Origin of the sequence: Duganella sp. Root336D2 (genome assembly GCF_001425005.1) — a bacterium.
Classification (GTDB): Bacteria; Pseudomonadota; Gammaproteobacteria; order Burkholderiales; family Burkholderiaceae_D; genus Rugamonas.
Window position 1 is genome coordinate 135,108 of record NZ_LMDB01000004.1, and the last position, 55,299, is coordinate 190,406.

General features: G+C 61.1%; 57 protein-coding genes (1 of these 57 cut by a window edge). 27 read left to right on the forward strand and 30 right to left on the reverse strand.

Going from position 1 to position 55,299, the window contains the following annotated elements:
- Positions 1 to 424: 424 nt before the first annotated feature.
- The 5 genes from ASD07_RS06810 to ASD07_RS06830 all read right to left on the reverse strand — a co-directional run bounded on the left by ASD07_RS06810 (position 425) and on the right by ASD07_RS06830 (position 9,588).
- Positions 425 to 2,437, reverse strand: coding sequence for a M13 family metallopeptidase (locus ASD07_RS06810; protein WP_055927017.1), 2,013 nt, complete (start codon positions 2,435 to 2,437; stop codon positions 425 to 427).
- Between the two features lie 114 nt (positions 2,438 to 2,551).
- Positions 2,552 to 4,579, reverse strand: coding sequence for a M13 family metallopeptidase (locus tag ASD07_RS06815; RefSeq protein ID WP_055927019.1), 2,028 nt, complete (start codon positions 4,577 to 4,579; stop codon positions 2,552 to 2,554).
- Positions 4,580 to 4,685: 106 nt separating this feature from the next.
- On the reverse strand, positions 4,686 to 6,692 hold the full coding sequence (locus ASD07_RS06820; RefSeq protein ID WP_200953778.1) for a M13 family metallopeptidase: 2,007 nt from the start codon (positions 6,690 to 6,692) through the stop codon (positions 4,686 to 4,688).
- Between the two features lie 52 nt (positions 6,693 to 6,744).
- Positions 6,745 to 8,922, reverse strand: coding sequence for a TonB-dependent siderophore receptor (locus ASD07_RS06825; RefSeq protein ID WP_055927024.1), 2,178 nt, complete (start codon positions 8,920 to 8,922; stop codon positions 6,745 to 6,747).
- A 105-nt stretch (positions 8,923 to 9,027) separates the two neighbouring features.
- The gene (locus tag ASD07_RS06830; RefSeq protein WP_055927026.1) at positions 9,028 to 9,588 is read right to left on the reverse strand and encodes a hypothetical protein; all 561 of its coding nucleotides are present in this window, start codon (positions 9,586 to 9,588) and stop codon (positions 9,028 to 9,030) included.
- Positions 9,589 to 9,874: 286 nt separating this feature from the next.
- On the opposite strand from ASD07_RS06830, the gene ASD07_RS06835 reads away from it, so the two are divergent.
- The 3 genes from ASD07_RS06835 (at position 9,875) to ybaL (ending at position 14,345) form a co-directional block, all read left to right on the forward strand.
- Complete coding sequence (locus ASD07_RS06835) at positions 9,875 to 11,305, forward strand: S41 family peptidase (RefSeq protein WP_055927028.1); 1,431 nt, start codon at positions 9,875 to 9,877, stop codon at positions 11,303 to 11,305.
- A 112-nt stretch (positions 11,306 to 11,417) separates the two neighbouring features.
- Positions 11,418 to 12,539, forward strand: coding sequence for a beta-ketoacyl-ACP synthase III (locus tag ASD07_RS06840; RefSeq protein WP_055927030.1), 1,122 nt, complete (start codon positions 11,418 to 11,420; stop codon positions 12,537 to 12,539).
- Between the two features lie 102 nt (positions 12,540 to 12,641).
- Positions 12,642 to 14,345, forward strand: a complete 1,704-nt coding sequence (gene ybaL / locus ASD07_RS06845) for a YbaL family putative K(+) efflux transporter (protein WP_055927032.1) — start codon at positions 12,642 to 12,644, stop codon at positions 14,343 to 14,345.
- A 46-nt stretch (positions 14,346 to 14,391) separates the two neighbouring features.
- Here ybaL and ASD07_RS06850 read toward each other — a convergent pair whose 3' ends face one another.
- On the reverse strand, positions 14,392 to 16,431 hold the full coding sequence (locus tag ASD07_RS06850) for an NADPH-dependent 2,4-dienoyl-CoA reductase (RefSeq protein WP_055927364.1): 2,040 nt from the start codon (positions 16,429 to 16,431) through the stop codon (positions 14,392 to 14,394).
- Between the two features lie 87 nt (positions 16,432 to 16,518).
- On the opposite strand from ASD07_RS06850, the gene ASD07_RS06855 reads away from it, so the two are divergent.
- Complete coding sequence (locus tag ASD07_RS06855; RefSeq protein ID WP_082507173.1) at positions 16,519 to 17,148, forward strand: SRPBCC family protein; 630 nt, start codon at positions 16,519 to 16,521, stop codon at positions 17,146 to 17,148.
- Positions 17,149 to 17,158: 10 nt separating this feature from the next.
- Here ASD07_RS06855 and ASD07_RS06860 read toward each other — a convergent pair whose 3' ends face one another.
- The 13 genes from ASD07_RS06860 to ASD07_RS06920 form a co-directional block, all read right to left on the reverse strand.
- Positions 17,159 to 17,527, reverse strand: a complete 369-nt coding sequence (locus ASD07_RS06860) for a hypothetical protein (protein WP_307143385.1) — start codon at positions 17,525 to 17,527, stop codon at positions 17,159 to 17,161.
- Positions 17,528 to 17,619: 92 nt separating this feature from the next.
- Positions 17,620 to 18,072, reverse strand: coding sequence for a DUF2721 domain-containing protein (locus ASD07_RS06865; protein ID WP_055927034.1), 453 nt, complete (start codon positions 18,070 to 18,072; stop codon positions 17,620 to 17,622).
- Positions 18,072 to 19,031 carry a prolyl aminopeptidase gene (pip, locus tag ASD07_RS06870; RefSeq protein ID WP_055927037.1) on the reverse strand — a complete coding sequence of 320 codons (960 nt, stop codon included), beginning with the start codon at positions 19,029 to 19,031 and terminating at the stop codon, positions 18,072 to 18,074. Before pip ends, ASD07_RS06865 begins: the two co-directional genes overlap by 1 nt.
- A gap of 37 nt (positions 19,032 to 19,068) precedes the next feature.
- The gene (locus ASD07_RS06875; protein ID WP_055927039.1) at positions 19,069 to 20,361 is read right to left on the reverse strand and encodes an amino acid deaminase; all 1,293 of its coding nucleotides are present in this window, start codon (positions 20,359 to 20,361) and stop codon (positions 19,069 to 19,071) included.
- Between the two features lie 34 nt (positions 20,362 to 20,395).
- Entirely contained in the window at positions 20,396 to 21,049 is a 654-nt protein-coding gene (locus ASD07_RS06880) for a glutathione S-transferase family protein (protein WP_055927042.1), read from the reverse strand.
- A gap of 95 nt (positions 21,050 to 21,144) precedes the next feature.
- The gene (locus tag ASD07_RS06885; RefSeq protein ID WP_156397910.1) at positions 21,145 to 21,609 is read right to left on the reverse strand and encodes a hypothetical protein; all 465 of its coding nucleotides are present in this window, start codon (positions 21,607 to 21,609) and stop codon (positions 21,145 to 21,147) included.
- A gap of 203 nt (positions 21,610 to 21,812) precedes the next feature.
- Positions 21,813 to 22,403 carry a hypothetical protein gene (locus ASD07_RS06890; RefSeq protein WP_055927052.1) on the reverse strand — a complete coding sequence of 197 codons (591 nt, stop codon included), beginning with the start codon at positions 22,401 to 22,403 and terminating at the stop codon, positions 21,813 to 21,815.
- Entirely contained in the window at positions 22,403 to 22,783 is a 381-nt protein-coding gene (locus ASD07_RS06895; RefSeq protein ID WP_162246541.1) for a DUF1761 domain-containing protein, read from the reverse strand. Before ASD07_RS06895 ends, ASD07_RS06890 begins: the two co-directional genes overlap by 1 nt.
- Positions 22,784 to 22,862: 79 nt before the next feature.
- The gene (locus ASD07_RS06900) at positions 22,863 to 23,201 is read right to left on the reverse strand and encodes a hypothetical protein (RefSeq protein WP_055927058.1); all 339 of its coding nucleotides are present in this window, start codon (positions 23,199 to 23,201) and stop codon (positions 22,863 to 22,865) included.
- A 77-nt stretch (positions 23,202 to 23,278) separates the two neighbouring features.
- On the reverse strand, positions 23,279 to 24,019 hold the full coding sequence (gene phbB / locus ASD07_RS06905; protein ID WP_055927061.1) for an acetoacetyl-CoA reductase: 741 nt from the start codon (positions 24,017 to 24,019) through the stop codon (positions 23,279 to 23,281).
- A gap of 33 nt (positions 24,020 to 24,052) precedes the next feature.
- Positions 24,053 to 25,231 carry an acetyl-CoA C-acetyltransferase gene (locus ASD07_RS06910; protein ID WP_055927065.1) on the reverse strand — a complete coding sequence of 393 codons (1,179 nt, stop codon included), beginning with the start codon at positions 25,229 to 25,231 and terminating at the stop codon, positions 24,053 to 24,055.
- A gap of 75 nt (positions 25,232 to 25,306) precedes the next feature.
- Positions 25,307 to 25,579: a hypothetical protein gene (locus ASD07_RS06915; RefSeq protein ID WP_156397911.1), complete on the reverse strand. Its 273-nt coding sequence runs from the start codon at positions 25,577 to 25,579 to the stop codon at positions 25,307 to 25,309.
- Between the two features lie 126 nt (positions 25,580 to 25,705).
- Positions 25,706 to 26,614: a LysR family transcriptional regulator gene (locus tag ASD07_RS06920; RefSeq protein ID WP_055927071.1), complete on the reverse strand. Its 909-nt coding sequence runs from the start codon at positions 26,612 to 26,614 to the stop codon at positions 25,706 to 25,708.
- A 101-nt stretch (positions 26,615 to 26,715) separates the two neighbouring features.
- On the opposite strand from ASD07_RS06920, the gene metE reads away from it, so the two are divergent.
- Positions 26,716 to 29,043, forward strand: a complete 2,328-nt coding sequence (gene metE, locus ASD07_RS06925) for a 5-methyltetrahydropteroyltriglutamate--homocysteine S-methyltransferase (protein WP_055927074.1) — start codon at positions 26,716 to 26,718, stop codon at positions 29,041 to 29,043.
- On the opposite strand, the gene ASD07_RS06930 is transcribed toward metE, so the two are convergent.
- From ASD07_RS06930 to ASD07_RS06940, 3 genes are read right to left on the reverse strand one after another with little or no spacing between them, the layout of a single operon-like run.
- Entirely contained in the window at positions 29,033 to 29,521 is a 489-nt protein-coding gene (locus ASD07_RS06930; RefSeq protein WP_055927077.1) for a GNAT family N-acetyltransferase, read from the reverse strand. The two genes, metE and ASD07_RS06930, sit on opposite strands and share 11 nt — an antisense overlap.
- The gene (locus tag ASD07_RS31365; protein ID WP_200953772.1) at positions 29,521 to 29,850 is read right to left on the reverse strand and encodes a hypothetical protein; all 330 of its coding nucleotides are present in this window, start codon (positions 29,848 to 29,850) and stop codon (positions 29,521 to 29,523) included. The genes ASD07_RS06930 and ASD07_RS31365 overlap by 1 nt, the downstream gene beginning before the upstream one ends.
- 2 nt (positions 29,851 to 29,852) lie before the next feature.
- Complete coding sequence (locus ASD07_RS06940; protein WP_055927080.1) at positions 29,853 to 30,239, reverse strand: RidA family protein; 387 nt, start codon at positions 30,237 to 30,239, stop codon at positions 29,853 to 29,855.
- 114 nt (positions 30,240 to 30,353) lie between these two features.
- On the opposite strand from ASD07_RS06940, the gene ASD07_RS06945 reads away from it, so the two are divergent.
- The 5 genes from ASD07_RS06945 to minE all read left to right on the forward strand — a co-directional run bounded on the left by ASD07_RS06945 (position 30,354) and on the right by minE (position 32,868).
- Entirely contained in the window at positions 30,354 to 30,548 is a 195-nt protein-coding gene (locus ASD07_RS06945) for a type II toxin-antitoxin system VapB family antitoxin (protein ID WP_055927083.1), read from the forward strand.
- Between the two features lie 19 nt (positions 30,549 to 30,567).
- Positions 30,568 to 30,933 (forward strand): PIN domain nuclease, encoded by a 366-nt coding sequence (locus ASD07_RS06950; RefSeq protein WP_229207081.1) that lies wholly within the window; start codon positions 30,568 to 30,570, stop codon positions 30,931 to 30,933.
- An 82-nt stretch (positions 30,934 to 31,015) separates the two neighbouring features.
- On the forward strand, positions 31,016 to 31,780 hold the full coding sequence (minC, locus tag ASD07_RS06955; protein ID WP_055927086.1) for a septum site-determining protein MinC: 765 nt from the start codon (positions 31,016 to 31,018) through the stop codon (positions 31,778 to 31,780).
- Positions 31,781 to 31,801: 21 nt separating this feature from the next.
- Entirely contained in the window at positions 31,802 to 32,617 is an 816-nt protein-coding gene (gene minD, locus ASD07_RS06960; RefSeq protein ID WP_055927089.1) for a septum site-determining protein MinD, read from the forward strand.
- The gene (gene minE, locus ASD07_RS06965; RefSeq protein ID WP_055927094.1) at positions 32,617 to 32,868 is read left to right on the forward strand and encodes a cell division topological specificity factor MinE; all 252 of its coding nucleotides are present in this window, start codon (positions 32,617 to 32,619) and stop codon (positions 32,866 to 32,868) included. The genes minD and minE overlap by 1 nt, the downstream gene beginning before the upstream one ends.
- Positions 32,869 to 32,883: 15 nt before the next feature.
- Here minE and ASD07_RS06970 read toward each other — a convergent pair whose 3' ends face one another.
- Entirely contained in the window at positions 32,884 to 33,378 is a 495-nt protein-coding gene (locus tag ASD07_RS06970; protein WP_055927097.1) for a hypothetical protein, read from the reverse strand.
- Positions 33,379 to 33,585: 207 nt separating this feature from the next.
- Between ASD07_RS06970 and ASD07_RS06975 the strand changes: the two genes are divergently transcribed.
- From ASD07_RS06975 to ASD07_RS07005, 7 genes are all read left to right on the forward strand, one after another.
- Positions 33,586 to 34,275 carry a response regulator transcription factor gene (locus ASD07_RS06975; RefSeq protein WP_055927100.1) on the forward strand — a complete coding sequence of 230 codons (690 nt, stop codon included), beginning with the start codon at positions 33,586 to 33,588 and terminating at the stop codon, positions 34,273 to 34,275.
- A 54-nt stretch (positions 34,276 to 34,329) separates the two neighbouring features.
- A complete protein-coding gene (gene hemA / locus ASD07_RS06980; protein ID WP_055927104.1) occupies positions 34,330 to 35,604 on the forward strand; it encodes a glutamyl-tRNA reductase in 1,275 nt (424 codons plus the stop codon).
- A gap of 66 nt (positions 35,605 to 35,670) precedes the next feature.
- Positions 35,671 to 36,747: a peptide chain release factor 1 gene (gene prfA, locus ASD07_RS06985; protein ID WP_055927107.1), complete on the forward strand. Its 1,077-nt coding sequence runs from the start codon at positions 35,671 to 35,673 to the stop codon at positions 36,745 to 36,747.
- 132 nt (positions 36,748 to 36,879) lie between these two features.
- The gene (locus tag ASD07_RS06990; protein WP_082507175.1) at positions 36,880 to 37,353 is read left to right on the forward strand and encodes a disulfide bond formation protein B; all 474 of its coding nucleotides are present in this window, start codon (positions 36,880 to 36,882) and stop codon (positions 37,351 to 37,353) included.
- The gene (prmC, locus tag ASD07_RS06995) at positions 37,350 to 38,180 is read left to right on the forward strand and encodes a peptide chain release factor N(5)-glutamine methyltransferase (protein WP_055927110.1); all 831 of its coding nucleotides are present in this window, start codon (positions 37,350 to 37,352) and stop codon (positions 38,178 to 38,180) included. Before ASD07_RS06990 ends, prmC begins: the two co-directional genes overlap by 4 nt.
- Before the next feature lie 110 nt (positions 38,181 to 38,290).
- A complete protein-coding gene (gene gshA / locus ASD07_RS07000; protein WP_055927113.1) occupies positions 38,291 to 39,883 on the forward strand; it encodes a glutamate--cysteine ligase in 1,593 nt (530 codons plus the stop codon).
- 3 nt (positions 39,884 to 39,886) lie between these two features.
- The gene (locus ASD07_RS07005; protein WP_055927117.1) at positions 39,887 to 40,894 is read left to right on the forward strand and encodes a histone deacetylase family protein; all 1,008 of its coding nucleotides are present in this window, start codon (positions 39,887 to 39,889) and stop codon (positions 40,892 to 40,894) included.
- A gap of 2 nt (positions 40,895 to 40,896) precedes the next feature.
- Here ASD07_RS07005 and ASD07_RS07010 read toward each other — a convergent pair whose 3' ends face one another.
- Together ASD07_RS07010 and ASD07_RS07015 are read right to left on the reverse strand one after the other, a co-directional pair.
- Positions 40,897 to 42,213, reverse strand: coding sequence for an ATP-binding protein (locus tag ASD07_RS07010; protein ID WP_055927120.1), 1,317 nt, complete (start codon positions 42,211 to 42,213; stop codon positions 40,897 to 40,899).
- Positions 42,213 to 42,953, reverse strand: a complete 741-nt coding sequence (locus tag ASD07_RS07015) for a response regulator (protein ID WP_055927123.1) — start codon at positions 42,951 to 42,953, stop codon at positions 42,213 to 42,215. The genes ASD07_RS07010 and ASD07_RS07015 overlap by 1 nt, the downstream gene beginning before the upstream one ends.
- 153 nt (positions 42,954 to 43,106) lie before the next feature.
- Here ASD07_RS07015 and ASD07_RS07020 point away from each other — a divergent pair, with 153 nt between their 5' ends.
- From ASD07_RS07020 to ASD07_RS07040, 5 genes are all read left to right on the forward strand, one after another.
- Positions 43,107 to 43,808: a cytochrome c biogenesis CcdA family protein gene (locus ASD07_RS07020; protein ID WP_055927380.1), complete on the forward strand. Its 702-nt coding sequence runs from the start codon at positions 43,107 to 43,109 to the stop codon at positions 43,806 to 43,808.
- A 2-nt stretch (positions 43,809 to 43,810) separates the two neighbouring features.
- Positions 43,811 to 44,329, forward strand: coding sequence for a thioredoxin family protein (locus ASD07_RS07025; protein WP_055927125.1), 519 nt, complete (start codon positions 43,811 to 43,813; stop codon positions 44,327 to 44,329).
- Positions 44,330 to 44,483: 154 nt separating this feature from the next.
- Positions 44,484 to 44,912, forward strand: coding sequence for an organic hydroperoxide resistance protein (locus tag ASD07_RS07030; RefSeq protein WP_055927128.1), 429 nt, complete (start codon positions 44,484 to 44,486; stop codon positions 44,910 to 44,912).
- Positions 44,913 to 44,967: 55 nt separating this feature from the next.
- A complete protein-coding gene (locus tag ASD07_RS07035; RefSeq protein WP_055927132.1) occupies positions 44,968 to 45,267 on the forward strand; it encodes a DUF4148 domain-containing protein in 300 nt (99 codons plus the stop codon).
- A 41-nt stretch (positions 45,268 to 45,308) separates the two neighbouring features.
- A complete protein-coding gene (locus ASD07_RS07040; RefSeq protein ID WP_055927134.1) occupies positions 45,309 to 45,761 on the forward strand; it encodes a GNAT family N-acetyltransferase in 453 nt (150 codons plus the stop codon).
- Between the two features lie 32 nt (positions 45,762 to 45,793).
- Here ASD07_RS07040 and ASD07_RS07045 read toward each other — a convergent pair whose 3' ends face one another.
- Positions 45,794 to 47,674, reverse strand: a complete 1,881-nt coding sequence (locus ASD07_RS07045) for a potassium transporter Kup (protein WP_055927383.1) — start codon at positions 47,672 to 47,674, stop codon at positions 45,794 to 45,796.
- A 132-nt stretch (positions 47,675 to 47,806) separates the two neighbouring features.
- Here ASD07_RS07045 and rarD point away from each other — a divergent pair, with 132 nt between their 5' ends.
- The 4 genes from rarD to ASD07_RS07065 all read left to right on the forward strand — a co-directional run bounded on the left by rarD (position 47,807) and on the right by ASD07_RS07065 (position 51,961).
- On the forward strand, positions 47,807 to 48,682 hold the full coding sequence (rarD, locus tag ASD07_RS07050) for an EamA family transporter RarD (RefSeq protein ID WP_055927137.1): 876 nt from the start codon (positions 47,807 to 47,809) through the stop codon (positions 48,680 to 48,682).
- A 153-nt stretch (positions 48,683 to 48,835) separates the two neighbouring features.
- The gene (locus tag ASD07_RS07055) at positions 48,836 to 49,618 is read left to right on the forward strand and encodes a PEP-CTERM sorting domain-containing protein (protein ID WP_055927140.1); all 783 of its coding nucleotides are present in this window, start codon (positions 48,836 to 48,838) and stop codon (positions 49,616 to 49,618) included.
- A 107-nt stretch (positions 49,619 to 49,725) separates the two neighbouring features.
- Positions 49,726 to 51,393 carry an energy-dependent translational throttle protein EttA gene (gene ettA, locus ASD07_RS07060; protein WP_055927143.1) on the forward strand — a complete coding sequence of 556 codons (1,668 nt, stop codon included), beginning with the start codon at positions 49,726 to 49,728 and terminating at the stop codon, positions 51,391 to 51,393.
- Between the two features lie 94 nt (positions 51,394 to 51,487).
- Positions 51,488 to 51,961, forward strand: a complete 474-nt coding sequence (locus tag ASD07_RS07065; RefSeq protein WP_055927146.1) for a DUF6265 family protein — start codon at positions 51,488 to 51,490, stop codon at positions 51,959 to 51,961.
- A gap of 101 nt (positions 51,962 to 52,062) precedes the next feature.
- Here ASD07_RS07065 and ASD07_RS07070 read toward each other — a convergent pair whose 3' ends face one another.
- On the reverse strand, positions 52,063 to 52,647 hold the full coding sequence (locus ASD07_RS07070; protein WP_055927149.1) for a porin family protein: 585 nt from the start codon (positions 52,645 to 52,647) through the stop codon (positions 52,063 to 52,065).
- A 184-nt stretch (positions 52,648 to 52,831) separates the two neighbouring features.
- Positions 52,832 to 53,425, reverse strand: a complete 594-nt coding sequence (locus tag ASD07_RS07075) for an alpha-ketoglutarate-dependent dioxygenase AlkB (protein WP_055927153.1) — start codon at positions 53,423 to 53,425, stop codon at positions 52,832 to 52,834.
- A 17-nt stretch (positions 53,426 to 53,442) separates the two neighbouring features.
- Here ASD07_RS07075 and ASD07_RS07080 point away from each other — a divergent pair, with 17 nt between their 5' ends.
- Complete coding sequence (locus ASD07_RS07080; protein ID WP_055927156.1) at positions 53,443 to 54,021, forward strand: hypothetical protein; 579 nt, start codon at positions 53,443 to 53,445, stop codon at positions 54,019 to 54,021.
- Here ASD07_RS07080 and ASD07_RS07085 read toward each other — a convergent pair.
- A complete protein-coding gene (locus ASD07_RS07085) occupies positions 54,012 to 54,374 on the reverse strand; it encodes a hypothetical protein (RefSeq protein WP_055927160.1) in 363 nt (120 codons plus the stop codon). The two genes, ASD07_RS07080 and ASD07_RS07085, sit on opposite strands and share 10 nt — an antisense overlap.
- A gap of 167 nt (positions 54,375 to 54,541) precedes the next feature.
- Positions 54,542 to 55,299, reverse strand: the 3' portion of a protein-coding gene (locus ASD07_RS07090; RefSeq protein WP_055927163.1) for a Rossmann-like and DUF2520 domain-containing protein. It continues 73 nt past the right edge of the window; the window shows 758 of its 831 coding nt (coding positions 74-831); the start codon falls outside the window, past its right edge; its stop codon occupies positions 54,542 to 54,544.

Consider the following 55,299-nt stretch of genomic DNA (forward strand, 5'->3'; position numbering starts at 1 on the left):
CTGACCCTTGGGTCAGACCCCGCTTTACCGGTTTTACCAGATGATTACTCGCTCTTTCGGCGTCAGGTACATCTTGTCGCCCTTCTTCACACCGAACGATAAGTCGGGTGGCAAGTTCAAGGAGCCTGAGGTTAAGCAGGCTGCTCCGGCTGCTGAGGCGCCGGCTGCGGAGCCTAAGGGCTGATCTTTTCACCGCGTATAAAAAAACCGCTCGATTGGAGCGGTTTTTTTTTGCCTTTTTTAAAACCGGTAAACCTGGGTCAGACCCAAGGGTCTGACCCCGTCTGCTCGACGGCCGGGGTGTTGGTTCTGGGTCTTTGACTTATTGCGAAGTTCAAAGGCGCATAACCCGGACGACAGCCCGGACGACAGCTTTAAGACCGTTGGGGGTCTGACCCTTGGGTCAGACCCCGCTTTACCGGTTTTACCAGATGATTACTCGCTCTTTCGGCGTCAGGTACATCTTGTCGCCCTTCTTCACACCGAACGCGTCGTAGAAGCCTGGCTGGTTGCGCAGGGTGCCGTTGGCGCGGAATTCTTCGGGTGAGTGCGGGTCGGTGGTGACCTGGCGGATCAACGCTGCTTCACGCGACTTGGCGCGCCATGCTTGCGCCCAGCCCTGGTAGAAGCGCTGTTCGCCGCTGAATCCTTCAATCACCGGTGCCGGCTTGCCGCCCAGCGACAGCTTGTAAGCCTTGTACGCAATCGCCAGACCCGAGTTGTCGGCGATGTTCTCACCCAGCGTCAGTTCACCATTGACCTTGTAGCCTTTGACCGGGCTGAAGGCGCCGTACTGTTTGACCAGCATCTGTGTCTTGGTCTTGAAGTTGGCGTGATCGCGCTTGGTCCACCAGTCGCGCAGGTTGCCGTCGCCGTCGTATTGCGCGCCCTGGTCGTCGAAGCCGTGCGAGATCTCGTGGCCGATCACGGCGCCGATCGCGCCGTAATTGACCGCGTCGTCTGCGTTGGCGTCGAAGAACGGTGGCTGCAGGATGGCGGCCGGGAACACGATCTCGTTCAGCTCCGGGTTGTAGTAGGCGTTGACGGTTTGCGGCGTCATGCCCCATTCGTCGCGGTCGATCGGCTTGCCCAGCTTGTCCAGTTCCTTCTGCACCGCAAACTCGGTGGCGCGCGTCACGTTGCCCACCAGGTCGTTGCGGTCGATGGTCAGCGCGCTGTAGTCGCGCCATTTGTTCGGGTAGCCGATTTTCGGCGTGAACTTGGCCAGCTTGGTTTGCGCTTCCTGCTTGGTCTTGGCGCTCATCCAAGGCAGCTTGTCGATGCTGTCCTTGTAGGCTACCAGCAGGTTCTTCACCAGTTCTTCCATGCGCGCCTTGTTCGCGGCCGGGAAGTGCTGCTCGACGTAGACTTTGCCGATGCTTTCGCCCAGCGCGTCTTCAGTGGCGGAGACGCCGCGCTTCCAGCGTGGGCGCATTTCAGTGGCGCCGCCCAGCTGCTTGCCGTAGAACTCGAAATTGGTCTCGACGAAGGCCTTGGACAGGAATGGCGCGTTGTGGCGGATCACGTTCCAGGCGAAGTATGGCTTGAGGGTCTCGAGCGGGGTTTCGGCCAGCAGCTTGTCCAGCGCTTTCAGGTAGCTTGGCTGGCTGACGATCACGTAATCGACCTTGCCGGCGATGCCGAGGCCGTTCAGGTAGGCGTTCCAGTTATAGCCAGGCATCAGTTCGCCCAGCTTGGCGACCGGTACCTTGTTGTAGGCTTTGACCGGGTCGCGCAGTTCAACCTTGGTCCAGTGCAGTTGTGCGATCCTGGTTTCGAAGGCGACGATGGACTTGGCGTTGGCGGCGGCGTTGGTGTCGCCGGCCAGCGCCAGCATTTTCTCGACGGTCGCCTGGTACTTCGCCAGCGTTTCGGCCATCTTGGCGTCGTCTTTTTTCAGGTAGTAGTCGCGGTCGGGCATGCCCAGGCCGGACTGCACGAAGTCCACCACGTATTTGGTGGAGTCCTTGTTGTCCTGGTGGATGCCCATGTCCATCGGCGCCGCGAAGTTGTGGCGGTTGTGGTACGCGAACAGGGCTGGCAGTTGCTTCTTGTCGCTCAGGGCGGCGATACGCGCCAGCTCGGGCTGGATGGGTGCAACGCCCAGCTGCTCGAGGCGGGCTTCGTCCATGAAGGCGGCGTAGAAGTCGCCGATGCGTTTCTTGTCGGCGGTGTCAGCGCTTTGTGCGGAGTCTTCGATGATAGTGCGCAGCTGCGGCTGGATGTCTTCGAACAGTTTTTCGAACGCGCCCCAGCTCGACATTTCGGCCGGGATTTCAGTCGTGGCCAGCCACTTGCCGTTCAGGTGCTTGAAGAAGTCGTCTTGTGCGCGGACGGCGGGGTCGACGTATTGCAGTTCGATGCCGGATTTGTCGGCGGCGCTGGCGACGGTGGCCAGCAGCGCGGCGGCAGCGGCGGCGAGGAGGTGTTTTTTCATTGGGGGTCCATTTCTAAAACCGGTAAACCTGGGTCAGACCCAAGGGTCTGACCCGATAGGCGGCGGTCGCGGGCCAGTGTCAGGCACTTGTGCCTGACACTGGTTTACCGGTTTTTACCAGATGATCGCGCGGTCTTTCGGCGCCAGGTACAGTTTGTCGCCGTCCTTCAGGCCGAAGGCTTCGTAGAAGCCTGGCTGGTTGCGCAGGGTGCCGTTGGTGCGGAACGGGCCTGGCGAGTGCGGGTCGGCCTTGATGCGGGAGATCAGCGCCGCATCGCGGTACTTGGTGCGCCATACCTGCGCCCAGCCCATATAGAAGCGCTGGTCGCCGCTGAAGCCGTCGATCACCGGCGCTTTCTTGCCCTTCAGCGACAGCTTGTATGCCTTGTAAGCCACAGCCAGGCCGGAGTTGTCGCCGATGTTCTCGCCCAGGGTCAGCTCGCCATTAACCTTGTAGCCTGGCAGGGCTTCGAATTCGCCGTACTGCTTGACCAGGATGCCGGTGCGTTCCTTGAAACGCTTGCCGTCTTCTTCGGTCCACCAGTTGCGCAGGTTGCCGTCGCCGTCGAACTGCGAGCCCTGGTCGTCGAAGCCGTGCGAGATTTCGTGGCCGATCACCGCGCCGATGCCGCCGTAGTTGACCGCGTCGTCAGCTTTCATGTCGAAGAATGGCGGCTGCAGGATGGCGGCCGGGAACACGATCTCGTTCATCTCCGGGTTGTAGTAGGCATTGATCTGCTGCGGTGGCATCAGCCATTCGTCGCGGTCGATTGCCTTGCCCAGCTTGTTCACATTGCGTTCGTGTTCAAACTGGCTGGAGCGGATCACGTTGCCCACCAGGTCGTCGCGTTTGATTTCCAGTGCGCCGTAGTCGCGCCACTTGTTCGGGTAGCCGATCTTGGTGGTGAACTTGGCCAGCTTGGCGTGCGCTTCCTTGCGGGTCGCAGGGCTCATCCACTCCAGGGTATCGATGCTCTGGTTGAAGGCTTGCAGCAGGTTCTTCACCAGTTTTTCCATACGGGCCTTGGCTTCCGGCGGGAAATGCTTGGCGACATACAGCTTGCCGACCGCTTCGCCCATCGAGCCTTCAGTCAGGGACACGGCGCGCTTCCAGCGTGGGCGCAGTTCGGTGGCGCCGCTCAGGGCAGTGCCGTAGAACGAGAAGTTCTCGTCAACGAAGGCTTCGGACAGCTCAGGCGAGAAGGTTGCCAGCAGACGGTAGTCCATATAGGCCTTCCAGTCTTCCATCGACACTTCGGCGACCACCTTGTCCAGCGCCTGCAGGTAGGTCGGCTGGCTGACGATCACGTCTTTCAACTTGCCGTTGATATGCACGCCTTCGAGCCAGGTGTCGAAGTCGAAGCCAGGCATCAGTTCTTTCAGCTTGGCGATTTCGTATTTGTTGTAAGCCTTGACCGGATCGCGCAGCTCGACCTTGGTCCACTGGATCTGGGCGATGCGGGTTTCGACGTTGACCACGGCTTTTGCGGTGGCGGCGGCGTTCTTGTCGCCGGCCAGTGCCATCATTTTGGCCACGTGGGCTTCGAACTTGGCCAGGGTGTCGGCCAGTTTGGCGTCATCCTTTTTCAGGTAGTAGTCGCGGTCAGGCATCGACAGGCCGGACTGGGACAGGTCGGCCACGTAGCGGGTCGAGTCCTTGTTGTCCTGGTGGATGCCGACGTCGAACGGGCTGCTCACGCCCATGCGCGAGAAGTGCGCGAACTGGGCGGCCAACTGCTTCTTGTCGTTCAAGGCTGCGATGCGGGCGCGCTCGCCCGCCAGCGGGGTCAGGCCCAGCTGCTCGGCGCGGGCTTCGTCCATCATGGCGGCGTACATATCGCCTACGCGCTTGGCATCGGCGTTGCCGCCTTTAGCGGCAGCTTCTTCGATCAAGGTGCGCAGTTGGGCCTGGACCGTGTCGGACAGTTGCACGAAGGTGCCCCAGCTGGAACGCTCGGCCGGGATTTCGGTGTTCTTCAGCCAGGTGCCGTTCTGGTGCTGGTAGAAGTCGTCCTGCGCACGGACGGCTTTGTCCATGTTGGCGGCTTCGATGCCGGATTTTTGTGCAGGCTTGCCGGCCGCGATGGCGGCGTTTGCAGCGAAGAGGCCGACGATAACGGCGCTCAGGATCTTGCGTTTCAAGGTTACCCTCCCAGGTAGATTGACGGTATCGCGCGACTCTAGCACGCCGGTGTGAAACGTTGAAAGAAAAGCCACGCGGTGGCGTGGCTTTTTAGCAAAACAATGATTACCAGATGATGATGCGGTCTTCCGGCCTGACGTACATCTTGTCGCCTTCCTTCACGCCGAAGGCATCGTAGAAGGCCGGCTGGTTGACCACCGTGCCGTTGGCGCGGAAGCGGCCGGCGGAGTGCGGGTCGGTCTTGATCTGCACAATCGCCTGCTGTTCGCGCATCTTGGTGCGCCATACCTGGCCGAAGCCCATGAACACGCGCTGTTCGCCGCTCAGTCCATCGATCACTGGCGAAGCCTTGCCGCCCAGGGAGATCTTGTACGCCTTGTAGGCAATCGCCAGGCCGGAGTTGTCGGCGATGTTTTCGCCCAGGGTCAGCTTGCCGTTGATGTTATAGCCGGGCACCGGCTCATAGGAGCTGTACTGTTTGACCATGGCATCGGCCTTGACCTTGAAGGCGGCGCGGTCTTCGGCAGTCCACCAGTCGCGCAGGTTGCCGTCGCCGTCGTACTGCGAGCCGGAGTCGTCGAAGCCGTGCGAGATTTCGTGGCCGATCACCGCACCAATGGCGCCGTAGTTGACCGCATCGTCAGCCTTCATGTCGAAGAACGGCGGCTGCAGGATGGCGGCCGGGAACACGATCTCGTTGGCGGTTGGACGATAGTAGGCATTGATCGTCTGCGGAGTCATGCCCCACTCTTCCTTGTCGATCGGCTTGCCCAGCTTTTCCAGGTTGCGGTTATAGGCAAATTCGGCAGCGCGGCCCATATTGCCGATCAGGTCACCGGCCTTGAACTGCAGCTTGCTGTAGTCGCGCCATTTGTTCGGGTAGCCGATTTTCGGGGTGAACTTGGCCAGCTTCTCTTGCGCCTGTTTCTTGGTCTCCGGGCCCATCCAGTCGATGCTGTCGATGCTCTGCTTATAGGCCACCAGCAGGTTCTTCACCAGTTCCTCCATGCGCGCCTTGCGTTCGGCCGGGAAGTGCTTCGCCACGTACAGCTTGCCCATGCCTTCGCCGATCGCGCCTTCCACCACGCCCACGCCGCGCTTCCAGCGTGGTTGCTGCTCGGTTACACCGGTCAGCACGGTACCGTAGAAGGCGAAATTAGCCTGGTCGAAATCCTTCGACAGGTAAGGCGATGCGTCGCGCAGCAGGTGCCATTCAAAGTAGGCTTTCCAGGTTTCCAGCGGGGTGCTTTCAACCAGCTTGGCGAATTCGGTCATGTAGCTTGGCTGGGCCACGATCACGCTGTCGGTCTTGGCGGCGATACCGGTGGCGCCCAGGGCGGCCTTCCAGTCGTAGCCTGGCGCGCTTTCAGCAAGCTTGCTGATTTCCATCTTGTTGTAGCGCTTGACCGGGTCGCGGTTGTCGACGCGCGACCACTGCGCTTTGGCCAGTTCGGTTTCCAGTGCCACGATGGCCTTGGCTTTTGCGGCGCCATCCTTGTTGCCGGCCAGGCCGAGGACTTTAGCAACGTGCAGCTCGTATTTGGCCAGCGCGTCCGCCATCTTGGCGTCGTCTTTCTTCAGGTAGTACTCGCGGTCAGGCAGGCCCAGGCCGGACTGGCCCATGTGGGCTGCGTACTGGGTCGAGTTGCGTGCATCCTGGCTCACGCCTACGCCATAAGGCGCCGGCACGCCGGTCTTGTTGAAGTGGGCGACCAGCGCGGGGATGCCCTTCTTGTCTTTCAGGCCGCGGATCCGGGACAGCTCACCGGCCAGCGGCTTGGCGCCCAGCTTTTCCAGCTTGGCTTCGTCCATATAGGAAGCGTACAGCGCGGCGATCTTGGCGTCGTCGCCTTGCAGGCCTTTCTGGCCCTGCAGGCCCTGGATCAGGTCACGCAGTTGGAACAGGGTGTCGTCGCGCAGCTTGGCGAAGGAACCCCAGCTCGACTTGTCGGCCGGGATCTCGGTGCTGCGCAGCCATTCGCCGTTCAGGTGCTGGAAGAAATCGTCCTGCGCGCGCACGTTCTTGTCGATGTATTGGGTGTCGATGCCGGAAGTCGGGGCCGGCGTGTGATAGTGGCCTTCATGTCCGCCTGCGTGGGCGAATGCCGCCATCAGGCTCAGGGTGATGGTGCTCAGGATGTGTCGTTTCACTCTCTTTATCCCTTTAGAATTTGGTTTCAAGTCGAACGCTCCACTGGGTATATGTGGGGTTCAGCGTGGCCGCCTGTGCGGCGAGCCCATTTGCATTGACCAGGTTGTACCCGGTCGCATCATCCGCCAGCAGGTTGTTGGCGCTGATTCGGATTTGCGTGCGGCTGTCGAAACGCCACAGCGCATACATGTCCAGCACGCGTTTGCGGCTGGCCTGCACTACTTGCTTGTCGCTGGCCTGGGTGCGGATGGCCGGCGTCCAGTTATAGCTTGTGCCAAGCGTAAGCGGTATGTCTTTGAGTCGGTAGTCCATGCCCAGGTTGGCCGTCTGCCTGGCTTGCTGGTCAAGGCGGTTGTCCGGGCCCTGGATGCCGTCGACCCTGGACCAGAAGCGGCTGTAGTTGCTGCGGAAGTCGATCTGCGGTGCATTGTCCATCAGCTCGGACAATGCAAACTTGGCTTCCAGCTCAATGCCGCTGGTGCGCGCATGGCCGATATTGGCCGGTGCAGAAACCCAGCGCTGGCCAAGCTCGGTTTGCTGCAACGTCAGTTCGCGGCGGATCAGGTTGTCGATATTGCGCACGAAGCCACTGAGGCTGACGATGCCGCTGCGTCCCAGGTAGTGCTCATAGGCGAGATCGAGGCCGGTGGCCAGTTCCGGCTTCAGGTTCGGGTTGCCGATGCGGTCAGGGCTGGTGGCGCTGTTCAGGCGCGACAGGAATGGTGCGGCGATCAGGTCCTGCACATTGGGCGATTTGTAGCTCTTGGTCAGGCTGGCGCGTACCTGGTCTTTTTCGTATCCGGGAATTTTCCACACCGCGTGCAACAGCGGGCTGAAAACCTTGCTGGTGTTGCTGACTGTGCCGCTGCTGCGGTCCGACGTGGTGCGGATGCCTTCCCAGCGTGCACCGACGTAGGCCGACCATTGCGGTGTGATGTCCCATTCATCCTGTGCGAACAGGGCGGCGCGGCGGCTGTCTGCCGTCAGGTTGTCGCCGGAATCGGCGAATTGCGCGATGCCGTTTTTATCCAGCGATACGCGCAGTTGTTCGCGGTGGCTGGCTTCCAGGTCCCAGCCGGCAGCCAGCAGGTGGCCGGCGCCGATCGGAGAAGAGTACTTGCCGCCGGTGTTGATGCTCTTGTCGCGCGTGTTGTCGGTTTCAGTGAAGCGATCCAGCAGCGTGCCTTGCGTGTCGTATTGGTAACGCAGCGAATCGCTGTCTCGCTTGCCCAGGCCGAAGCCGAACTTCACGTCGAGCTTGCTGGCGCCCTGCAGGCGATGCACCCAGTTGCCGAAGCCGCGCAGGAACGTAACGTCGCCCTCGCTGGTTTGCTGCGCCAGGTTGTACTCGGGCGGCTGGCTGCCGACCGGCTGCGCCAGGTTGGTCTGCGCCGCGCTGCGCGACCTTTGATGCATCAGGAAGGTCTGGAAGTTCAGCGTGTCGCCGTTCCCGAACTTGTAGGAGAAGCGCGGCGTCAGGTGCAGCCCCTTGTTGCTGCCGCTGCTCTCGCTTTCCAGGAATTGTTCCTTGGCCAGGCCGCCATCGGCTTCAGTCTCGGTGTTGTGGGCGCGCGTACTGTCGTGCTGGCGGCCGTAGTTGAGCGAGGCCGACAGGGTGTAGCTCAGCGCACCAGACTTGCCCGGCGCGGTGACCGACAGCTCAGGCGAGTGACGGCCCTGCTCGATGCGGTCGGAGGCCTTCACCTGGATGTCGCGCATCTGGTAGCCGTCGCGCAACACGATATTGACGGTGCCGGCGATGGAGCGGGTGCTGTGCTCGGCCACCGGGCCGCGCATCACTTCAATGCGCTCGACCTGGTCGGGCGACAGCGATTCCATCGAAAAGCCGGCCGGCGGGCGTTCGCCGTTCACCAGCACCTGCGTATAGCCGCTGCCCAGGCCGCGCATGCGCACTTCGCCGCCGCGGCCGGCGCGGCCGCCAAGGGTGATGCCGGGCAGGCGCTTCAGGACATCGCCGATATTGCTGTCGCCGTTGCGGTCCAGTTCCTCGCGGCCGAAAACCTGCTTGCCCGCCGTGGAGTTGCGGCGTTCGGTCATATCGTCCTGGCGGCCGCCGCTGATGGTGACCTGGGGGATGACTTTATCGGCTGGTTTGACTGGTTCCTGCTGGGCTGCGGCGCCAGTGGCCGCGCCGAGCGTGGCCAGGGCGAAAGGGATCAGCTTCTTCATGAATGGACAATGTTGCACGCGGCAGGCCGGTTGGCTTCGCGCTGGCATTGTAATCCCCACCCTGCCGGCTGGCACAGGGCCTCCGCCATTGTTACTTTAAGATACTTACATGCCGCGTCCACCGCCGGCGCTGCCGCCGCCGGGTCCGCCCATGCCGCCACCGCGGCCGCCATGGCCACCGCGATGGGCACCCTCCTCGCCGGGTGGACGATCTGCACGGCCAGCGCCGGGGCCATCTTCCATACGGATCAGTTGGTCTACGAGAAACTTTGACGCCGCCTGACGCTGGCCATCATCCAGCGCATCGTTAATGCCCAGCCACCACTCGCGCAACTGGCGGTCTTCGGCCGCCGTGGCAGCTTGCTCCGCCTCCAGCCCGGCCTGCAGCTCGCGTAGTTCAACGCTCTGGGCTTGCAAGCCCAGCTTGGTCGCCTCCTGCAGGCGCTCGCGGCGCGCCTTGCGTTCACGCAGCAGCGCCTTGCTCTGGCTTTCCACCTTGGCCCACAGGGTCTGCTGGTTGGCATTCAGGTTGAGGGACTTGCGGAATTCGGAGGCCATGGGCACCAGGTCTTCGGCGCGCATGTCCATGACCGGCACGGCAAAGGCCGGTGCGACGGCCATGGCTAATACCAGCCAGGCGGCACGCGCCGTGCGTATCAGTTTCATATTGTTGCTCCGGAAAAAAAGATGCCCGCGGGGTTGCCGCAGGCATAAACCACTTTAGGGTAGAGAGAAATAGCGGACCCAGTGTAGGCCCGGCATGGCGGTCAATCTGTCTTTCTTACAAATACTTACTCTGGTAAATACATTGGCAAACACCTACAAAGTTATGAATTTATCGTGGCTTTCAAAAGGTTTTATTCCATGCTGGCAGCTACGATTGCTGGAAATCAGGTTTATACTGAAATCCAATGGCGGACGAGTTAACCGCTGTAATCGGAACAGGTGATACATGGGCAAGAAACTCAAGAACGCTGGCCTGATCGGCCTCGGCGTAGTCGCGGGGGTAGCGGTATCCCTGCAGTTTTCCGCGATGGCACAAAAGCAGGTTGACCCTGTCTTGCCGCTGGAAGAGCTCAAACAGCTTGCCGACGTGTACGGCCTGATCAAATCCGACTATGTGGAGTCGGTGGAAGACAAGAAGCTGCTGACTGAAGCCATCTCCGGCATGGTCGCCTCGCTCGACCCGCATTCCGCCTACCTGGACAAGAAAGCCTATGCCGAGCTGCGTGAAGGCTCGCAGGGCAAGTTCGTCGGCCTCGGCATTGAAATTGCCCAAAGCGACGAAGGCTATATCAAGATCGTGGCCCCGATCGAGGATTCGCCCGCCTACCGCGCCGGCATCAAGCCGGGCGACATGATCACCCGCCTCGATACCACCTCGCTGAAAGGCCTGAGCCTGGACGAGTCGGTGAAGAAGATGCGCGGCGAGCCGGGCTCCAAAGTGATGCTGACCATCATGCGCAAGGATGAACCGCAGCCGCTGGAATTCACTCTGAACCGCGAAGAAATCCACCAGAAAAGCGTCAAGGCCAAGATGGTCTCGCCGGGTTATGCCTGGGTACGCATCTCGCAATTCCAGGAGCCGACGGTGGACGACCTGGCGGCAAAGATTACTGAACTTTATCGCCAGGACCCGCACCTGAAAGGCCTGGTGCTCGACCTGCGCAACGACCCGGGCGGCGTGCTGCAAGGCGCGATCGGCGTGGCGGCAGCCTTCCTGCCGAAGGACACGCCGATTGTTTCGACCAATGGCCAACTGCCTGATTCCAAACAGATTTTCTACGGCCGCGCCGAGTACTATTCGCTGCGTGGCGATGGCGATCCGCTGGCCAAGCTGCCGGATGCGGTCAAGCGCATCCCGATGGCCGTGCTGGTCAATACCGGCTCCGCCTCGGCCTCCGAAATCGTGGCCGGCGCCCTGCAGGACTACAAGCGCGCCACCATCATCGGTTCGCAAACTTTCGGCAAAGGCTCGGTGCAGACCATTCGCCAGCTGACCGCCGATACCGCCGTCAAGCTGACCACCGCGCGCTACTACACGCCGCATGGCCGTTCGATCCAGGCCAAAGGCATTTCGCCCGACCTGGCAGTGGACGAAAACGAGGACGGCGATGGCCTGAACAGCCTGCGCATGCGCGAGGCCGACCTGGCCAAGCACCTGACCAACGACCGCGAGCAGGAAGCGGGCAAGGCCCAGCGCGACGAACTGGAAGAGCAGATGCGCATCCTGGCTGTCGAGAAGAAGCGCAAGCCGCTGGAATACGGCAGCGGCGAGGACTTCCAGCTCAAGCAGGCGCTGAACCACTTGCAAGGCGTTCCCGTCCAGTTGGCCAAGGCCGAATCCAAGCTGGTCAAGCTGGACCCGCCACCCAAGAAATAAAGCTAGCAAAGATTAAGGCGGCGCCCCCTGGGGCGCCGTTTTTCGTTGCAGATGCGGTAAAATCGGCCATCTTACCGGTCGCCTGACCCATTCTAAGAAAGAAATATTGATCATGAAACAAGCCGTCATCAGCGGAACCGGTCTCTTTACTCCCGCGCACTCGATCAGCAATGAAGAGCTGGTCACCGCCTTCAACGCCTACGCCGAACTGTTCAACGCGGAAAACGCCGCCGCCATTGCGGCCGGCACCGTGACCGCGCTGGAACCATCCAGCGCCGGCTTCATTGAAAAGGCGTCCGGCATCAAGTCGCGCTACGTGATGGAAAAGACCGGCATCCTGGACCCGAATCGCATGACCCCGCGCATTCCAGAACGCAGCAATGAGGAATTGTCGCTGCAAGCCGAGATCTGCGTTGCCGCCGCGCGCCAGGCGCTGGACCGCGCCGGCCGCACCCCGGCCGACATCGACATGGTGCTGGTGGCTTGCTCCAACATGCAGCGCGCCTACCCGGCGATGGCGGTGGAAGTGCAGCAGGCGCTGGGCATCGACGGCTTCGGCTTTGACATGAACGTGGCTTGCTCCTCCGCCACCTTCGGCATCCAGACCGCCGTGGGCGCCGTGCAAAGCGGCCAGGCGCGCGCCGTGCTGATCCTGAATCCGGAAATCACTTCCGGCCACCTGGACTACCGCGACCGCGACAGCCACTTCATCTTCGGCGATGCCTGCACCGCGATCATCGTGGAAGCCAAGGAAGGCGCCGTGTCCAAGCACCAGTGGGACATCCTGGACACCAAGCTGAAGACCAGCTTCTCCAACAACATCCGCAACAACTTCGGCTTCATGAACCGTTTCGACGAAGGCGGCATCGGCGCGCCGGACAAGCTGTTCAAGCAGCAGGGCCGCAAGGTGTTCAAGGACGTGTGCCCGATGGCAGCGCAGATGATCAAGGACTCGATCGAGCGCGCCGGCCTGAAGGTTGAGCAGATGAGCCGCTTCTGGCTGCACCAGGCCAACCTGAGCATGAACCAGCTGATTTCCCGCACCATCCTCGGCCGCGACGCCGAGTCGCTGGAAGCGCCGGTGATCCTGGACACGTATGCCAACACCTCGTCGGCCGGCTCCATCATCGCCTTCCACAAGCACCAGGACGACCTGCCGTCCGGCGCCTTCGGCGTAATCTGCAGCTTCGGCGCCGGCTACTCCATCGGCTCCGTCGTCGTCCGTAAAGCCTAAGTTAAAAGTCGGGGTCAGCTCCGGCAATCGGACATTTTGTCCGATTGCCGGAGCTGACCCCGACTTTCATGCGGTTATACTCCTTGGGAAAGGAGGCCCTGCATGCCCCATGACGTCAGCTTGATTACCACTATTGCCGCGGCCCTTGGCTTCGGTCTCGTCTTCGGCTTTATCGCCGTTCGCCTCAAACTCCCTGCCCTCGTCGGCTATCTCGCAGCCGGCATCCTGATTGGTCCTGCTACGCCTGGATTTGTCGCCGACAGCGCAATCGCTGGCCAGTTGGCTGAAATCGGCGTGATGCTGATGATGTTCGGCGTCGGCCTGCACTTTTCCCTCGATGACTTGTGGGAGGTGCGCAAGGTGGCCCTGCCTGGTGCCATCCTGCAGATTGCGGCAGCGACCGGCATGGGTATGGCGCTGGCGCATTTCTGGGGCTGGAGCCTGGGTGGCGGCCTTGTCTTCGGCCTGGCGCTTTCAGTGGCCAGCACCGTGGTGCTGCTGCGGGCGCTGGAGGAGCGCGGTACGCTGGATTCCTTCAATGGCCGCATCGCCGTCGGCTGGCTGGTGGTCGAGGACCTGGTGACGGTGCTCGTGCTGGTCCTTCTGCCGGCACTGGCTGGCGCGCTGGGCGGCAATGCCGGTGACGCGGCACATGGCCACGGCGCTGCTGAAGGCGGCGTTCTCAAGGCGCTGGCAGTCACGCTGGGACAGGTGGCGCTGTTCGTCGGCTTCATGCTGCTGGTGGGCCGCAAGCTGTTCCCGTGGATCCTGTGGCAAGTGGCGCGCACCAAGTCGCGTGAGCTGTTCACGCTGTGCGTGATCGCTGCGGCTGTCGGCATTGCGTATGCCGCGACGGTGCTGTTTGGTATCTCGTTTGCATTGGGTGCCTTCTTCGCCGGCATGGTACTGCGCGAGTCGGAATTGAGCCACCGCGCTGCGCATGAATCGCTGCCGCTGCGCGATGCATTCGCGGTGCTGTTCTTCGTATCGGTCGGCATGCTGTTCGAGCCGATGATCCTGGTCGAACAGCCATTGCGTGTGCTGGCGGTGGTGGCCATCGTCCTGTTCGGCAAATCGATTGCGGCCTTCGCGCTGGTGGTGCTGCTGCGCTACCCCGCCAGCACGGCGCTGATGGTGTCGGCCAGCCTGGCGCAGATCGGCGAGTTCTCCTTCATCCTGGCGGCCTTGGGCATCTCGCTCGGACTGCTGCCGCATGAGGGCCAGAGCCTGATCCTGGCAGGAGCCATCCTGTCGATCGCCTTGAATCCGCTGATGTTCCTGCTGGCAGGGCCATTGGAACGCATGCTGCGCCAGAACAAGGCGCTGGCGGCGCAATACGCGCGCACTGCCGACCCGCTGGCGGAGTTGCCGATGTCCACCGCGCAGTCCAAGCTGGAGGGCCAGGTGGTGCTGGTGGGTTATGGGCGCGTTGGCCGGAACATTGCTGAGGCGCTGGCGGCGCAGGGTATCCACTACGTAGTGGCGGAGCAGAATCGCGAACTGGTCGACCAGTTGCGCCAGGATGGCATCGCCGCTGTGGCGGGCAATGCCGGCGAGCCAGCGGTGCTGATCCAGGCCCATATCCACAAGGCGCGCATGCTGGTGGTGGCAACGCCGGATACCTTCCACGTGCGTGCCATGATCGAAACGGCACGGGCGCTGAATCCGGATATCAAGATCGCCGTGCGTACGCACAGCGAGGAGGAAGCGGCCTTGCTGCGCAGCGAACGCGCTGGCGTCATCTTCATCGGCGAGCAGGAACTTGCGAAATCAATGGCGGCGCACGTCGCCAAAGAAATCTCTTAGCGCAGCGAAATGTCCACCAACGTTCCTGACCCCGAAGTGGACATTTTCACAGGCGCGCGGCCAGCTCGGCGCCTTCCTTGATGGCGCGCTTGGCGTCGAGCTCGGCCGCAAGGGCTGCGCCGCCGATCTTGTGGAAGCGCGGGGTGCCCGCAGCAGCGGCTTCGCCTTCCGGCGGCATCAGTTCGGTCAGGCTTTCCTGGCCGGCGCAAATGATCACGTTGTCCACAGCCAGCAGGCGTTCTTCTTCGCCCACCTGGATGTGCAGGCCTTGGTCGTCGATCAGCTTGTATTGCACGCCGGGGATCATCACCACGCCATTGCGAGCCAGCACCGCGCGGTGCACCCAGCCCGAAGTCTTGCCCAGGCCGGCGCCCAGTTTGCTGGTCTTGCGCTGTAACAGGTAAAGCTGGCGCACCGGTTCCGCCGCCTTGGCCGGCACCAGGCCGCCGCCCGTATTGGCATGCAGGTCGACGCCCCATTCGGCCGTCCAGTGTTCCTTTGCAATCGGCAGGGAATGCTCCGGGTTGTGCAGCAGGTATTCGCCAACGTCGAAGCCAATGCCACCCGCGCCGATAATGGCTACGCGCTTGCCGACCGGCTTTTTATCGCGGATCACATCGAGGTAGGACAGCACTTTGGGATGGTCGATGCCATCGATCTTCGGTTTGCGCGTGCGGATGCCGGTGGCGACGATCACGTCGTCATAGCCGCCCGCCAGCAGCTCTTCGCGCGTGACGCGATGATTGAGCTGCAGCTTGACGCCGGTAAGCTCGATCTTGCGGCCGAAGTAGCGCAGGGTTTCGTTGAATTCTTCCTTGCCGGGGATTTGCTTGGCAATATTGAACTGGCCGCCAATGCGGTCGCTGGAGTCGAACAGGGTTACGTCGTGGCCGCATTCCGCCGCCACCGTCGCTGCCGACAGGCCGGCAGGGCCGGCGCCAACCACCGCCACCTTGCGGCGTGCGGCCGCGGGCTTGTACACCAGCTCCGTCTCATGGCAGGCGCGCGGGTTCACCAGGCAGCTGGCGCGCTTGTTCTGGAAGGTGTGGTCAAGGCAGGCCTGGTTGCATCCGATGCAAGTATTGATTTCGTCGGCGCGGCCGGCGGCCGCCTTGTTGACGAACTCGGCATCAGCCAGGAAGGGGCGCGCCATCGACACCATGTCGGCATCGCCGCGCAGGATGATGTCCTCGGCCTCGGCCGGCATATTGATGCGGTTCGAGGCGACAACAGGAATGGTCACTTCCTTGCGCAGGCGGCCCGCCACTTCGGCAAAGGCGGCGCGCGGCACCGAGGTGACGATGGTCGGCACGCGGGCTTCGTGCCAGCCGATGCCGGTGTTGAGGATGGTGGCGCCGGCGTGCTGCAAGGCCTTGGCAACTGCCACCACCTCTTCCCAGGTATTGCCGCCGTCCACCAGGTCCAGCAGCGAGTGGCGGTACATGATGATGAAATCGCGGCCGACTGCTTCGCGCATGCGGCGCACGATTTCCACCGGCAGGCGCATGCGGTTCTCGATGCTGCCGCCCCAGCGGTCGGTGCGCAGGTTGGTACGGGCGCACAGGAACTGGTTCAGCAGGTAGCCTTCGCTGCCCATTACCTCCACGCCGTCATAGCCGGCCTTCTGCGCCAGCTTGGCGGCGCGTACGTAGGCTTTGATGGTCGATTCAATGCCACCTTCCGTCAGCGCCTTCGGCTTGAAGGGCGAGATCGGCGATTTCTTGTCGGAGGCCGACACGGCAAACGGCTGGTAGCCATAGCGCCCTGCGTGCAGGATCTGCATCAGGATCTTGCCGCCCTCTTGGTGCACGGCACTGGTCAGCTTGCGGTGGTTGAACACGTCGCCAATGAAATTCATGGTGCCGCCGAAGGGCAGCAGCCAGCCCTGGCGATTCGGCGAGATGCCGCCGGTGACGATCATGCCCACGCCGCCCTTGGCGCGCTCGCGGTAGAAGGCGGCCAGCTTGTCATAATTGAAGAAGCGGTCCTCCAGCCCCGTATGCATGGAACCCATGATGACGCGGTTGCGCAAGGTGGTAAACCCCAGGTCGAGGGGCGAAAGAAGATGAGGGAAATTCGTGGTCATGGCGGAATGGCGGGAGTTCAGTGCGCTGTCTAACGATGGGAGCGCGCGGCGCTTGTATTCTGCCATCAGTTACCTTACGCTGGTAGCATGAAGCGACTGTTATTAGTACTGTTCCTCGGTTTTACCGCGCCCGCCTTTGGCGCGGGACAGGCGGCCCGTTTGGAAATTCCGAAGCTGGAAGTATCCGTCAACCGGGTGAAGGCAGACGCGCAACAGCTCTATGAAGTGAACGCCAGCGGCACCGTTCATGCATCCCTGCCAACAGTCTGGCGCACCCTCACCACCTACGACCGCATGGAAGAATTCGTGCCCGACATGGCGTCGTGCCGGGTGCTTTCCCGTAATGGCAATGAAGTCATCATTGAGCAATTTGGTACGGCCCGTTTCCTCTTCATGTCACGTTCCATCCATCTTGTCGTGCGTGCAACGGAGCAACCGATGTCGTCGATCGACATCGCCCTGGTTTCGGGTGACATGAAACACTATGAGGCACGATGGGAATTGATTCCCATTCCGGAAACCGGCGGCACCCGCGTGGTGTATAGCGGTCGCCTGATGCCGAATTTCTACGTGCCGGGCTTGTTAGGCACCAACATCATCCGCGGCGATATCGAACGCATGATGAATGCGGTGCTGGCCCACCTGGAGCGCCAGCCGGCGCTGCCGAAACAGTCCGAGCTGGCACGCGGGCTGGGCGGAGTGCCCAGCGTCCCGTAAGCGCTGCGGCTTAGGCCGTGTAATGGTCGCGGTCGCGCACTTCCGCAAAATTTTCAAGACTGCCGATACGGATCACCACCGCATTCATGGTGGATGCCGTCTGCATCGAGCGCCAGGCGAATTGCCATTCTTTCTCCATCGCATCTTCACGCGTCTTGGTGAAGGCCGCGCCCAAAGCGGCACGGCCGCCGTATTCGATGGCGCCGTCAATGCCGGCCCAATTCGGCAGCGTGCGCTGCACGGCGCGGTGGATGCGCTCACCGAATTCCTCGGTGTTGTGGATCACCAGGCAGCTGTCGGCGCTGAAATGATCGAACAGGTCGCGGTTCCAGGCTTGCGAGAAGCTCAGGGTCAGGAAGCTGCCCACAGGGCGCAGCACGAACTGGCCGTCCTTCAGGGCTTGTTCGAGTTCGCTGCGCGGGCCGTAGCGGTGCAGCGTAGGTGGGCGTTTTTAGTCGTGCATGATGATTCTTAGTTTGGATTTCTTTCGATGTGCCGCACGTGGCGGTGGGCACGCATGAATGTCGAGGCGATGAAGATCTCGCGCAGCAGGTAGCCGAAATTGCCGATCAGGCAGATCATCGCTGCGATGAACAGGCCGGCGATGTATTTGTCCAGCGGGACGTTGGTGGCATCGCCAACGAACAGCAGGGCCACCACCAGGCAGACGAACAGGCCGCAGGCGGTGCTCAGCGCAATGGCAACGTTGATCAGGTGCGAACGGCGGTACAAGATGTCCAGCTCGTTCATATACGTATCGTTATAAGCAACGTCCAGGCGCTCTTCCAGCACGCGCGAGCGGTCGATGATGCGCGCCAGGCGGTTCAACAGCACCAACAGATTGGTGCAGACGGTGGACAGCATGAAAACCGGGGCAATCGCAAGCTGGATAATGTGGGCGATGTCGCCAAGCTGCAGATTCATTATGCGAAGCGTCCTTGCTGGCGGAATTGTTCGGTAGCGTTGACCAGGGCACGGCTGATGCCCTGCTCCATGGCGCCGTGGCCTGCATCAGGAATCATTTTCATCACCGCATTGGCGCCCCAGGCCTGCTGCAGGCGCCAGGCGGAGACGGGCGGGCAGATCACGTCGTAGCGGCCCTGCACGATCACGGCGGGCAGCTGGGCGATACGCGAGACGTTGGACAGCAGCTGGCCGTCGCTGAAGAAGCCCAGGTTGGCCATGTAATGCGATTCCATGCGGCCAACGCCCAGGTCGAGGGTGTCCGATGGCGGCTCATCCGGCTGTGGCAGCAGGAAGACGCGGCGGCCTTCGAACTTGCTCCAGGAGCGCACGGCTGGCCAGTGTACGTCCGGCTTCGGATCCATGATGCGCTTGACGTAGGCTTGCAGCAGGTTGCCGCGTTCTTCCACCGGGATAGGGGCGACAAATTCGTCGTACACCTCGGGATGGAACCATTCGGAACCTTGCAGGAACCAGTCGATTTCCTTCTGCGTGCAAAGGAAGATGCCGCGCAGGACAAAGCCCAGGCAACGCTCCGGGTGGGCCTGGCCGTACGCCAGCGCCAGGGTGGAGCCCCAGGAACCGCCGAATACCAGCCATTTGTCGATGCCGAACAGGATGCGCAGGCGCTCGATATCTTCGATCAGGAGCTGGGTGGTGTTATTACTCACTTCGCCCAGCGGGGTCGATTTACCGGCGCCGCGCTGGTCGAACAGGATGACGCGGTAGTGATCCGGATTGAAGAAACGGCGGTGCTGCGGCGACATGCCCGCGCCTGGGCCGCCATGGAAGAAGACCACCGGGATACCATTCGGGTTGCCTACTTCTTCCCAATAAATTGTATGGATGTCATCGACAGCCAGCATGCCGCTATTGCGGGGCTGGATCGGCGGGAACAAGTGTGGCAAGGCGTCGGGCATGGTTATCCTCTATGCGTGAAGCCAAGATTGTAACCGCTCAGAAGAAGGTATTGATGGCTTGCAGGACGTTGTACGTGTCATCCACAACCAGCATCAGGGGCCATTTATCGAAGGTGGTGCAGGGGTGGGAGATGCCGCAGCCGACCAGGTCGCCCACTTGCAGGTCGGCCTTGGCGCCCTGCGGCCAGCGCAGGTAGGCATGCTGGTCGTTCATCTTGTCGATCACGGCGCCTTCCGGCAGCACCAGCGCTTGCGCGCCCGGCCGATGCGCGGCAATGGCGCGCGGCAGGCCCAGGTCGTGCGACGCATCGCGCTTGCCCAGCGCCAGGATCGCCAGGTTCGGCTCGGGGCGCGACAACACCATGGTCCAGATTTCCAGAGCCGGGCGCAGGCCCTCGCCAGCAGCCTTGCCTTCGCGGCTGGCCAGCTCACTGGTCAAACCGCCGTAGTAGCCATGGTCATTGGTCAGGTAGCAGCCGCTGCGCAGGATCGGCAGCACTTTCTTGCCCTGCACCGCCAGCCCGGCAAATTCGTGCGCCACGCGGTCGAAGTAGGCCGAACCGCCGGCGGAGATGATCACCTGCTCGCCACCGAACAAGCCTTCGGTCGCGGCAGCCTTCAGCATTTCCGCCATGCGCTGCAGGAAGCCGTTGACGACTTCCACATCCGCCGCGCGGTTATCGGTGACCACCAGGCCTTCGTAGCCTTCAATGCCAGCCAGCTGGAGGCCGGGCGCAGCAGCGACGGCGCGTGCCACGGCCATGACTTCCTCGGCCTCGCGGCAACCGGCGCGCTTGCCCTTCATGCCCAACTCCACCAGCAAAGGCAAGGGCCGCTCCAGGCCAAATTCCTGCACCGCGCGCGACAGCCGCTCGACACCTTGCAGCGAATCGACCAGCGCAAAGAATTCGAAAGAGTGGTCCTCCTGCATCAGATGCAGTACGGCGCGGATATCGGCCGGCGCCACCAATTCATTGGCCAGTATCACGCGCCGCACGCCAAAGCGCGCCGCAATCTGCACTTGCGGAATGGTGGCCAGCGTGATGCCCCAGGCACCGTTATCGATCTGCGCCGCGAAGAGCTGCGGGCTCATGGTGGTCTTGCCATGCGGCGCGAGCAGCACGCCGTGGCGCTCACAGAAGCTGCGCATCCACGCCAGGTTATGCTGCAGCGCCGACGCCTTCAGCACGGCCAGCGGAAAACTCGTATCCGCCGCCAGCACGTTCCAGTGTTGTGCGCCGACCATGTGCTGGCGCAGCGGCTCCACAATAGGCAGGCCTTTCACGCCTGGCTGCAGGATTTGTTCGTCGAGTTCGGGCAGCGCGTACATAAGTGATCCAATCTCTCTTCAAAGAATAGCACCGTCAGCCAGCAGGTGGCTCGGCAGTATTAAACGCCAACTGCGCCGCAAAAGCCCGCTTGTAAGCCGGCCGCGCTTCGCCGCGTGCGACATAAGCGGCCAGGCGCGGAAATTCGTTCAGGATACCTGATGGCCTAGCCCGAAGCAGCACCGAGATCATCACCAGGTCGCCCGCACTGAATTCGCCATCCAGCCATTCAGCCTCGCCCAGCCGAGCAGAGAGTTGGCCCAGTCGCTGACGGATACGATCCGCGATCAGAGGCAAGCGCTCCTTGGTCCAAGGCTTGCCACCCTCCTGGAATTTTGCAGTGACGATTTCCAGGATCGGTGGCTCGACAGTGTTGAGCGCGGCGAAAATCCAGCTTATCGCACGGGCCCGCGCGTTGGCTTCGTCCGGCAGCAAGCCCGGATAGCGGGAAGCGATATGGAAAATAATCGCGCCTGACTCGAACAACACCAGCTCGCCATCCTCATAAGTGGGAATCTGCCCGAAGGGATGCCGCGCCAAATGCGGCGGCTCCTTCATCGCGGCGAACGAAACGGGACGCACTTCGTACGGCTGCCCCACTTCTTCAAACGCCCAGCGAACCCGCGTATCGCGCGCGAGGCCCATGCCGCCGTCGGGCGAACGTTCGAATGCAGTAATGGTGTGTGTCATCATGTTCTCCTGGTGATTGCGGGTTCAGCCAGGCACTCTTGGTGCCCCTTCAGGAGTGACGACGATTGAATAGCGCCTAAATCGACATGGCCCCGTCATTTGCCGCTTGGCGAGCGATCCTGTTCAGGGCGCGCCATACAGTCGCTGAGCAAGCCAATGAATCGGTCGCGTAATTCTGCATATTCCGCGTTGCTGGCATATTCCCGAACTTCCGGGCGCTGATTCAACAAATAGACAGTCGCGACATTGCCATTCGCCGCGTCCAGCAGTGTGTACATACTAATGACGCCGGAGACATTATCGGTATCCCTGTTGTTTATCGCTAGCAGCTCGATGCCCTTTTGCGTGCTTGTTTCGAGATCTATTTGATCAGGGGGTTTAGTACCGGCTGCAATTTCTTTCATTTGATCGATTATCGATCGACGGTCTTCGGCGAACCGTCCTTCGGCGGAACGTTCGATCTTCAGATTGACTAAAGGCGAACTGCTCTTTCGATAGATCATTAGCCGATAGCCGTCGGCAGTAGATACATGTACCGGACCGCTCGACAATTTGATCATGCGAAAGCGTGCTGTCACCGGGAGTCGGTCCTTGGTCTGGTAGCGAAACCCGTCAGTGCTGATGCATTGCGACAAAGATCCTAATGGATCGGCTGTTCGCTCTTGTGCATTAACTCGTGAGCAAAGTGCAAGCAGGAGAACAGGGAACGCTGCTAAGAGTCGACGGCGCATATGAACGTAAGCATGACAAATATTCGAAGTTGTCAATATAGCAGCAATTTGCCCAGTTGCTTTACGACGTACTCTCGCGCTTTGCCCGTTTTGAATACGGTCGGTACATAAAGCAGGAAAAAGCCCCAGCGATAGCGGGACCGGCTTCGCTCCCTGGACTGCAAGTACTGCATCAGATCGATTGCCGATTCCCGGTGAAAGGCCCAAAGCACACGATTACGATACGAGATCGCAAAGTAGGCTTCAGCCGGCCACTTCAGCACATGTTTGCCGCGCATATGGCAAGATCCGCATCGGATTGAGCCGACGGGCCAGCCGCTTCGATTTTTGAGATACCTCGAGTGGTCCCAATCTCCCGCGGCATAACCTTCCGGAAGTTCTTGAATCACCGGTTGCGGGCGTCCATGAAGACCTTGGAAATAGATCGCTGCATGCCACGAATGCCCGCATGAATCGTGGAACTGCTGGTAATCGAACATGCTGCTCTTCTGGAAGAACTGCACGTCCGCTTTCAGCTTGATGCGGACGACTTCAGCGAACTCAAATTCCGCGCGGCCCCGGCACGCTGGACAAACAATATCCAGATTGTGAGGGATCGGTCTGCATTCGTAAGGCCCGGTCATCAGTGCCAGAGGCCAAGGATGAGGCCGAAAACCAGGAATTGCGCGGTATGGTAGCCGCCATCGATCAGCCAGAGCTTGAAGCTGCGGTTGGCGAACTGGTAATTGATACCAAAGCACGCTGCCACCATGCCGAAACCGGCCAACAAGGCATGCTTGATTGCATAGTCCATCGTCGGCGCCGGGCCGATCCAGCGCGCGAAGGCGAAGGCCGCCAGCAGGGAAAAAATGAAGGCCACGCCGAACACATGGGCCGGGTGGGAGTCCGGCTTGACGCCGCCGTTCTCGTCATTCCACATCTTGCCGAACAAAGCCGGCGAGTACCACAGCCCGCCCAGCATGAAACTCGAAACTGCGGCCAGCAGCACGGCAAAAATATTCATGCCCATCATATGCATCGTCGTCTCCCCAGCGAATTATTGTTGAGAGAGAACGATATGTGAGCCGGGTCGCAACAGTCAATCACTTGTTGTTGCAATGTTCCGAAAGCATTTCTCCCATCTTGCCGCTGGCAGCCTGGCGGTCGTCGGCCCAGGTCAGTGCGGATTCGGTGCCATTCCGTTCTTCGCGGCGCAGGAAGCTGACGTAGGTCGAGCCCTTCTTGCCGGTCACGTGCATCAGGCGCACCTCGCAACTGCGGCCATTGGCGGAAGCTTTCGCCGTGCTCAGCACGTCGACCTTGGTGACATGGCCGATGTGCGCGACCAGCGGTGCGCGCTGGTTCAGAATGTCGAGCAGCTTGTCCTGCGGGATATCGGGGCTGCAGGCTGCCAGCAGCAGCAAGGGCAGCATTTTCTTCATGGCGCCTCCAAAAGAACAAACGCCGGCCAGCACGAGGGCCGGACGGCGTTTGGGTGTTGCGTTGCTCTTTACTGCGATCAGGACATGTGCTGGCCGCCGTTAATGGCGATGTTGGCACCGGTCAGGAACGCTGCTTCGTCGGAAGCCAGGTAGGCCACCAGGCCTGCCACTTCTTCCGGCTTGCCCAGGCGGGCCATCGGGATTTGCGGGATGATCTTCGAATCCAGCACGTCTTTCGGGATCTCCATCACCATCTTGGTGCCGATGTAGCCTGGCGAAATGGTGTTGACGGTGACGCCCTTGCGCGCCACTTCCAGCGCCAGCGCCTTGGTGAAGCCGTGCACGCCGGCCTTGGCCGCGGAGTAGTTGGTCTGGCCGAAAGCGCCCTTCTGGCCGTTCACCGAAGAGATGTTGATGATACGGCCCCAGCCGCGATCCACCATGCCATCGGCTACCGGCTTGGTCATGTTGAACACGGAGTCCAGGTTGGTCTTCATCACGGCGTCCCAATTGACCTTGTCCATCTTCTTGAAGGTCATGTCGCGCGTGATACCGGCGTTGTTCACCAGCACATCAACCGGGCCGATGTCGCGCTCGACTGCTGCGATGCAGGTTGCCGCCGAATCAAAGTCCGACACATCGCAAGGATAGGCGGTGAAGTTATAGCCCTGGTCCTTCATCGTGGCCAGCCACGACTCGTGCGTCTTGTTACTCGGGGAATACGTGGTTACCACTTTGTAGCCCAGTGCGACCATCTTGATGCAGATCGCTTCGCCCAGACCACCCATGCCGCCCGTTACCAATGCAACTCGTGCCATTTAATGTTCCCCTATTTTTATCTAAACGAAAGCTCATTCCCTCTCAACTGCCAGTGCTACGCCCATGCCGCCGCCGATGCACAGCGAGGCCAGGCCCTTCTTAGCGTCACGGCGGACCATTTCATGCAACAGGGTCACCAGGATGCGGGCGCCGGAAGCGCCGATCGGGTGGCCAATTGCAATTGCGCCGCCGTTGACGTTGATCTTGCTGGTGTCCCAGCCCATTTCCTTGTTCACCGCGCAGGCTTGCGCAGCGAACGCTTCGTTGATTTCCATCAGGTCCAGGTCTTGCGGCGACCAGCCGGCTTTTTTCAGGCACAGCTGCGAAGCGGTGACCGGGCCCATGCCCATATAGGCTGGGTCCAGTCCGGACGAGGCGTAGGCTTTGATGCGTGCCAGCGGAGTCAGGCCCAGTTCCTTAGCCTGCCTGGCCGACATCATCATCACGGCCGCTGCGCCGTCGTTGATGCCGGAGGCATTGCCGGCGGTGACGGAGCCGGCCTTGTCGAAGGCTGGACGCAGGCCGGACAGCGCTTCCAGGGTCGAACCTGGCTTCACGTATTCGTCCTGGTCGAAGAAGATGCTGCCCTTCTTCTGCACGATTTCCAGCGGCAGGATTTCATCCTTGAACTTGCCGGCTTTTTGCGCGGCTTCCGCTTTCAGCTGCGACTGCAGCGCGAATTCATCTTGCTGGCTGCGCGAGATATCGTATTTCTTCGCGACGTTCTCGGCGGTGATGCCCATGTGGTACTGGTTGTACACGTCCCACAGGCCGTCGACGATCATGGTGTCGGTCATTTTGACCTCGCCCATGCGGAAGCCGTCGCGCGAACCGTTCAGCACGTGCGGCGAGGCGCTCATGTTTTCCTGGCCGCCGGCAATGATGATGTTGGCGTCGCCGCACTTGATCGCTTGCGCGGCCAGGTGGGTTGCCTTGAGGCCGCTGCCGCAAACCTTGTTGATGGTGTAGCCCGGGATGGCGCTTGGCAGGCCGGATTTGATCACGGCCTGGCGTGCCGGGTTCTGGCCAACGCCGGCGGTCAATACCTGGCCCAGGATAACTTCGCTGACCAGGTTAGGGTCGATGCCGGTCTGGGCCAGCAGGCCCTTGATCACGTGGGCGCCCAGCTCTGCTGCCGGGGTCTTGGCCAGGGAACCGCCGAATTTGCCAACTGCGGTACGGCCTGCTGCAACAATTACTACGTCATCCATTCTGCTTCTCCGGGAGTGGTATGAAAATCTTTCAATGCATTCTAGCTAAGTGCCATGCGCGAGGCCAGCTATGGCCTACCGGAACAGTGGCTTATTCAAAGCCACTTCAGTTGCCTCACGTCCATATGCTTGCGCACGGTTAATAGCGTGCTTGCCCTGGTCGGTTGCCATTTGCAGCAGGTCTTGTGGATGCTGGATGGCCAGGAATTCGTTGGAGGCTGCGGTCATGGCAGCGAGAGAAGCCAGTGCGGTTTCACGATGCCAATCACAAATGCTGGCGAAGCTGGCGAGTTGCACGTCAAAAGCCGCGTGTGCGGCGCGGGAAAAATCGTCGTTGAACGCGTACATGCCCATGCTCCTTCAGTTATTCGATGGCTGAGATACCGCAAGACTTCCCATGTTAGTGCGCGATTCCTGACAAACGTTTGATAAACATCAAGGCTGCTTTCATTTTGCATAAATCCCCTGGCGATGTCACGACAATAACTTGATACCGTCCAACGTAGCGGCGCACTGCTCGCGTATCACGTTGACGAAGTCGGCCACGAAAGCCTTGTGCTGCAAGGCGGGCGGCACCGAAACAAACAGGTCACTCCACAAACCGGCCTCGCCGATCGGGCGCGCGATGACGTAGTCGTAGTCGACATAATTCTTGATGGCCCAGTTCGGCAAGGCGGCGACGCCGCGCCGGCTTGCAACCAGTTGCAGTATCGCGACCGTGAGTTCGGCGGTGCGGCGCTGGAATTCGACGCCGGCCGGACGCAGCACTTCGCGGATCAGGTCGATGCGTGTTTCGGGCACCGGGTAGGTGATCAGGGTTTCGCCTTCAAAGTCCTGGGCCGACAAACGGCGCTGACCGGCGAGCCGGTGCTTTTGCGCCATCACGGTCAGGATTTCGAAACGGAACAGCGGGAAGGTGGAGTACTCGGCGCTGTAGTCGGAGCCGATCACCAGGTCGGCATGTCCGTTACGCAGCAGGTCTGCCGGTTCACTGTGGAATCCGGAAACCAGGTCGATTTCCACCTCCGGCCAGCGGGTGCGGAAGGCGTCCATCACCGGCATCAGCCAATCGAAGCATGTATGGCATTCAAGCGCCACGCGCAGTTGGCCGGTATCGCCTTGCGACAGGCGCAGCACGTCTCGCTCTGCCCTTTCCACTTCCGGCAGCAGCGTATCGGCCAGTTTCAGCAGCCGTTCGCCAGTTGCCGTGAATCCAATTGGTATCGATTTACGCTCAAACAGCGGCGTACCGTAGCGATCTTCCAGCAATTTGATCTGGTGCGACAAAGCCGACTGCGTCAGGTTCAGCAGTTGTGCGGCCTTGACCAGGCTACCTGAGGAGCGAAGCGCAGACAGCGTGCGCAGGTGACGAATCTCGAGCATGTATGAAAAGTTTTCAAGTTAATGCATAAAAAGTTTCGTTTTTATTATATGCCGTCATGCCGCAAACTGTACTTCACCAATATTTCTTAAGCATGACAAAAATGAAACTAGTTCAAACTCATATCCCAGGCTTTCCACGCATCGGTGCAGCGCGTGAACTGAAGTTCGCTTTGGAGCGCTTTTGGCGCGGTGAACTGTCGGAATCCGCGCTGCAAGACACAGCCAGCAATCTCCGTGCCCGGCACTGGGCAACCCAGCGCCAGCATGAGCTGGATTTCGTGACTGTCGGCGATTTCGCCTTGTACGACCACGTGGCAAACCACATCCAGTTATTTGGCTGCGAGCCGGCACGCTTTGGCTTTAAAGGCAGCGAATCGCCGCTGGCGCGCTATTTCGCCATGGCGCGTGGCGACGATGCACATGAAGGATGCGGCTGTGGCCACAATGGTGCAGCGCTGGAAATGACCAAATGGTTCGACACCAATTACCACTACCTGGTGCCTGAGTTCAACGAGTCCACCGAGTTCGAGTTGCACGGCAAGCGCTTGCTGGATGAAGTCGCAGAAGCGCACGCCACCGGCCAGCCGGTCAAAGCTGTTTTGCTCGGTCCCCTGACCTTCCTTTGGCTCGGCAAGGAACGCGATGCGGCCACCGGTTTCAATCGCCTCGACCTGCTCGACCGCCTGCTGCCGCAGTACAGCCGGCTCCTGATGCAGTTGCGTGCCGCTGGTGCCGAGTGGGTGCAACTGGACGAACCTATCCTTGGCCTCGACCTGCCGATCGCCTGGCGCAACGCCTTTGAACCGGCTTACTGGCTCCTCAACCAGGCCGGTGCGCAACTGATGGTCGCCACTTACTTCTCGCCGCTTGAGGAGAATGTCAGCCTGGCCTGCCGCCTGCCGGTCGCCGGCCTGCACGTCGACGCCGTGCGCGCTGCCAGCGAGCTGACCAGCGTGGCCGACTGGCTGCCGGCACATAAGGTGCTGTCGATCGGCATCATCGATGGGCGCAACATCTGGCGGGCCGACATGGATGCCAGCCTCGCGACGCTGCTGCCGGTTATCGCCAAGCGTAGCGGCCCGGTCTGGCTTTCCACGTCCTGCTCCTTGCTGCACGTGCCGTACAGTCTGGCGACCGAGACAACGCTGGACGAGGAAGTTCGACCATGGCTGGCCTTTGCGGAAGAAAAGCTGGCTGAGCTGGCACTGCTCAAAGCCGCATTGTCTGCGGACGAACGCGTGTCCGGCCAAGTCGCACGGGGGTTTGCCGAAGCCCGCGCGGCGCTTGCCAGCCGCCGCTCGAGTACCCGTGTGCATAAAGCGGAAGTCGCGGCACGCATCGCGGCATTCGCCGCCGACACGGCGAGCTCGCGCCGCAACTCGCCGTTTGCACAGCGCCAGCAGATGCAGCGCGAACGCCTGGCGCTGCCGGCATTCCCAACCACGACGATCGGCTCGTTCCCGCAAACGCAGCAGATCCGCACCGCACGCGCAGCCTTCAAGCGCGGAGAACTGGCTCCGCAGGATTACCAGCAGGCGATGCGCGAAGAAATCGAACATGCCATCCGCCGGCAGGAAGAACTTGGCCTGGACGTCCTGGTACATGGCGAAGCCGAGCGCAACGACATGGTGGAATACTTCGGCGAACAGTTGGAAGGATTCACGTTCACGGCCAACGGTTGGGTGCAATCCTACGGCTCGCGCTGCGTGAAGCCGCCAATCATTTTCGGCGATGTCCAGCGCCCGCAAGCGATGACCGTGCATTGGGCCGCGTATGCACAGAGCCTGACCGCCAGGCCAGTGAAAGGCATGCTGACCGGCCCGGTCACGATCCTGCAATGGTCCTTCGTGCGCGACGACCAGCCGCGCTCCGACACCGCGCAGCAAATCGCCGCCGCCATCCGCGATGAGGTGCACGACCTGGAAAACGCAGGCATTGCCATCATCCAGATCGACGAGCCGGCCTTGCGCGAGGGCCTGCCGCTGCGCCGCAGCCGCTGGGATGCCTACCTTGCATGGGCAAGCAAAGCCTTCCGCATCAGCGCCGCTGTCGCCGATGATGCGACGCAGATCCACACCCATATGTGCTATGCCGAGTTCAACGACATCCTGCCAGCGATTGCCGCGCTGGATGCCGATGTGATCACGATCGAGTCAAGCCGCTCCGCGATGGAGCTGCTGGGCGGCTTCGCCAGCTTCCGCTACCCGAACGAGATTGGGCCCGGCGTGTACGACATCCACTCGCCGCGCGTACCGGGCAGCGATGAGATGGTCGCATTACTGCGCAAGGCCGCGAAAGTGGTGCCGTCCTCTCAACTCTGGGTCAATCCCGATTGCGGCCTGAAAACCCGCGCCTGGCCAGAAACGTCGGCGGCGCTGAAAAACATGGTCGCCGCCGCCCAAAGACTTCGCGCAGAGATTACTGCATAGAGTAGATCCAACGGACAACGGCCTCGCCATCCGAGTCGACAACTGTTTCCTGCGCGGAGAAACCCAGGCGGGAAACGACCTTTGACGAGGCAGCGTTGGATGGCAGGATTTCGGCAACCACCTGGCGCACGCCACAGTCCTTTGCCGGCAAAGCCAGAAGCTGGCCGATGGCAGCAGTCGCAACCCCGCGGCCTCGCGCAGGCTTGGCGACGCCGTAAGCGATCTCAACATCGCCATTAGTAGGCGGCCCTTTGAATGTGCATCCCCCAAGGACCATGCCTTCTGGCCGCGCGATGATCAGGAATGGCACGCACCATAAGTCCGGCACGCCGGCCTCAAGCTGCTTGAGCGCGCGGGCCGCAACGTGCGGTGGCGGAAGCGCCCCTTCCAGGGTTTCAGCGAAATAGTCGGCAGACTTCGACTCCGACAAGCCAAGTAATTCCTGGCGAGTGAGCTGTACCAATTCGATCTCGAGCATTATTTTTCACCACCAACAAAGTGCAGCGCCTCATGTGCCAGGTCTCGCCATTGACCGGTCGAGTTTGGGTGAAGCGCCAGCCACTCCTTCATCAATCGCCCGTGGCCTGGGTCGAACTGATGGCCGATGCCCAAGGCCTCGAGCTCTTCGACCCGCCCGCGCGGCAGTTTGACCACGAATTCATCGGCCGCCGATACCATGGCAAAGATCTTCCCATTGACCTTCAACGCTGAAGAACCGAAACCTTTTTTGACACCTTGCCCAAAGTCGACACTGGGCACGACTGCAAAGGTTTCCGCCAGCGCGGCAAAGCGCGACGTGTTATCCATGATCAGCCCTTCAAAACCGCGATCGCATTTATCGTCAGGCGCGCGCCCGGCTTGGGCAACGCCGCAACGCCGATGACGGTGCGGGCCGGATATGGCTCGGAAAACTGCTCGGCATAAGCCCGGTTCATTTCCGCAAAGTCCGCAATGTCCACCAGGTTGACCTGGATGTGCACCACGTCGTCCAGACTTGCGTTGGCGGCTGCCAGCATGGCCTCGATGTTTCTCAGGGTCTGCCTGGTTTGGGTATAGGCGTCCGGCCCGGCAAGCTGTCCCGTTGCTGGATCAACACCGGGTGAACCCGAGATGAAAACCTGCCCGCCGGCCTTGACTGCATGGCTGTAAGGGCCGATTGGCGGGAAAAGGTTTGTTTCAACGTATATTTTAGGCATAGCTAAAGATAAAAAATTAATATTTTGAAAAGAATAGCATGCGTCCCATCTCTTATTTGCACCGGAAACAGTGCGGGCCTAGTATGTGTATAAGACCAACCGTGAGTACACACCATGCGCACTAACATCGAGATAGATGACGAATTGATGAATGACGCATTGCGACTAACTGGCGTGGCTACCAAGCGCGAAGCAGTCGAAATGGGCCTTCGAACACTGTTGCGCCTAAAGCAACAGGAGGAGATCCGACGTTTCAAAGGCAAGTTGCCGTGGGAGGGTGATCTCGACGCAATGAGGATCGATAAATGATCCTGGTTGATTCCAGCGTTTGGATCGACTATTTCCGCGGCGACGCGACGCCCAATTCGAGCGTCTTGATCGGCTGCTTGGACATGAACCCATCGCGACTGGCGACCTGATTCTGGCTGAAGTGCTGCAGGGATTCCGGCGCCAGCGCGACTTCAATCAAGCGAGAAAGTTGCTCTTGACCCTGGAATTAATCGATATCGGCGGTGTCGAGATTGCAATCCAGGCGGCCACGAATTTTCGCAGATTGCGATCACTTGGCGTCACAGTCCGGAAAACCATCGACACATTGATCGCTACACGCTGCATTGAATCGCACTATGCATTGCTCTACAGCGACCGGGATTTCGCACCGTTCGTCGACCATTTGGGCCTGCAAGCCGCATAAACACTAGGCTCCCCTCCCCAAGCAAGCTTAAGCAAAGTACAATGCACCCAGCCTGGGCCCAGCCCGTTACTTTGCGATTGTCATGCCTAAGAGTACGTTCCAGAAGCCTATCGAAATCAAGATTTCCACCGTTGTCGCCGTGTCCGCCATCATGTACACGAGCGATCTCGTCGCCCTCGACGCCGCCATGCATGAGATGACCGGCGGCGTTTCCGATTTCTTCGAAGGGGACCTGGCCGTCATCGACATCGGTGACCTGGCGCCGGGCTGCGAACGCATTGACTGGGCGGCAACCATCGCCCTCCTGAAAAAATACCGCCTGAATCCGGTGGCTGTGCGCAACGCCAAGCCGGACATGGTGGAAGAAATCCAGCAACACGGCCTGCAACTGGACAGCGGCAAGCGCGAAGAAACGCCGCCCCCTGCCCCGAAACCAGCGCCAGCTCCGGCCCCTGTGCCGGTCCCGGGTCCTGCCAAAACGGCGGCGCCGGCGGCACCAGCTTTCAGCGGTACCATGATCATCGACACCCCGGTCCGGGCCGGCCAGCGCATCTATGCGCGCGGCGGCGACCTGATCGTGATGGCCGTCGTCAACAACGGCGCCGAGATCATCGCGGATGGCAGTATTCACGTTTACAACACTTTGAACGGCCGTGCCCTGGCAGGCGCCTCCGGCGACGCTTCGGCCCGTATTTTCGCTATGTCGATGAGCCCTGAGCTGGTCTCGATCGCAGGTGTTTATCGTACTTTTGAAGATGGTTTCCCGACCGAAAACGCACGCAAGCCGGTACAAATCCGACTAAACGGCGAAAGTCTGGATATACAATCTGTCAATTCCGCAAAATAACAGTTCAGTAAAGGATTCTTTGTGGCACGAATTATTGTAGTTACGTCCGGCAAGGGCGGTGTCGGCAAAACGACTTCCAGCGCCAGCTTCTCCACCGGCCTCGCCATGCGCGGCCACAAAACCGTCGTCATCGATTTTGACGTCGGCCTGCGCAACCTGGACCTGATCATGGGTTGCGAACGACGCGTTGTGTATGACCTGATCAACGTGGTGCATAAAGAAGCGACCCTGAACCAGGCCCTGATCAAGGACAAGCACTGCGAGAACCTGTACATCCTGCCGGCGTCCCAGACCCGCGACAAGGATGCCCTGACGGAAGACGGCGTGGAAGGCGTGCTGGCTGAGCTGATCAAGATGGACTTCGAGTACATCATCTGCGACTCGCCCGCCGGTATCGAACACGGCGCCCTGATGGCGCTGACCTTCGCCGACGAAGCCCTGATCGTGACCAACCCGGAAGTGTCGTCGGTGCGTGACTCCGACCGCATCCTGGGCATCATCCAGGCCAAGTCGCGCCGCGCACTGTCCGGCGGCGAACCAGTCAAGGAACACCTGTTGATCACCCGTTACTCGCCGAAGCGCGTAGAAGCGGGCGAGATGCTGTCATTTGAAGACGTGCAAGAAATCCTGCGCATTCCTTTGATCGGCATCATCCCTGAGTCGGAGCAGGTACTGCATGCTTCCAACCAGGGTAACCCGGCAATCCACTTCAAGGGAACCGATGTGGCCGAAGCCTACACCGACGTGGTGGCGCGCTTCCTGGGCGAAGAAGTTGAGCTGAAGTTTACCGACTATGAAAAGCCTGGTTTCCTGAAGCGTATCTTTGGAGCTAAATAATGGCCCTGCTTTCTTTCCTGTTCCAGAACAAGCCGAAAACGGCCAGTGCGGCGAAGGAGCGCTTGCAGATCATCATCGCTCGCGAGCGCAACGGCCGCGCCGGTCCGGACTTCATGCCGGCGCTGCACAAAGAGCTGGTCGACGTGATTTCGAAGTACACCAAGGTGTCGGCCGACGATATCAAGATCTCGCTGGATCGCCAGGGCAACCTGGAAGTTCTTGATGTGAACGTGGTCCTGCCGGACGCCTGAACGCTTCCTTGTGGCTTACGCCTTGGCGTGAGCCGCAATGACCTGCCTTGCCACCTTGGCGCAGGCTTCCACGTGCTGGTAGCCAATCTGCCGGAAGGCGAAGAAACCAATAGTAGCTGAAGCAATTTGACCAGCAATAGGCACCAGTTTGCCCGCCTGTTTGACTGCAATCTTGCCCGCGCTGCGCTTCAGCACCGCCCCGACCAGTTCGCGCGTGACGACTTTCCCTACCAGCATCCCGCCCAAGCTGATGACCGCCTCGTACGCAATGAGCTTCAACTTGGGCTGCATGCGGTCGATCTGGTCCGGCGACAGGCCGAATTCGTGGTTCACATCATCGATCAACTGGGTGAACAGGCGCAGGTCCGACACCACGTCGATCCCGGGGATCGGCACCGCCGCCACCCCGGCTGAAACTGCGGCGCGACGCCGCACCAGGCGCCGGCAGCGCTCACGTACTGCATCGATATCTGCCTCGGTGGAGGGCAGCACAGTCCAGTCATTTTTCATGTTTTTGCTCCCCAATCGACTTGCAAAATAAGACCTGCTCCATTGTGCTAGCCGCCCAAGCAGTGTACCGTGTGATGGAGGCGCAGCCTCGCACGGGACCCGGCAGAGTAGTACCATACGGCAATCTTTGATCAAATTGGTAACTATTTCTTGTAAATCTCTGTTATATTCGTGTGACTGCTTCTTAACATTTTGCTGTAAAGAACCATGAGAATCGTTGTCCTTGATGCTGACCGAAGCCAGGCGGACCTGATCTGCCAGGTCCTGACTTCCGCTGGTCATGCCTGCCATGGTTACCAGACGGCCAAGGACTTGCTGGCCAATATGCGCAAGGACAGCGTCGACATGCTGATCCTCGACTGGCAGGTTACCGATATGGATCCTGCCGAGGTAATTCGCAAGGCCCGCGAAAAGCTGCCTGAAACCGGCCCCGTGATGTTCCTGACCACCAGTTCCGGCGAAGACGATATCGTGGCCGGCCTGTCGGTGGGCGCCGAAGACTTCCTGGTCAAACCGCTGCGCCGCGCCGAATTGGTGGCGCGCGTGCAAGCCCAGTTGCGCCTGGCCTACCCGAGCCAGAACGGCGCCGAGCAGTTGCAGTTCGGACAATACGTCTTCGAAACCCGCCCCGGACGCTTGTTGATGGACGGGCAAGTGCTGGACGTCACCCACAAAGAGTTCTACCTGGCGCTGCTGTTTTTCCGCAACATTGGCCGCCCATTATCGCGCGCCTACATCCACGAAGCGGTCTGGATCCGCGAAACCGAGGTGCCGTCGCGCACCATGGATACCCACGTTTCGCGCGTCCGCAATAAATTGCAACTGAAGCCGGAAAACGGCTTCCGCCTGGTGCCGGTCTACAGCTACGGCTACCGGCTGGAAAAGCTCGGTTCCTGAGAGGGAAACCGGCGCAAGGTATAATGGCGTCTGGAATCTTCCGTCTGGACCAAGATGCAACTTCTCGCCGTCGGCCTCAACCACACCACTGCACCCGTCGCCCTGCGCGAACGGCTGGCGTTCGCGCCTGAGCAGCTCGGTACCGCGGTTGCTGCGGCGCGCAACTGGTTTGCCTGCGCGGATTCGAAAGGCGGCGACGAAGCGGCCATCCTGTCCACCTGCAATCGCACCGAGCTCTATGCGGCCAGCAATGCTGCCAACCCGCTCGACGCCGGCGCGCAATTCCTGGCCGATTTCCACAAACTGAATTATTCCGAGCTGCGCCCGCACCTGTACATGCTGCCGCAGCACGATGCCGTGCGCCATACCTTCCGCGTCGCTTCCGGCCTGGATTCAATGGTGCTGGGCGAGACCCAGATCCTGGGCCAGATCAAGGACGCCATCCGCACCGCCGACGAAGCTGGCGGCTTGGGCACCTACCTGCACCAGCTGTTCCAGCGCAGCTTCTCGGTTGCCAAGGAAGTGCGCAGCACCACAGAAATCGGCGCGCACAGCGTGTCGATGGCCGCTGCGGCGGTGCGCCTGTCGCAACGCATTTTCGACAAGATCTCCGAGCAGAACGTGCTGTTCATCGGCGCCGGTGAAATGATCGAGCTGTGCGCCACGCACTTCGCGGCGCAGAATCCGAAATCGATTACGGTAGCCAACCGCACCATGGAACGCGGCGAGGCGCTGGCGCACCGCTTCAATGGCAAGGCCATGCGCCTGGCCGAACTTGGCAGCCAGCTGCAGCAATACGATATCGTCATTTCCTGCACCGCTTCGTCGCTGCCGCTGATCGGGCTGGGCATGGTGGAGCGCGCCATCAAGGCGCGCCGCCACAAGCCTATTTTCATGGTCGACCTGGCTGTGCCGCGCGATATCGAGCCGGAAGTGGGCCGCCTGAACGACGTCTTCCTGTACACCGTGGACGACCTGGGCAAGGTGGTGCAGACCGGCATGGAAAATCGCCAGGCCGCGGTGGCACAGGCGGAAGCGATTATCGAAACCCGCGTGCAGTCTTTCATGCACTGGATCGATGACCGCGCCGTGGTGCCGGTGATCCAGGGCCTGCAGGAAAACAGCGAAGTGATTCGCCTGCTGGAACTGGAACGCGCACGCAAGCTGCTGGCCAAAGGTGAATCGGTCGATGCAGTGCTGGAGGCGCTCTCCAAAGGCCTGACCGCAAAGTTCATGCACGGACCGCAGCAAGCGCTGCACCGCGCCCAGGGCGACGAACGCGCCCAGCTGGCCGAACTGCTGCCACAACTGTTCCGCGGCCGCCGTTAGCGGCGCCCCACTCCCTGCTGCCGCTCACCGCGGCTACCCGTGTTACCCCATCGAATTCAGGAACGTATGAAACCATCAATGCTGGCCAAGCTGGACCAACTGGCAAACCGCCTTGTCGAACTGGACGAACTGCTGATGTCCGAAGGTGCGACGTCGAATATGGACAGCTACCGCAAGATGACGCGCGAGCACAGCGAGCTGCAGCCGCTGGTGGCGCTGTACAAGGATTACCTGCAAGTGCTGGGCGATATCGAGGATGCGCAAGCCATGCTGTCGGATCCGGACATGAAGGAATTCGCGCAGGAAGAAATCGAAGCCGGCAAGGCCCGCCTGGGCGGGCTCGAGCTGGACCTGCAGAAGATGCTGCTGCCGAAGGATGAAAACGACGAGCGCAATATCTTCCTCGAGATTCGCGCCGGCACGGGTGGAGACGAATCGGCGCTGTTTGCGGGCGACCTGCTGCGCATGTACACACGCTTTGCCGAACGTTCGCGCTGGCAGGTGGAGATCGTGTCGGCATCCGAGAGCGATCTGGGCGGCTACCGCGAGGTGATCGCGCGCATTATCGGCAATGGCGCCTACTCCAAGCTGAAGTTCGAATCGGGCGGCCACCGCGTGCAGCGGGTGCCGGCAACGGAAACCCAGGGCCGCATCCACACCTCCGCCTGCACGGTGGCGGTGATGCCGGAGGCAGACGAAGTGGAAGACGTGCATATCAACCCGGCCGACCTGCGCATCGACACTTATCGCGCATCCGGCGCCGGCGGGCAGCACATCAACAAGACCGATTCGGCGGTGCGCATCACCCACCTCCCGTCGGGCATCGTGGTGGAGTGCCAGGACGACCGCTCGCAGCACAAGAACAAGGCTTCGGCGATGAAGGTGCTGGCGGCGCGCATCAAGGACGTGCAACTGCGCGAGCAGCAGTCGAAAGAAGCGGCCACCCGCAAGAGCCTGATCGGCTCCGGCGACCGCAGCGAGCGCATCCGCACTTACAACTTTCCGCAAGGCCGCATGACCGACCACCGCATCAACCTCACGCTGTACAAGCTCGACATGATCATGGACGGCGACCTGAGCGAACTGACCACCGCCCTGAACACCGAGCACCAGGCCGAACAGCTCGCCGCTTTGGGCGACTAAGATGAAAGTCGGGGTCAGCTCCGGCAATCGGACATGAAGCTCCTCGAGAAGCCGGAGCTGACCCCGACTTAGTTTAAGGAAGCCTTCAGCGCTTTGTGCGAGAATTGGCCGGACTTTAACCTTGATAACTTGATGACGATGAGCAACCGTAATGTACTGCTGGCGATCGCCTTTGTGAGCTTTGGCATGATCGGCGCGGCGGTGTATCTGCAGCACGTCCTGTACCTGATGCCTTGCCCGCTGTGCGTGATACAGCGCTACCTGTTCATCGCGATCGGCTTCGCGGCTTTGATCGGTGCCTTTACGACCAAGCCAAAGATTGCGGCTGGCGTTGGCTTGCTTGCTGCGCTGGGCGGCATGGGCGTGGCAATCAAGCAGTTGTGGATCCTGGCCCACCCTGGCCTGTCCTGCGGCATCGATCCAATGGAAACGATGCTGAACAAGATCCCGACCTCGGAATACCTGCCGTGGCTGTTCTACGCGGAAGGCCTGTGCCAGGACGCGAATGAAAAATTCTTTGGCCTGGTGATCCCGATGTGGTCCTGCATCTGGTTCGGCATCCTGGCCATCGTCAGCGCGTGGCTGCTGCTGCGTAAGCGCGCATGAAAGACCAGGTCATGGCCGGCATCACGCTTGGCGCCTTGCAGCGCAAGCCTCTGCTCGATCCGGTCGACCAGCGCATCCTGGTTTGCCATGCGCTGGGCATCACCCGCACGGCGCTGATTACCCAGTCCGAGCGCGTGCTGAGCGCCGACGAGGCGGCGCGCGTGTCGGCCCTGCTGCAGCGGCGCCATGATGGCGAGCCGGTGGCCTACATCGTCGGACAGCGCGAATTTTTCGGCCTCGATTTTGAAACTACCCCGGCGGTATTGATCCCGCGTCCCGATACGGAACTGCTGGTGGAACTGGCGCTGGTACGCTTGCCGCCGCGCGGCAAGGTGCTGGACATGGGCACCGGCAGCGGCGCCATCGCCGTGGCCATCGCCCATAGCAGGCCGGATGCCGGCGTGACGGCGCTGGACGTGAGCCGGCAAGCATTGGCCGTGGCCGCGCGCAATGCGCAGCGCAACAACGCCGCAGTACGCTTCCTGCACAGCGACTGGTACGCTGCCGTGGAAGGCGAGCAGTTCGACCTGATCGTTTCCAACCCTCCCTATATCGCGGATGGCGACCGCCACCTCGCCGAAGGCGACCTGCGTTTCGAACCCAGCGGCGCGCTGACCGATTTTGCGGATGGCCTGAGCGCCCTGCGCACCATCATTGCCGGCGCCCCGGCCAAACTGGCGCCCGGTAGCTGGCTGCTGATGGAACATGGCTACGACCAGTCGGTCGCCGTGCGCGCGCTGCTGTTGTCATCCGGTTACACTGATGTGCAAAGCTGGCAAGATTTGGCGGGCATCGAACGGGTCAGCGGCGGCCGCCGGCCCGGGTAAAATACGGCAACATGCGGCTTCCGGGCCGTTTTTGGCGGCCATCGTACGCGCTTTTCGGTTTTCGGTTAATCTCGCACCAATTTGATTTGCTGCATCGGAAAGGAAGCAAATTGTCCAATCTATTGACGCGCCGCCTGGCCTTGTTGGCCGACGATAAGCACCGCGCGGTGCTGGGCGGCGGCCTGCGCGGCATTGAGCGGGAAACCTTGCGTGTACAAGCGGATGGCCACCTGGCGCGTACGCCCCATCCCCAGCCATTGGGCTCGGCCCTGACGCACCCGCACATCACCACCGATTACGCTGAGACCCTGCTGGAGTTCATCACGCCGGCGGAGCATGACATCAAGACCACGCTGGAAAAACTGGATGCGATCCACCGCTTCAGCTACACCAGGTTGGGCAATGAGCTGATCTGGAGCCAGTCCATGCCGTGCGAGCTGCCGGCCGAAGAGGACATCGAGATCGCCTGGTACGGCAAGTCCAACCTGGGCATGTTGAAGCACGTCTACCGCCGCGGCCTGGCCCTGCGCTACGGCAAGGCGATGCAGTGCATCGCCGGCATCCACTACAACTATTCGCTGGACGAGCGCCTGTGGCGCATCCTGGCCGAGAACGAGGGCGCGACCCACGTTACGCCGAAAGCCTACCAGTCGGAAGCCTACCTGGCGACGATCCGCAATTTCCGCCGCTATAGCTGGCTCTTGATGTACCTGTTCGGCGCATCGCCGGCGCTGGCGGAAGGCTTCCTGCGCGGCCGTCCGCACAAGCTGGAAAAGCTGTCGGGCGATACGCTGTACCTGCCGTATGCGACCAGCCTGCGCATGAGCGACCTGGGTTACCAGAACGAGGCGCAATCCGGCCTGCATCCGCATGAGAACAGTTTGGATTCCTATGTGGCCACGCTGACCAAGGCGGTCAACCAGCCATACGAGCCGTATGCCAAGGTCGGCACCAAGGTCAATGGCGAGTGGGTCCAGCTGTCGACCAATGTGATCCAGATCGAGAACGAGTATTACTCGACGATCCGTCCCAAGCGCGTGATCAATACCGGCGAGCGCCCGATCCAGGCGCTGTGCAACCGCGGCGTGCAGTACATTGAGGTGCGCTGCATGGACGTGGACCCGTTCGAGCCGGTCGGCATCAATGTGCAGACTGGCCGCTTCCTCGATGTGTTCCTGCTGTTCACCGCGCTGGAAGAAAGCCCGCTGATCACGCCGGAACACGGTGCACTGCTGGCACGCAATTTCGCACGCACCGTGAAGGAAGGCCGTCGGCCAGGATTGACCCTGACCCGCGACGGTGAGGAAGTCACGCTGAAGGAATGGGGCCTGGACCTGCTGGAGCGCTTCAAGCCGGTGGCGGAACTGCTGGACCGCGAACACGGCGGCCGCGAGCACAAGGCAGCCCTGGAAGCGCAGGCCGCCAAGCTGCACGACCCGGAGACCACGCCTTCGGCACGCGTACTGCAGGCGCTGCGCGCGAACGGCAAGTCGTTCACCGCTTTCGGCCTGCACCAGAGCGAGAAGCATGCGGCTTACTTCCGCAGTCATCCGCCGAGCGCGGAAGATGTGGCGCGCTTCACCGACATGGCGCGCGCCTCCATCGCGGAGCAGGAAGAACTGGAACGCACCCAGACCGGCAGCTTCGACGATTACGTCAAGGCCTACCGCGCCAGCAACCTGTGCCCGAACCAGTGCACCTGACCCTTGCTCACCTTCTTTAACGAACAGCACGCGCAACAATTTGGCGGTACGGACCAGCGGGTCAAGGCCGTACAAGCCGAATTGGAGCGGCGCGGGCTGGGCGCAATCGTTACCCCGCAAAGCGTGCCGTTGACGGCGCTGGAGCGCACGCACAGCCCGCGCTACCTGGCCTTCCTGCGTAATGCGTGGAGCGAAGCGCAGGCGTTGAAGGAGTTCATCGGCAAGCCTGTGATCGCGCCCAGGCAGCTCGCGGTGCGCACCATGCGCACCGATATCGAGCCGGACGATTTCCTGGCCCGTCTTGGCCTGTATTCGATGGATACCGTCACCGGCATCGGCCCCGGCACCTGGAGCGCGGCGAAAGGCGGTGCCGACTGCGCGGTCAATGCGGCGCACGCTTTGCGCGTCGGTGAGCGCGGCACCTTTGTGCTGACGCAGCCGCAAGGCCATCACGCTGGCGCCGATTTTTGCGGCGGCTACTGCTACCTGAATAATGCGGCGCTGGCGGCCCAGCACCTGCTGGATGACGGCATGTCCAAGGTCGCCATCCTCGACCTCGACTACCAGCACGGCAACGGCGCACAGGGCATTTTCTACGAGCGGGGCGACGTGCTGTGCCTGTCGATCCACGCCGAGCCGCGAACAACCTTCCCCTTCTACTGCGGCCATGCCGACGAAACCGGCGCCGGTCCCGGACTTGGCTACAACGTCAATATCCCGCTGGCGACGGACGCCAATGCGCAGGCCTGGTTCGCCGCGCTGGAGACGGCTTGCGTACGCTTGTCGATGTACCGGCCGGAGGCGCTGGTGGTGGCGCTGGGCGGCAGTATCTTCCACGGCGAACAGCATGGCGGCTTTGGGTTGACTGCCGCCGACTTCCTGCGCCTGGGCGAACGCCTGGCCTGGCTTGGCATTCCCACGTCCTTCCAGCTCGAAGGCGGCACGCCGCTGCGCGAACTGGGCACCAACATCGTCAACGTGCTGGAAGGCTTCGACTGCGCAATGGTCTAGGCTTAGCCGGGCAGCGCCAGCCGCGCTTCCAGGCCGCCGCCTTCGCGCTGGTGCAGCGTCAAACTGCCGCCCATGGCGGTTGCGAGCTGGCGGGCGATTGCCAGGCCCAGGCCGGTGCCGCCGGTCTCCCGGCTGCGTGAGGATTCCAGCCGCACGAAGGGCTCGAAGACGGCTTGCAGCGATTCGGCCGGGATGCCCGGGCCCCGGTCCAGTACCTGGATCAGGATGCCGCCGCGATCGGCTTGCGCGCCATCCGCCCGCGCAACGTGCACCTCGGCGCTGCCGCCAAACTTCAGCGCATTGTCGATCAGGTTGCCCAGCACGCGTCTCAATGCTTGCGGGCGCAACTCCATCGGCTGGCCGACCGCACCGTGCAACGTGACGTCCTGGCCGGCGTCGGCGTAGTCATGCACCATGCTGTCGAGCAGTGCGTCCGGGTCGATGCGCGTCGCCGCTTCGGAAGTACCGTGCAGGGTACGCGCATAGGCCACGCCTTCCTTCACCAGCTGCTCCATCGCTTGCAGGTCCTGCCGCAGTTTGGATTGCTGCGCCTCGTCATCCATCATGTCGACACGTAAGCGCATACGCGTTATCGGGGTCTGCAGGTCGTGCGAGATCGAGGCAAGGATCTGGATACGTTCAGCCATATAGCCGGCGATGCGCTGCTGCATGGCGTTGAAGGCGCGCGCCGCACGTGCGACTTCGGATGGCCCGCTTTCCGGCAGGTGGGCACCCTGCATGGCGGGGCCGAGCGCATCGGCGGCCAGCGCCAGCTGTTCCAGCGGCCGCGTCGCCAGCCGCACCGCCAGCCAGCAGCACAAGGCAAACACTGCAAGCTGCGCCACCATCAGGGCGCCAAACCACGGCGACATCGGCACGCTGCGCATGGGACGGAAATCGATCGTCAGCGGCATGCCATCGCTTAATCGCAGGTGTACCTGATAGCGTTCGTGCTCGCCGAGGATCTGGTGCACAGTCAGCTTGTACTTCTTGCCGACACCTTCCTCAAACGAGCGCACTGCATTCGCCTCCAGCACGTCCAGGTGCGGCAGTGATTCATCGCATTCCTCCAGCCTGAATTCATAGCTGCGGCGCGCCAGGCGCGGCAGCCATTGCGCACGTTGCGCGGCTGGCAAGGCGTCGAGCAAGGCCACTGAAGTCGTGACCTCGCGTTCGATATAACCCATCATCATGTTGGTGGTCGCCTCGTTCCGCTCGCGCATGGTGAGCCAGAACGACAAGCCTTGCGCCACTGCTATCCCTAGGCACAGCAGCAGGGCAAGGCGCGCGAACAGGGAGCGTGGCCAATGCGGGCGCATCACAGCTCCCCTGCGGCCAGCGTGACGGTAGCCGAGAAGACATAGCCTTCGCTGCGCAAGGTCTTGATGTAGCGTGGTTCGCGCGCGGTGTCGCGCAGGCGCTGGCGTACGCGGCTTACCAACAGGTCGATCGAGCGGTCGAACTGGTCGGCATTGCGGCCCTGGGTCAGGTTCAGCAGCTGGTCGCGCGTCAACACGCGCTGCGGATGGTCGAGGAAGACGCGCAGCAGGCGGTATTCGGCACCGCTCAACGCCACTTGCGTGCCGTCCGCGTCCAGCAGGTGGCGCGCCACCGTGTCGAGGCGCCAGTCGCCGAAGGCCAGCATCGGCACCGATTCGTTGACCTGCATATTTGGCGGCAGCATGCGCGTGCGGCGCAGCACGGCGTTGATACGTGCCAGCAGTTCGCGCACGGCGAAGGGCTTGGGCAGGTAATCGTCGGCACCCATTTCAAGGCCGATGATGCGGTCGGTCTCGTCGTTGCGCGCGGTCAGCATCAGCACCGGGACGGCCTTGTGCTTGCCGGCGCGCAGGTCGCGGCACAGGGCCAGGCCGTCTTCGCCGGGCAGCATCAGGTCCAGCACGACCAGGTCCGGCGTGTCGTCCTCAATCACGGTGCGCATCTGGCGGCCGTTGGCTGCCAGAGAAGTGCGCAGGCCGTTTTTCTGTAAATAGGCACCGATCAACTCGCGGATATCGCGGTCGTCGTCAACGATCAGGATGTGGTCTTGGTTTTCCATGGAGCCATGATACCCAATGCCCGGCCGGGATTTGTATCCCAGTGTGTACAGCCGGAGCAGGTACACAAAACATTGCACACGAGGGGGTGCGGCGAAATATGCCGGATACCTGAGGGCGGTCCAATGGAGTCATTCCAAAACACGGAGCTGACCATGACCAACCCGCTCGACACTCCGCTGGCCTTCCTGGCCGGCCTGCTGACCATCGCCTCGCCATGCGTGCTGCCGATGCTGCCCATCCTGCTGGGCTCCGGCGTCAACCAGCGCAACCGCCGCCGCCCGCTGTTCATCGTGGCCGGCTTCATCCTGAGCTTTGCCAGCTTCGCCATGCTGCTGGGCGTGGTGTCGGCCACCATCGACGTGGCGCAGGAGGTGCTGCGCAATACCGCCATCGCCCTGCTGGCCCTGTCCGGCCTGTTCCGCCTGTGGCCGGCGCCTTATGAATGGCTGATCGCACGCCTGCCGGGCCGCCATGCCAGTGCCGCGCCGCGCGCAGATGACGGCAGCAACGGCGGCGCGTTCCTGCTCGGGATATCGCTGGGCGCGGTATGGACGCCGTGCGCCGGCCCGGTGCTGGCTTCCATCCTGGTGCTGGTGGTCAAAGCGCAGGACCCGGCCTGGTCGGCCCTGCTGCTCACCCTGTACGCCATCGGCGCTGCCGTGCCCATGCTCGGGATCATTTACGGCGGCCAGTACGCCACCCAGCGGGTGCGCTCCGTGGCCCGCCACGCCCAGCGCCTGCAGCAAGTCTTCGGCGTGCTGGTGGTGGTCACCGCCATCGCGATCTACCTGCAATACGACACCCTGGCCTATTCCTGGGCCGCCCAACACCTCCCAACCCTGAAAGGACTGTGAATATGAAGAACACCATGAAATTCCTGGCTGCCGCCGCAACCCTGTTCGGCGCAAGCGCCGGCGCCAGTGCCGCAACTGCCCCGTTCGAAGCGCCCGAATTCAGCGGCATTGCCCAGTGGCTCAACAGCGAGCCGCTGACGATGAAACAACTGCGTGGCAAGGTGATACTGGTTGATTTCTGGACCTATGACTGCATAAACTGTATCAACACCCTGTCGCATGTCGTGCAGTGGCACGACAAGTACAAGGACAAGGGCTTGGTCGTGGTCGGCGTCCATACGCCGGAGTACGCTTTCGAGCGCAAGACCGAGAATGTGCGCACCGCGTTGAAGCGGTTCGACATACGTTATCCAGTTGCGCAGGACAACCGCTACGCAACCTGGAACGCGTACAACAACCGCTACTGGCCAGCTTTCTATCTTGTCAACAAGAAGGGCCAGGTGGTGTACACCCACTTCGGTGAAGGCCAGTACGAGCAAACCGAAGCGCGGATCCAGCAACTGCTGGCTCAAACCGAGTGAGTTCAGGATGAGCGAAAAATTCTTTAAAAATAGCTTGCAATTGAATCGCACACTACCTATAGTGTGGACATGGGCAGCAAACAAGGCCCCGGAAACTGGAAACAAATAGCACGCTAGTTAATCGCTCACTACTCACTAAAAGGAAAACATCATCATGGCAAAGATCTCCAACATCCTGTACCGCGCAAACGCAACCTCCACCGGCGGCCGCGAAGGCAAATCCAGCTCCAGCGACAACGCACTGGACGTCAAGCTGACCACTCCAAAAGAACTGGGCGGCAATGGCGCGTTCGGCACCAATCCGGAGCAACTGTTCGCAGCCGGCTACTCGGCCTGCTTCATCGGCGCCCTGAAGTTCGTTGGCGGCCGCGACAAGATCGCCGTACCGGCTGACGCTTCGATCAACGCCACCGTCGGCATCGGCCCGATCGAGACCGGCTTCGGCATTGAAGTGGAATTGAAGATTTCCCTGCCAGGCGTAGACCGCGCCACCGCAGAAAAACTGGTGAACGCCGCCCACATCGTCTGCCCGTACTCGAACGCGACACGCGGCAACATCGACGTCACCCTGACCATCGTATAAGCCAACCAGGACCCGGCAGCACAAGCGGCCGGGTCCACCTAAGAGGAGAAATATCATGAAAGCATTTGCAACCATCATCGCTTCCGCCGCCCTGGCCCTCTCCACTGCCGCCCAGGCAGCGCCACCTGATAGCAACAGCGGCGAAGGCTACCAGGCCGACACCAGTTTCATGTCGACCAAAACCCGCGCAGAAGTAAAGGCTGAGACCATCGCCGCCCTGCAGCGCGGTGAAATCCTGAACGGCGAACTGTATCCGCTGGACTTTGCCGCCCCAACCCGCGGTAAAACCCGCGCCCAGGTGAAAGCCGAACTGGCCCTGGCCCTGCGCAATGGCGAGATCCGCATCGATCAATAAGCTGGCATAAAATGGTCGCCTCCCACCTAGCGAGGCGACCAATGATTGAATGGCAGTGGCAGGACTTTAACAGCATCCCCAATGCAGACCTGTATGAAATGCTACGGCAGCGGCAGGAGGTGTTCGTCATCGAACAGCAGTGTTTTTACTCCGATATGGACGGCTATGATGCGGCCGCCCACCACCTGCTCGGCTGGCAAACGGTTGACGGCAAGCGTACGCTGGCCGCCTACCTGCGCTGCATCGCGCCGGGCATCAAATATCCTGAAATGGCGCTGGGGCGCGTGTTGACGGCGCAGGCTGCTCGCGGCAGTGGCGCTGGGCGCGCGTTGATCGCGGAAGGCATCCGCAACGCGGAAGCGCTGCATCCCGGCCACCGCATTCGTATCGGCGCCCAGGCCCACCTGGAAAAATTCTATGGCAGCTTCGGCTTCAAAGCAGTCGGCGAGCCCTATGACGAGGACGGCATCGCGCACCTGGAGATGCTGCGCTAAGCGAAAAAAACGGCCCGCAGGCCGTTTTTTTTTTAGATCTCCACTTGCGTGCCGAGTTCGATGACGCGGTTTGGCGGGATCTGGTAGTAGTCCGCCGCCGCGCGTGCATTGCGCGACATCGCCACGAACAGGTGCTCGCGCCATGGCGCCATGCCATCGCCCGGCGACGAGATCACGGTCTGGCGCGCGATGAAGAAGGACGTTTCCATCATCTCAAACTTCAGGCCTTTTTCTTCGCACAGGGCCATGATGGCCGGCACATCCGGCTCATCCTTGAAGCCGTAATTGATACTCAGCTGGTAGCATTCGTGGCCCAGGGCCGTGACGCGTACCTGTTCCGAAGGCGGAACGTAAGGCTCTTCCACGATATGCACGGTGAAGAACACCACGCGTTCATGCAGCACCTTGTTGTGCGACAGGTTGTGCAGCAGCGCGTGCGGCACGCCATCGCTCTCGCCGCGCAGGAACACCGCGGTACCCGGCACGCGGGTCGGCGGCGCCATGAACAGGGAGTTCAGGAATTCTTCCAGCGGGATGGCGTGCTTTTCCAGGTTCTTGAACACCAGCTCGCGGCCGGTGCGCCAGGTCAGCATGGTGGTGAACAGCGCAGTACCAAGCAGCAGCGGGAACCAGCCGCCGTGGAACAGCTTCAGTGCGGAAGACGAGAACAGCATCACGTCCATCACGATGAAGAAGCCGGTCGCGCCGAAACACAGCGCCAGCGGCAGGTGCCAGCGGTAGCGGATCACGAAGAAGGTCAGGATGGTGGTGGCGAACATGGTCGCGGTCACGGCGATACCGTAGGCGCTGGCCAGGTTATCCGAGCTCTTGAAGCTGATCACTGCAATCAGCACCACGATCAGCTGCAGCCAGTTCACCACAGGGATATAAATCTGGCCGATCTCGCTGGCGGAGGTGTGCTGCACGCGCATGCGCGGCAGCATGCCGAGCGCAATCGCCTGCTTGGTCATCGAGAATGAACCGGAAATCGTGGCTTGCGATGCGATCACCGCGGCAGCCGTGGACAGCACCACCAGCGGGTACACGCTCCACGCGCCCAACTGGTTGAAGAATGGGTTGGAGATGGCTTCAGGGCTGCGGATCAGCAGCGCGCCCTGCCCCAGGTAGTTCAGGATCAGCGATGGGAAGCAGACCCAGAACCAGGCCATGCGGATCGGCTTCTTGCCGAAGTGGCCCATATCGGCATACAGCGCTTCAGCGCCGGTAATGGCCAGCACCACCGCGCCCAGCGCAACGAAGGCGATGAAGCCGTTGTCGCGCATGAAGATGATGGCATAGTAAGGATTCAGCGCCGAAAGGATGGCCGGGGTGTCGATGATGTTCACCACGCCCATGGCGGCCAGCACGACAAACCAGATCAGCATGATCGGCCCGAAGAACCGGCCAATGCCGGCCGTGCCATGGCGCTGCACCGAGTACAGCGTCACCAGCACGACAATGGTCAGCGGCACCACATATTGTGCCAGGCCCGGTGCCGCAACTTCCAGGCCCTCGATCGCGCCCAGCACGGAAATGGCTGGGGTGATGACGGAGTCGCCATAGAACATGGTGGCGCCAAAGGTGCCGATCAGCAGTAGCGGGAAGTGTGCTTTCGGCGCGGCCTTGTTGACGGAATTGAGGGCCAGCGCCATCAGCGCCATGATGCCCCCTTCGCCACGGTTGTCGGCGCGCAGCACCAGGCTGACGTACTTGAGCGAGACGATCAGCGTCAGGCTCCAGAAGATCAGGGAAATGATGCCCAGCAGGTTGGGTTGGTTGAGGGCCAGCCCGTGGGTCGGGTCGAAGACGGTTTTGAGGGTATAGAGAGGGCTGGTGCCGATATCGCCGTAGACGATGCCAATGGCGGCCAGCGTCAGTGCAGCTACGCTGCTTTTCTTATGTTGTGACAAGATTCCACCCAAAATTGGTTTTGGTGCATCGCACAATAGGCCAACTATAGGCCTTTTGCAAGTTTTTTACGCCGCCGGTGAAAACTTGGCGAGTATGCTATTTTCCACCTTTACGCATAGAAAATCATCGCTCTCATGAATACCGGCATGCTGTACGCCGCAGGCGCTTTCCTGTCCTGGGGCCTGTTCCCCCTGTATTTTCACGCAATTAAGAATGTACCGGCGTCCGAGATCCTCGCCCATCGCATGGCGTGGTCGCTGCTGTTCCTGATGCTGGTACTGGCGGTGCGGCGTCAGTGGAAATGGCTGCCGCAAGTGTTGCGCCAGCCCAAAGTGGTGGGCAGCTTCCTGGCCAGCGCTTTCCTGTTGAGCGCGAACTGGTTTGTGTACATCTGGGCCGTCAACAACGGCCACGTGGTGGATGCCAGCCTGGGCTATTTCATCAATCCGTTGGTGAATGTGCTGTTGGGCATGCTGGTGCTGAAGGAGAAGTTGCGCCGCGGCCAGTGGATCGCCATCGGCGTCGCAGCCACGGGCGTGGCCTGGCTGACCTGGCAAGCCGGGCAGGTCCCGTATATCGCCCTGGTGCTGGCCTTGAGTTTTGGTGCCTATGGCTTGTTGCGCAAGACTGCTGCGCTGGCGGCGCTGGAAGGCCTGTCGTTTGAAACCATGATCCTGTTCCCGCTGGCGGTCGCTTACCTCGGCTGGCTGGTGTACCACGGCCAGAGCGTGTTCCTGAATGCCGAATCGGACAGCACGCGCTGGCTGCTGGCAGCAGCGGGTCCGACCACGGCGATTCCGCTGCTGCTGTTTGCTGCAGGCGCGCGGCGTATTCCGATGTCGGTGCTGGGCATGCTGCAATACATGTCCCCTTCGCTGCAGATGCTGCTGGGCGTCTGGGTCTTCCACGAGGCGTTTTCTTCGAACCGGCTGGTGGGTTTCCTGTTCATCTGGAGCGCGTTGGCGATCTATATGCTGGAGGGATGGTTAACCAGCAGAAAGGCGAGTTGAGTGTCGGAAATTCTTACAGCGTTAGCACAATGGCAATCGCAATTACTTTCACTCAATTGACTTTTCCGTAATTGAATCAATGACCTAGGGAAATTTCCTTGCACTCTGGCATGGCAATTGCTTATTTCCTGGTATCACTTCGGGAGAGCAATAATGGTTAGCAAAAAGTTTCTGGTAGGTATCGCCGCCTTGTTCTGCGCAGCATCTGTCCAGGCTGCAGCAATGCCGCTGTCGTCCGCACTGTCGCTTGATCAATACCTGACGACTGGCCAAAGCCGGAACTTGCAAATCGACGTGAACAGCCTGCTGGCGGGCAAAGGCCTGGCAAGCTCGTCGATCAGCTCCGGCGTGCTGACCGTATCCGGCTTTTCCTCCGCCGACTTCGATATCACTGGTTCGTCCGTGACGAACGTGAATTACTCGGAAGACCGTGTGACCACCGACTGCAACAAAGGCCAGTGCAAGGTCGTCAACGACAATTTCCATGTCAAGCAATTCAACACCAACTACAGCGACTCCATCGCCGACCAGATGAAGGTCACCGCCGGTGGTGCCTCGGGCACCGACTCTGCGGAAGATCACAATGCCTTCAACAGCGACAGTGGAAAAATCGAAGACACCAAGAAAAAGACCGGCAGCGAGAATGGCGGCTACAACCGCTGGTACAACCAGTTCATCAGCCACTACGATTCCCTGAGCGGCGACCTGGTGGTGCAACTGAACCTGGATTCCCTGGCTTTGAATGACCTGCTTGTGGACGGCATCCTGAACCTGTCCGTGAATTCCGTCCTGGGACAATTCAATGTGACCGACGTGCGCCTTGACTTCGAAGCGCAGGAAGCTGTGCCGCCAGCCCAGGTACCTGTGCCGACCAGCCTGTTGCTGACCGGCCTGGGCCTGGCTGCATTGGCCACGACGCGCCGCCGCAAAGCATAAGTACTCGCACCAGAGACTGAAAGGACCCGGCAAGCGCCGGGTCTTTTTTTATGCGCCACCACAATGCGCTAAACTAGCGCCTTTACGAACCGACAAGAACACATACCGTGGCCAATTACGTCTATACCATGAACCGCGTGGGCAAAATCGTCCCACCGAAACGCCAGATTCTGAAGGACATCTCGCTGTCCTTCTTCCCGGGCGCCAAGATCGGCGTGCTGGGCCTGAACGGCTCCGGCAAATCGTCCCTGCTGAAAATCATGGCAGGCATCGACACCGACATCCAGGGCGAAGCACGCCCGATGCCGGGCCTGAACATCGGCTACCTGCCGCAGGAACCGCAGCTGGATCCTGAAAAAACCGTACGCCAGGAAGTGGAATCCGGCCTGGGCGAAGCCTTTAATGCGCAAGCCCTGCTGGAAGCCGTCTACGCCGCCTACGCGGAAGAAGACGCTGACTTCGACGCGCTGGCCAAAGAGCAGGAGCGCCTGGAATCGATCATCGCCGCTGCCGACGGCGGCAACCTGAACCTGCAACTTGAAATGGCTGCCGACGCGCTGCGCCTGCCACCATGGGACCAGAAGATCAGCGTGCTGTCCGGCGGTGAGAAGCGCCGCGTGGCGCTGTGCAAGCTATTGCTGTCCAAGCCGGACATGCTGCTGCTCGACGAACCGACCAACCACCTGGACGCGGAATCCGTGGAATGGCTGGAACAGTTCCTGGTGCGCTTCCCAGGCACCGTGGTTGGCATCACCCACGATCGCTACTTCCTGGACAACGCCGCCGAATGGATCCTGGAACTGGACCGCGGCCACGGCATCCCGTGGAAGGGCAACTACTCTTCGTGGCTGGACCAGAAGCAGGACCGACTGAAGCAGGAAGAAGCGACCGAATCCGCACGCCAGAAAGCGCTGCAGAAGGAATTGGAATGGTCGCGCCAGAATCCGAAGGCACGCCAGGCCAAATCCAAGGCCCGTATGGCGCGCTTCAATGAACTGAGCGAATACGAATACCAGAAGCGCAACGAGACCCAGGAGATTTTCATCCCTGTGGCCGAACGCCTGGGTAACGATGTCATCGAGTTCAAGAACGTCAGCAAATCGTTTGGCGACCGCCTGCTGATCGACAACCTGTCCTTCACCGTGCCGCCGGGCGCGATCGTCGGCATCATCGGCCCGAACGGCGCCGGTAAGTCGACCCTGTTCAAGATGATCGCCGGCATCGAACAACCGGACAGCGGCGAAGTGGCAATCGGCAAGACTGCCAAGATTTCGCTGGTGGACCAGAGCCGCGACAAGCTGGACAACGAGAAGACCGTGTTCGAGGCAGTGTCCGGCGGCGCCGACATCCTGAGCGTGGGCCGTTTCGAAATGCCGTCGCGCGCTTATGTGGGACGCTTCAACTTCAAAGGCTCGGACCAGCAGAAGATCGTTGGCAACCTGTCCGGCGGTGAGCGTGGCCGCCTGCACCTGGCCAAGACCCTGCTGATGGGCGGCAACGTACTGCTGCTGGACGAACCGTCCAACGACCTGGACGTGGAAACCCTGCGTGCGCTGGAAGATGCGCTGCTGGAATTTGCCGGTTCCGTGATGGTGATCTCCCACGACCGCTGGTTCCTGGACCGTATCGCCACCCACATCCTGGCCTTTGAAGGCGATTCCCAGGCTACCTTCTTTGCGGGTAACTACCAGGAATACGAAGCCGACAAGAAGAAGCGCCTGGGTGAGGAAGGCGCGAAGCCGAAGCGTATTCGTTACAAGCCGCTGCACGGCTAACACGGGCATACCGAAGGCGCTGGCTGCAAGATCATTGGGGTCAGGCACTTGTGCCTGACCCCGGTTTACCGGTTTTTAGAAAAGGAGCCCCCAAATGCGCAAGCAATTCCTCTGTGGACTGGTACTGGCCAGCGCAGGCGCCATTGCGCACGAGGCCCCGATCGACAAGCTATCCTGGCTGGCCGGCTGCTGGTCCCACACCGGCGCCGAAAAAGGTTCAGTGGAAATGTGGACCCTGCCGGCCGGCGGCACCATGCTGGGCGTCTCCCGCACAGTGAAGAACGGCAAAACGGTCGAGTGGGAACACACCATGATCCGGGAAACAGAACCCGGCATCTGGGCCTATGTGGCCAAGCCTAGCCGCCAGCTGGAAGCGGCCTTCCCGATCAAGTCGATCGGCGACGGTGAAGTGATCTTTGAAAACCCGCAGCATGACTTCCCGCAGCGGATCATTTACCAGCGCGATGGCGCCGATGGCATCGAGGCGCGCATCGAAGGCGTCTCGAAAGGCAAGGCAAAAGCCTTCGACTACCCCATGCAGCGGACCCGATGTCCGAATGGAGGGTGAGGCGGGCACAAGGACATTGGCAGCGCAAGGCTGCCGTTGTCGCACCCGGCCTCGATCGGGACTTTGCGGGGGGAAGCAGCTGAACTGCCCTCCCCCTCGACTCAGAAGCTTGCCTTCACGCCCAGGTTGAACGCGCCCTTGCGGCGGCCCTGGTCAATGTCGTTCTTGCCGAAGTGTTCGTACTCCAGCACGCCCGACACTTTCTCGGTGAAGGCGTATTCTGCGCCAACCGCGGCGTACAGCGCGTTACGGCTGCTATCGCCGTTGTACGCGGCAGCCAGGCCGGTGGCATTCACATCGTTCTTGTTGTGCGAGACACCCAGTTTGCCGGTCAGTGAAACCTGCTGGTTGATGGGGAAGGTGCCTTTGCCGGCCAGGTAGAAGGATTTGGCTTTGCCTTCAATGCTGCCGGTGCCAGCGCCGGTGGTGTAGTTGTACGACTGCTTGCCGAAGTCTACATAACCAGCTTCCACGCCCCAGGTCTTGTCGATCTGCACACCGCCGAAGATCTTGCCGCCATATTCGGTGGTTTTCTTGTCACCGTCGCTGGTGTCATTGGGCAGGGTGTACTTGTTCGAGTTCGCCACGACGCCCGCGCCGATGTACGGCTTCAACTCTTGGGCCTGGACGGAAGCCGCGCCCAGGGCAACGGCGGAAGTGATGAGTGCGAATGCGATTTTTTTCATGTTCGTGATCTTTCAGCAAAAGTAAATCGGACTTGCTTGGGATCGCGCTTCGTCTATGGAAGTGCGATGGAAAGCACGATAACACTGCAAAAAGTTCAAGGGGGAGACGAAGCGGTAAGAATTGTGTGCATTTGTAAGCGGGCTTGAATTACCAATATTCAACCCAAAATGAGCGAACTTGGCTTCAGATAAGCCTAAATGTCAGGTTGATACGCGGACCGCGGGGTTTTCGCTCCTTGTTGATGCCATGCCGCCAGCAATGCTGGAGTTTTCCGGCCATCAACAGCAGGCTGCCGTCAGTGAGATCGAGCTTGACGGTTTTTGGCTGCTTTTTGTGCTTGAGGATGAAGGTACGGGTGGCGCCGAAGCTGACCGAGGCAATGGCTGGCTGCAGGCCCAGCTCCGGTTCATCATCGCTATGGAAGCCCATGCTGTCCTGCTCGTTACGGTAGTAATTCAGCAGCAAGCTGTTGAAGCGCTTGCCGCTCACGGCCTCGACGGCATGCTTAATTTCCCGCTGCAGCGGGGTGAACGGCAGCGGCTCGAAAGTACGGCCCGAGTAGGTGTAGCGCTGCTCGCCGTACCAGGCGCTCAGGCGCGGTTGTGCCACTTCGCGGCCAAACAGGAAAATCGTTTCCGCCTTCCACGCCGTTTCGTCCAGCAGGGCCTGCATAACTTGCGCGTTATCCACAGCCAGCGGCAGCTGCTGCATGAAATACAGCTCGCCGTCATCAATCGGAATCGGGAATAACTCGGCTTCAGCAGAAAACAGGTCCATGGCGTTATCATATAACAATGAACAAACGTCAATTCCTCGGCGCCGTGGCAGCGGCAGGCGCCCTCCCATCGCTGGGCGCCGCTAGCCCGAAGGCTGAGCGTGGTCCGGCACTGCTGACCGTGACCGGCGCCATTGCCAAGCCGAACCGTGGCAGCTTTGACCGCGTCGCGGACCAGATGATGCACCGCCAGCGCCTGACTTTCGAGAAGGCCTTCACCTTCGATTTTGCTGCCCTGGCCGCGTTGCCAGCGATCACCATCAAGCCGACCCTGGAATACGATAGCAAGCCGCATGTCCTGTCCGGGCCGCTTCTGGTAGACCTGCTGAAAGCTGCCGGCGCGCAAGCCGGCGACAGCAGCAACCTGATCCTGCGTGCGGTCGATGGCTATGCGGTGGCAGTGGCGCTGGCGCGCGCCAAGGCGCAGCGCTATATCGTTGCTACCCACATGGATGGCGCCCCGATGGCGCTGGGCGGACTGGGTCCCCTATGGGCGATTTACGATGCCGATCGGGTGCCGGAAATGGCAAGCAGGCCCGTCGGCGAGCGCTTCAGCTCTTGCCCTTGGGCCCTCTATCACATTGAAGTTCAGGCGTAAGCTTCAGCCAGCGACATGACGCGCGGGGTGATCGCCACCCCGATGTCGCCGAAGATCTTGTTGATGATGGCCATATTGGCCTCGGCTTCATCTGCCTTCCAGCCGTTGAACAGGTCGGTGCCATCCTTCTGGAAGTGCAGGTCCAGCACCTTGCCACGGTCCTTGTGGGTGTAGCCGGAGCTGTGCATTTGCTTGAAGCCACCAGCGGCCAGCGCTTCGAGCACGGAAGTCGGAGGATTATCCGGGTCGGTTGCCATGTACACGCCGAAAGTCTTGCCAGGCGGTTTGGCGGCAATGTCCACTTCGTAGATGCCAGGCGCCTTGGTGACAGACGTGGATTTCAAAAATAACATAGCGTTCCCCTAGAACTGTGTGTGGCTTAGGTGGACAAGCTTATTGCTAACGCCCAATTTTGTCACTCGCTGAGGCAATCTTTTTGCTCCCCCACAACAGTAGCAGGGCAAAAAGCATTACCTGCTCTTCAACTATACTTTTGCACTGCTGATTTGCAAGGGCAGTCTCAAGGCTGGCCGGCCCGTTTGCGATCCGCCAGCGCGATGGTGGGCGGGACCAGCGAGCGATACAATTGGCCAGTTGCCGCATCCCATGCCATCACGGCATCTTGCTGCCGCAACACTGTTGCCATATCACCGCGTGCCACCGGCCCGGTCAGCGCCGGCGCCGCGCCGAGGCGGAAGGCATTTTCCATAGACTCTATCGCAAGCGGGCGCGCAAGCTCGCGCGCTACAGCCTCCGGAATCCCGGCCGCCTGGTAAGCACGCAAGGCAGCGTCGATCACGGTGACCAGGTAATTGCTCGCGAATACCGCGGCAGCGTGGTACACGGTCTTGGCAGCAGGGTCGATTTGCACGGCCCGCGCGCCGATCGCGGCCAGCGCAGGCAGCAGTACGTCCAGCGCTTGCCGGTCGCCCTCCACGCCGCAGAAGGTGCCGGCGAAGCCCGCCGCCACCGCCTCCACATCGGCAAAGCTGCGGATCGGATGCACGCTGGCGAGGTACGCGCCGGCCGCACGCGCAGCCTGCAGCCGGTCGGATGCCAGCGCCCCGCTGCAATGGAATACCACCGCACCCTGCAAAGGCACGGCCGCCGCCAGCGCTTCGCAAGCCGGCACGATCTGGTCGTCGCCGACAGTCAGCATATAGACCTCGGCCGGACGCAACGCGGCATACGATACCGCGCCGGCGCCGCTGCCGATGAAAGCAGCCGCCCGCGCCGCGCTGTCGGCCGAACGTGCCAGCACATCCTGCACGGCAAACG

Excerpts from the sequence above, each read along its gene's own strand:
- ASD07_RS06855 (WP_082507173.1), top strand. The coding sequence starts at position 16,519 with ATGAAGCGACTGTTATTAGTACTGTTCCTCGGTTTTACCGCGCCCGCC.
- ASD07_RS06880 (WP_055927042.1), bottom strand. The coding sequence starts at position 21,049 with ATGACACACACCATTACTGCATTCGAACGTTCGCCCGACGGCGGCATG.
- prmC (WP_055927110.1), top strand. The coding sequence starts at position 37,350 with ATGAAAGACCAGGTCATGGCCGGCATCACGCTTGGCGCCTTGCAGCGC.
- ASD07_RS06835 (WP_055927028.1), top strand. The coding sequence starts at position 9,875 with ATGGGCAAGAAACTCAAGAACGCTGGCCTGATCGGCCTCGGCGTAGTC.
- ASD07_RS07020 (WP_055927380.1), top strand. The coding sequence starts at position 43,107 with ATGACCAACCCGCTCGACACTCCGCTGGCCTTCCTGGCCGGCCTGCTG.
- ASD07_RS06945 (WP_055927083.1), top strand. The coding sequence starts at position 30,354 with ATGCGCACTAACATCGAGATAGATGACGAATTGATGAATGACGCATTG.
- phbB (WP_055927061.1), bottom strand. The coding sequence starts at position 24,019 with ATGGCACGAGTTGCATTGGTAACGGGCGGCATGGGTGGTCTGGGCGAA.
- ASD07_RS06825 (WP_055927024.1), bottom strand. The coding sequence starts at position 8,922 with ATGAAGAAGCTGATCCCTTTCGCCCTGGCCACGCTCGGCGCGGCCACT.
- ASD07_RS06890 (WP_055927052.1), bottom strand. The coding sequence starts at position 22,403 with ATGACCGGGCCTTACGAATGCAGACCGATCCCTCACAATCTGGATATT.
- prfA (WP_055927107.1), top strand. The coding sequence starts at position 35,671 with ATGAAACCATCAATGCTGGCCAAGCTGGACCAACTGGCAAACCGCCTT.
- ASD07_RS06930 (WP_055927077.1), bottom strand. The coding sequence starts at position 29,521 with ATGCTCGAGATCGAATTGGTACAGCTCACTCGCCAGGAATTACTTGGC.
- ASD07_RS06875 (WP_055927039.1), bottom strand. The coding sequence starts at position 20,361 with ATGTACGCGCTGCCCGAACTCGACGAACAAATCCTGCAGCCAGGCGTG.
- ASD07_RS07030 (WP_055927128.1), top strand. The coding sequence starts at position 44,484 with ATGGCAAAGATCTCCAACATCCTGTACCGCGCAAACGCAACCTCCACC.
- metE (WP_055927074.1), top strand. The coding sequence starts at position 26,716 with ATGAAACTAGTTCAAACTCATATCCCAGGCTTTCCACGCATCGGTGCA.
- ASD07_RS31365 (WP_200953772.1), bottom strand. The coding sequence starts at position 29,850 with ATGGATAACACGTCGCGCTTTGCCGCGCTGGCGGAAACCTTTGCAGTC.
- ASD07_RS06850 (WP_055927364.1), bottom strand. The coding sequence starts at position 16,431 with ATGACCACGAATTTCCCTCATCTTCTTTCGCCCCTCGACCTGGGGTTT.
- rarD (WP_055927137.1), top strand. The coding sequence starts at position 47,807 with ATGAATACCGGCATGCTGTACGCCGCAGGCGCTTTCCTGTCCTGGGGC.
- ASD07_RS06900 (WP_055927058.1), bottom strand. The coding sequence starts at position 23,201 with ATGAAGAAAATGCTGCCCTTGCTGCTGCTGGCAGCCTGCAGCCCCGAT.
- ASD07_RS07010 (WP_055927120.1), bottom strand. The coding sequence starts at position 42,213 with ATGCGCCCGCATTGGCCACGCTCCCTGTTCGCGCGCCTTGCCCTGCTG.
- ASD07_RS07070 (WP_055927149.1), bottom strand. The coding sequence starts at position 52,647 with ATGAAAAAAATCGCATTCGCACTCATCACTTCCGCCGTTGCCCTGGGC.
- ASD07_RS07015 (WP_055927123.1), bottom strand. The coding sequence starts at position 42,953 with ATGGAAAACCAAGACCACATCCTGATCGTTGACGACGACCGCGATATC.
- hemA (WP_055927104.1), top strand. The coding sequence starts at position 34,330 with ATGCAACTTCTCGCCGTCGGCCTCAACCACACCACTGCACCCGTCGCC.
- minC (WP_055927086.1), top strand. The coding sequence starts at position 31,016 with ATGCCTAAGAGTACGTTCCAGAAGCCTATCGAAATCAAGATTTCCACC.
- ASD07_RS06865 (WP_055927034.1), bottom strand. The coding sequence starts at position 18,072 with ATGAATCTGCAGCTTGGCGACATCGCCCACATTATCCAGCTTGCGATT.
- ASD07_RS06975 (WP_055927100.1), top strand. The coding sequence starts at position 33,586 with ATGAGAATCGTTGTCCTTGATGCTGACCGAAGCCAGGCGGACCTGATC.
- ASD07_RS07080 (WP_055927156.1), top strand. The coding sequence starts at position 53,443 with ATGAACAAACGTCAATTCCTCGGCGCCGTGGCAGCGGCAGGCGCCCTC.
- ASD07_RS07040 (WP_055927134.1), top strand. The coding sequence starts at position 45,309 with ATGATTGAATGGCAGTGGCAGGACTTTAACAGCATCCCCAATGCAGAC.
- ybaL (WP_055927032.1), top strand. The coding sequence starts at position 12,642 with ATGCCCCATGACGTCAGCTTGATTACCACTATTGCCGCGGCCCTTGGC.
- ASD07_RS07085 (WP_055927160.1), bottom strand. The coding sequence starts at position 54,374 with ATGTTATTTTTGAAATCCACGTCTGTCACCAAGGCGCCTGGCATCTAC.
- ASD07_RS06885 (WP_156397910.1), bottom strand. The coding sequence starts at position 21,609 with ATGATCAAATTGTCGAGCGGTCCGGTACATGTATCTACTGCCGACGGC.
- ASD07_RS06830 (WP_055927026.1), bottom strand. The coding sequence starts at position 9,588 with ATGAAACTGATACGCACGGCGCGTGCCGCCTGGCTGGTATTAGCCATG.
- pip (WP_055927037.1), bottom strand. The coding sequence starts at position 19,031 with ATGCCCGACGCCTTGCCACACTTGTTCCCGCCGATCCAGCCCCGCAAT.
- ASD07_RS07055 (WP_055927140.1), top strand. The coding sequence starts at position 48,836 with ATGGTTAGCAAAAAGTTTCTGGTAGGTATCGCCGCCTTGTTCTGCGCA.
- ASD07_RS07065 (WP_055927146.1), top strand. The coding sequence starts at position 51,488 with ATGCGCAAGCAATTCCTCTGTGGACTGGTACTGGCCAGCGCAGGCGCC.
- ASD07_RS06920 (WP_055927071.1), bottom strand. The coding sequence starts at position 26,614 with ATGCTCGAGATTCGTCACCTGCGCACGCTGTCTGCGCTTCGCTCCTCA.
- ASD07_RS06910 (WP_055927065.1), bottom strand. The coding sequence starts at position 25,231 with ATGGATGACGTAGTAATTGTTGCAGCAGGCCGTACCGCAGTTGGCAAA.
- ASD07_RS06895 (WP_162246541.1), bottom strand. The coding sequence starts at position 22,783 with ATGAATATTTTTGCCGTGCTGCTGGCCGCAGTTTCGAGTTTCATGCTG.
- ASD07_RS06940 (WP_055927080.1), bottom strand. The coding sequence starts at position 30,239 with ATGCCTAAAATATACGTTGAAACAAACCTTTTCCCGCCAATCGGCCCT.
- ASD07_RS07035 (WP_055927132.1), top strand. The coding sequence starts at position 44,968 with ATGAAAGCATTTGCAACCATCATCGCTTCCGCCGCCCTGGCCCTCTCC.
- ASD07_RS06970 (WP_055927097.1), bottom strand. The coding sequence starts at position 33,378 with ATGAAAAATGACTGGACTGTGCTGCCCTCCACCGAGGCAGATATCGAT.
- minE (WP_055927094.1), top strand. The coding sequence starts at position 32,617 with ATGGCCCTGCTTTCTTTCCTGTTCCAGAACAAGCCGAAAACGGCCAGT.
- ASD07_RS06820 (WP_200953778.1), bottom strand. The coding sequence starts at position 6,692 with ATGGCGGCATTCGCCCACGCAGGCGGACATGAAGGCCACTATCACACG.
- ASD07_RS06840 (WP_055927030.1), top strand. The coding sequence starts at position 11,418 with ATGAAACAAGCCGTCATCAGCGGAACCGGTCTCTTTACTCCCGCGCAC.
- ASD07_RS06915 (WP_156397911.1), bottom strand. The coding sequence starts at position 25,579 with ATGTACGCGTTCAACGACGATTTTTCCCGCGCCGCACACGCGGCTTTT.
- ASD07_RS07025 (WP_055927125.1), top strand. The coding sequence starts at position 43,811 with ATGAAGAACACCATGAAATTCCTGGCTGCCGCCGCAACCCTGTTCGGC.
- ASD07_RS06810 (WP_055927017.1), bottom strand. The coding sequence starts at position 2,437 with ATGAAAAAACACCTCCTCGCCGCCGCTGCCGCCGCGCTGCTGGCCACC.
- ASD07_RS07075 (WP_055927153.1), bottom strand. The coding sequence starts at position 53,425 with ATGGACCTGTTTTCTGCTGAAGCCGAGTTATTCCCGATTCCGATTGAT.
- ASD07_RS06990 (WP_082507175.1), top strand. The coding sequence starts at position 36,880 with ATGACGATGAGCAACCGTAATGTACTGCTGGCGATCGCCTTTGTGAGC.